This is a genomic window from Variovorax endophyticus (assembly GCF_025376855.1).
In the GTDB taxonomy this organism is placed as follows: domain Bacteria; phylum Pseudomonadota; class Gammaproteobacteria; order Burkholderiales; family Burkholderiaceae_C; genus Variovorax.
The window spans coordinates 221,139-276,890 of the sequence record NZ_JAHUTH010000002.1 but is presented as its reverse complement, the minus strand read 5'-3'; the positions used below and the strand labels follow the sequence as shown (position 1 = coordinate 276,890).

50 protein-coding genes (2 of these 50 running past the window's edge) are annotated in these 55,752 nt (G+C 70.5%); 34 read left to right on the top strand and 16 right to left on the bottom strand.

The features are described 5' to 3' along the window. The 4 genes in view from KV106_RS04015 to KV106_RS04000 are tightly spaced (at most 51 nt apart) and all read left to right on the top strand, a layout consistent with a single transcriptional unit that may run on beyond the window. Positions 1–15, top strand: the 3' end of a protein-coding gene (locus tag KV106_RS04015) for an aspartate/glutamate racemase family protein (protein WP_261206290.1). It extends 687 nt beyond the left edge of the window; only the last 15 of its 702 coding nucleotides appear in the window; the start codon falls outside the window, past its left edge; its stop codon occupies positions 13–15. A gap of 48 nt (positions 16–63) precedes the next feature. Continuing rightward, positions 64–456 (top strand): Rid family hydrolase, encoded by a 393-nt coding sequence (locus KV106_RS04010; RefSeq protein WP_057590009.1) that lies wholly within the window; start codon positions 64–66, stop codon positions 454–456. Further along, complete coding sequence (locus KV106_RS04005) at positions 453–2,789, top strand: penicillin acylase family protein (RefSeq protein WP_261206286.1); 2,337 nt, start codon at positions 453–455, stop codon at positions 2,787–2,789. The genes KV106_RS04010 and KV106_RS04005 overlap by 4 nt, the downstream gene beginning before the upstream one ends. A 51-nt stretch (positions 2,790–2,840) precedes the next feature. Then, a complete protein-coding gene (locus KV106_RS04000) occupies positions 2,841–3,323 on the top strand; it encodes a MarR family winged helix-turn-helix transcriptional regulator (RefSeq protein WP_082321518.1) in 483 nt (160 codons plus the stop codon). Positions 3,324–3,332: 9 nt separating this feature from the next. Here KV106_RS04000 and KV106_RS03995 read toward each other — a convergent pair whose 3' ends face one another. After that, positions 3,333–3,785, bottom strand: coding sequence for a PaaI family thioesterase (locus KV106_RS03995; RefSeq protein WP_261206283.1), 453 nt, complete (start codon positions 3,783–3,785; stop codon positions 3,333–3,335). A gap of 55 nt (positions 3,786–3,840) precedes the next feature. On the opposite strand from KV106_RS03995, the gene KV106_RS03990 reads away from it, so the two are divergent. Beyond that, the gene (locus KV106_RS03990; RefSeq protein WP_261206282.1) at positions 3,841–4,281 is read left to right on the top strand and encodes a hypothetical protein; all 441 of its coding nucleotides are present in this window, start codon (positions 3,841–3,843) and stop codon (positions 4,279–4,281) included. 39 nt (positions 4,282–4,320) lie between these two features. Here the strand turns inward: KV106_RS03990 and KV106_RS03985 are convergent, their stop codons facing one another. The 4 genes from KV106_RS03985 to KV106_RS03970 form a co-directional block, all read right to left on the bottom strand. Then, the gene (locus KV106_RS03985) at positions 4,321–6,762 is read right to left on the bottom strand and encodes a TonB-dependent siderophore receptor (RefSeq protein ID WP_261206280.1); all 2,442 of its coding nucleotides are present in this window, start codon (positions 6,760–6,762) and stop codon (positions 4,321–4,323) included. 80 nt (positions 6,763–6,842) lie between these two features. Continuing rightward, on the bottom strand, positions 6,843–7,877 hold the full coding sequence (locus KV106_RS03980; RefSeq protein WP_261206279.1) for a FecR family protein: 1,035 nt from the start codon (positions 7,875–7,877) through the stop codon (positions 6,843–6,845). Positions 7,878–7,879: 2 nt separating this feature from the next. Continuing rightward, on the bottom strand, positions 7,880–8,356 hold the full coding sequence (locus KV106_RS03975; RefSeq protein ID WP_261206277.1) for an RNA polymerase sigma factor: 477 nt from the start codon (positions 8,354–8,356) through the stop codon (positions 7,880–7,882). Positions 8,357–8,463: 107 nt separating this feature from the next. Beyond that, entirely contained in the window at positions 8,464–9,441 is a 978-nt protein-coding gene (locus KV106_RS03970; RefSeq protein WP_208509359.1) for a LysR family transcriptional regulator, read from the bottom strand. 69 nt (positions 9,442–9,510) lie between these two features. Between KV106_RS03970 and KV106_RS03965 the strand changes: the two genes are divergently transcribed. Genes KV106_RS03965 through KV106_RS03935 form a run of 7 tightly spaced genes read left to right on the top strand, consistent with a single transcriptional unit; the run spans position 9,511 to position 15,759 of the window. Then, the gene (locus KV106_RS03965) at positions 9,511–10,101 is read left to right on the top strand and encodes a GAF domain-containing protein (RefSeq protein ID WP_261206272.1); all 591 of its coding nucleotides are present in this window, start codon (positions 9,511–9,513) and stop codon (positions 10,099–10,101) included. 2 nt (positions 10,102–10,103) lie between these two features. Next, positions 10,104–11,705 carry an FAD-dependent monooxygenase gene (locus KV106_RS03960; RefSeq protein ID WP_261206270.1) on the top strand — a complete coding sequence of 534 codons (1,602 nt, stop codon included), beginning with the start codon at positions 10,104–10,106 and terminating at the stop codon, positions 11,703–11,705. Between the two features lie 4 nt (positions 11,706–11,709). Further along, entirely contained in the window at positions 11,710–12,126 is a 417-nt protein-coding gene (locus KV106_RS03955; RefSeq protein WP_261206268.1) for a VOC family protein, read from the top strand. Beyond that, complete coding sequence (locus KV106_RS03950; RefSeq protein ID WP_261206266.1) at positions 12,123–12,914, top strand: alpha/beta fold hydrolase; 792 nt, start codon at positions 12,123–12,125, stop codon at positions 12,912–12,914. Before KV106_RS03955 ends, KV106_RS03950 begins: the two co-directional genes overlap by 4 nt. Further along, entirely contained in the window at positions 12,911–13,729 is an 819-nt protein-coding gene (locus KV106_RS03945; protein ID WP_261206264.1) for an ABC transporter ATP-binding protein, read from the top strand. The genes KV106_RS03950 and KV106_RS03945 overlap by 4 nt, the downstream gene beginning before the upstream one ends. A gap of 16 nt (positions 13,730–13,745) precedes the next feature. Then, positions 13,746–14,612, top strand: coding sequence for an ABC transporter permease (locus KV106_RS03940; RefSeq protein WP_261206262.1), 867 nt, complete (start codon positions 13,746–13,748; stop codon positions 14,610–14,612). A gap of 49 nt (positions 14,613–14,661) precedes the next feature. Then, a complete protein-coding gene (locus tag KV106_RS03935) occupies positions 14,662–15,759 on the top strand; it encodes an ABC transporter substrate-binding protein (protein ID WP_261206260.1) in 1,098 nt (365 codons plus the stop codon). Between the two features lie 9 nt (positions 15,760–15,768). On the opposite strand, the gene KV106_RS03930 is transcribed toward KV106_RS03935, so the two are convergent. Further along, positions 15,769–16,263 (bottom strand): arsenate-mycothiol transferase ArsC, encoded by a 495-nt coding sequence (locus KV106_RS03930; protein ID WP_261206258.1) that lies wholly within the window; start codon positions 16,261–16,263, stop codon positions 15,769–15,771. A 250-nt stretch (positions 16,264–16,513) separates the two neighbouring features. On the opposite strand from KV106_RS03930, the gene KV106_RS03925 reads away from it, so the two are divergent. After that, positions 16,514–17,704, top strand: coding sequence for a hypothetical protein (locus KV106_RS03925; RefSeq protein WP_261206256.1), 1,191 nt, complete (start codon positions 16,514–16,516; stop codon positions 17,702–17,704). 9 nt (positions 17,705–17,713) lie between these two features. Here the strand turns inward: KV106_RS03925 and KV106_RS03920 are convergent, their stop codons facing one another. Further along, complete coding sequence (locus tag KV106_RS03920; protein WP_261206255.1) at positions 17,714–18,619, bottom strand: LysR substrate-binding domain-containing protein; 906 nt, start codon at positions 18,617–18,619, stop codon at positions 17,714–17,716. A 95-nt stretch (positions 18,620–18,714) separates the two neighbouring features. On the opposite strand from KV106_RS03920, the gene KV106_RS03915 reads away from it, so the two are divergent. Together KV106_RS03915 and KV106_RS03910 are read left to right on the top strand one after the other, a co-directional pair. Beyond that, a complete protein-coding gene (locus tag KV106_RS03915; protein WP_261206252.1) occupies positions 18,715–19,707 on the top strand; it encodes a Bug family tripartite tricarboxylate transporter substrate binding protein in 993 nt (330 codons plus the stop codon). Beyond that, positions 19,707–21,149, top strand: a complete 1,443-nt coding sequence (locus tag KV106_RS03910; protein WP_261206250.1) for an N-acyl-D-amino-acid deacylase family protein — start codon at positions 19,707–19,709, stop codon at positions 21,147–21,149. The genes KV106_RS03915 and KV106_RS03910 overlap by 1 nt, the downstream gene beginning before the upstream one ends. 40 nt (positions 21,150–21,189) lie before the next feature. Here the strand turns inward: KV106_RS03910 and KV106_RS03905 are convergent, their stop codons facing one another. The 4 genes from KV106_RS03905 to KV106_RS03890 all read right to left on the bottom strand — a co-directional run bounded on the left by KV106_RS03905 (position 21,190) and on the right by KV106_RS03890 (position 27,690). After that, positions 21,190–24,420 (bottom strand): amidohydrolase family protein, encoded by a 3,231-nt coding sequence (locus KV106_RS03905; RefSeq protein WP_261206248.1) that lies wholly within the window; start codon positions 24,418–24,420, stop codon positions 21,190–21,192. A 294-nt stretch (positions 24,421–24,714) separates the two neighbouring features. Continuing rightward, on the bottom strand, positions 24,715–25,905 hold the full coding sequence (locus tag KV106_RS03900) for a CaiB/BaiF CoA transferase family protein (protein ID WP_261206246.1): 1,191 nt from the start codon (positions 25,903–25,905) through the stop codon (positions 24,715–24,717). Continuing rightward, positions 25,902–26,873, bottom strand: coding sequence for a Bug family tripartite tricarboxylate transporter substrate binding protein (locus KV106_RS03895; protein ID WP_261206243.1), 972 nt, complete (start codon positions 26,871–26,873; stop codon positions 25,902–25,904). The genes KV106_RS03900 and KV106_RS03895 overlap by 4 nt, the downstream gene beginning before the upstream one ends. A 40-nt stretch (positions 26,874–26,913) precedes the next feature. Further along, positions 26,914–27,690, bottom strand: a complete 777-nt coding sequence (locus tag KV106_RS03890) for an enoyl-CoA hydratase-related protein (protein WP_093346351.1) — start codon at positions 27,688–27,690, stop codon at positions 26,914–26,916. A gap of 93 nt (positions 27,691–27,783) precedes the next feature. On the opposite strand from KV106_RS03890, the gene KV106_RS03885 reads away from it, so the two are divergent. From KV106_RS03885 to KV106_RS03855, 7 genes are all read left to right on the top strand, one after another. Next, positions 27,784–28,683, top strand: a complete 900-nt coding sequence (locus tag KV106_RS03885) for a LysR family transcriptional regulator (RefSeq protein WP_261206239.1) — start codon at positions 27,784–27,786, stop codon at positions 28,681–28,683. A gap of 131 nt (positions 28,684–28,814) precedes the next feature. Further along, positions 28,815–29,300, top strand: a complete 486-nt coding sequence (locus KV106_RS03880) for a sigma-70 family RNA polymerase sigma factor (RefSeq protein ID WP_261206237.1) — start codon at positions 28,815–28,817, stop codon at positions 29,298–29,300. A 5-nt stretch (positions 29,301–29,305) separates the two neighbouring features. Beyond that, positions 29,306–30,268, top strand: a complete 963-nt coding sequence (locus tag KV106_RS03875) for a FecR domain-containing protein (protein WP_261206235.1) — start codon at positions 29,306–29,308, stop codon at positions 30,266–30,268. Between the two features lie 102 nt (positions 30,269–30,370). After that, the gene (locus tag KV106_RS03870; protein WP_261206233.1) at positions 30,371–32,746 is read left to right on the top strand and encodes a TonB-dependent siderophore receptor; all 2,376 of its coding nucleotides are present in this window, start codon (positions 30,371–30,373) and stop codon (positions 32,744–32,746) included. A gap of 76 nt (positions 32,747–32,822) precedes the next feature. Beyond that, a complete protein-coding gene (locus tag KV106_RS03865; RefSeq protein WP_261206231.1) occupies positions 32,823–33,368 on the top strand; it encodes a nucleotidyltransferase family protein in 546 nt (181 codons plus the stop codon). Between the two features lie 148 nt (positions 33,369–33,516). Then, entirely contained in the window at positions 33,517–35,163 is a 1,647-nt protein-coding gene (locus tag KV106_RS03860) for an ankyrin repeat domain-containing protein (protein WP_261206229.1), read from the top strand. 276 nt (positions 35,164–35,439) lie between these two features. Beyond that, the gene (locus tag KV106_RS03855) at positions 35,440–37,053 is read left to right on the top strand and encodes a patatin-like phospholipase family protein (RefSeq protein ID WP_261206227.1); all 1,614 of its coding nucleotides are present in this window, start codon (positions 35,440–35,442) and stop codon (positions 37,051–37,053) included. Between the two features lie 22 nt (positions 37,054–37,075). Here the strand turns inward: KV106_RS03855 and KV106_RS03850 are convergent, their stop codons facing one another. Further along, on the bottom strand, positions 37,076–40,228 hold the full coding sequence (locus tag KV106_RS03850; RefSeq protein ID WP_261206225.1) for a PAS domain-containing protein: 3,153 nt from the start codon (positions 40,226–40,228) through the stop codon (positions 37,076–37,078). A 169-nt stretch (positions 40,229–40,397) separates the two neighbouring features. Continuing rightward, complete coding sequence (locus KV106_RS03845) at positions 40,398–41,285, bottom strand: LysR substrate-binding domain-containing protein (protein WP_261206223.1); 888 nt, start codon at positions 41,283–41,285, stop codon at positions 40,398–40,400. 123 nt (positions 41,286–41,408) lie between these two features. On the opposite strand from KV106_RS03845, the gene KV106_RS03840 reads away from it, so the two are divergent. Genes KV106_RS03840 through KV106_RS03810 form a run of 7 tightly spaced genes read left to right on the top strand, consistent with a single transcriptional unit; the run spans position 41,409 to position 48,397 of the window. Then, positions 41,409–42,416, top strand: coding sequence for a Bug family tripartite tricarboxylate transporter substrate binding protein (locus KV106_RS03840; protein ID WP_261206221.1), 1,008 nt, complete (start codon positions 41,409–41,411; stop codon positions 42,414–42,416). Positions 42,417–42,426: 10 nt separating this feature from the next. Then, complete coding sequence (locus KV106_RS03835) at positions 42,427–43,254, top strand: alpha/beta fold hydrolase (protein WP_261206219.1); 828 nt, start codon at positions 42,427–42,429, stop codon at positions 43,252–43,254. Positions 43,255–43,277: 23 nt separating this feature from the next. Then, positions 43,278–44,720, top strand: a complete 1,443-nt coding sequence (locus KV106_RS03830; protein WP_261206217.1) for an FAD-dependent oxidoreductase — start codon at positions 43,278–43,280, stop codon at positions 44,718–44,720. Continuing rightward, complete coding sequence (locus KV106_RS03825; protein ID WP_261206215.1) at positions 44,717–45,535, top strand: sugar phosphate isomerase/epimerase family protein; 819 nt, start codon at positions 44,717–44,719, stop codon at positions 45,533–45,535. The genes KV106_RS03830 and KV106_RS03825 overlap by 4 nt, the downstream gene beginning before the upstream one ends. Beyond that, the gene (locus KV106_RS03820; protein ID WP_261206213.1) at positions 45,528–46,343 is read left to right on the top strand and encodes a shikimate dehydrogenase family protein; all 816 of its coding nucleotides are present in this window, start codon (positions 45,528–45,530) and stop codon (positions 46,341–46,343) included. Before KV106_RS03825 ends, KV106_RS03820 begins: the two co-directional genes overlap by 8 nt. Continuing rightward, the gene (locus KV106_RS03815) at positions 46,340–47,230 is read left to right on the top strand and encodes an alpha/beta fold hydrolase (protein ID WP_261206211.1); all 891 of its coding nucleotides are present in this window, start codon (positions 46,340–46,342) and stop codon (positions 47,228–47,230) included. The genes KV106_RS03820 and KV106_RS03815 overlap by 4 nt, the downstream gene beginning before the upstream one ends. Before the next feature lie 36 nt (positions 47,231–47,266). Next, a complete protein-coding gene (locus KV106_RS03810; protein ID WP_261206209.1) occupies positions 47,267–48,397 on the top strand; it encodes an SMP-30/gluconolactonase/LRE family protein in 1,131 nt (376 codons plus the stop codon). A gap of 16 nt (positions 48,398–48,413) precedes the next feature. On the opposite strand, the gene KV106_RS03805 is transcribed toward KV106_RS03810, so the two are convergent. Beyond that, entirely contained in the window at positions 48,414–49,349 is a 936-nt protein-coding gene (locus KV106_RS03805; protein WP_261206207.1) for an amidohydrolase family protein, read from the bottom strand. A 151-nt stretch (positions 49,350–49,500) separates the two neighbouring features. Here KV106_RS03805 and KV106_RS03800 point away from each other — a divergent pair, with 151 nt between their 5' ends. From KV106_RS03800 to KV106_RS03790, 3 genes are all read left to right on the top strand, one after another. Further along, on the top strand, positions 49,501–50,475 hold the full coding sequence (locus KV106_RS03800) for a GlxA family transcriptional regulator (protein ID WP_261206205.1): 975 nt from the start codon (positions 49,501–49,503) through the stop codon (positions 50,473–50,475). 236 nt (positions 50,476–50,711) lie between these two features. Beyond that, positions 50,712–51,467, top strand: coding sequence for an SDR family oxidoreductase (locus KV106_RS03795; protein WP_261206203.1), 756 nt, complete (start codon positions 50,712–50,714; stop codon positions 51,465–51,467). Between the two features lie 34 nt (positions 51,468–51,501). Next, positions 51,502–52,182: a class I SAM-dependent methyltransferase gene (locus KV106_RS03790; RefSeq protein WP_261206201.1), complete on the top strand. Its 681-nt coding sequence runs from the start codon at positions 51,502–51,504 to the stop codon at positions 52,180–52,182. Between the two features lie 11 nt (positions 52,183–52,193). Here the strand turns inward: KV106_RS03790 and KV106_RS03785 are convergent, their stop codons facing one another. Both KV106_RS03785 and KV106_RS03780 read right to left on the bottom strand, forming a co-directional pair. Beyond that, entirely contained in the window at positions 52,194–53,390 is a 1,197-nt protein-coding gene (locus KV106_RS03785; RefSeq protein ID WP_261206198.1) for a porin, read from the bottom strand. Positions 53,391–53,434: 44 nt separating this feature from the next. After that, the gene (locus KV106_RS03780) at positions 53,435–54,223 is read right to left on the bottom strand and encodes an SDR family NAD(P)-dependent oxidoreductase (protein ID WP_261206196.1); all 789 of its coding nucleotides are present in this window, start codon (positions 54,221–54,223) and stop codon (positions 53,435–53,437) included. 139 nt (positions 54,224–54,362) lie between these two features. On the opposite strand from KV106_RS03780, the gene KV106_RS03775 reads away from it, so the two are divergent. Together KV106_RS03775 and KV106_RS03770 are read left to right on the top strand one after the other, a co-directional pair. After that, positions 54,363–55,247, top strand: coding sequence for an SDR family NAD(P)-dependent oxidoreductase (locus tag KV106_RS03775; protein ID WP_261206195.1), 885 nt, complete (start codon positions 54,363–54,365; stop codon positions 55,245–55,247). A gap of 136 nt (positions 55,248–55,383) precedes the next feature. After that, positions 55,384–55,752: the start of a fumarylacetoacetate hydrolase family protein gene (locus tag KV106_RS03770; RefSeq protein WP_261206194.1), read on the top strand. It continues 507 nt past the right edge of the window; only the first 369 of its 876 coding nucleotides appear in the window; it begins with the start codon at positions 55,384–55,386; its stop codon lies beyond the right edge, outside the window.

The window sequence follows — 55,752 nt, the reverse complement described above, 5'->3', positions numbered from 1 at the left end:
ATGCTGTGCGCCTGATTTTTTTCTTCCCTTCGTTCATTCCATCGCCAGAAAGAGAGACACTGCATGCAGACCGCCGAGTTCCCGCTGCCCTTCGTCAATGCACCGTACAGCCGCGCGATGTTCGACGACGACTGGATCTTCGTGTCGGGCACCATCGGCATGGACTACGACACGCAGCAGCTCGCCGAGAGCGCCGAGGACCAGACCCGGCTGATGATGCGCAACATCGAGCGCTACCTCGCGGCGTGTGGCGGACGGCTCGACCAGATCGTCAACTACACCTTGATCATCGCGGGCGCCGAGCACCTGGGCGCGGTGGTGCGTACGTTGTCCGAGGTGCTGCCGACCAAGCCCACCGGCACCGCGATGCTGGCCGGCATCGCGGTGCCCAAGGCCTGGGTCGAGATGCAGGTGATCGCGCGCAAGAGCCACGGCGCCGGCGGAGGCGTGCGGTGAAGGCGCCGCTGCTGCGCGCGCTGGCGTGCGGTGCCGTGGTCGCGAGTGCGATCGCGGCCTGCGGTGGCGATGGGGGCGGCGGCGGTTTTCTGCCCGGCCCCGTCGGCGGCAATCCGCCCGCAACGCCGGACAGATACAACGCGGAGATTCGCTGGACGCAGTACGGCCTGCCGCACGTGAAGGCCGCCGACTACGCGGGTCTCGGCTATGGCTACGGTTATGCGGTCGCGCGCGACCACCTGTGCCTGTTGGCCGACCGCGTGGTCACGCTGCGTGGCGAGCGTTCGGAACGCTTCGGGCCCGACGGGGCATCGCTGGTTGCCTTCCTGCAGACCTCGAACCTCAACAGCGACCTGTTCTACCGCGTGCAACTGTCCGACGAAGAAGTCGATGCCGCATGGCGCGATCTCTCGGCCGATGCGCGCGGCCTCGCCGAGGGCTATGCGGCCGGTTTCAACCGCCGGCTGCGCGACATCGGCGCCGAGGCCGCTGCCACCGCCTGCCAGGGTGCGGCGCCGCCGCAGATGCGGGCCAGCGACGTGGTGCGTGCCACCATGCAGGTCAACTCGCTGTGGAAGGCGCTCGCCGTCGCGCCCTATGCCGCGGGCTCGACCTGGGACCACCTAGGCGCCCCGGCCGTTGCCAAGGCCGCCGAAGACCGCCCGCCCGCGCAGCGCATGGCGAGCAATGCCTGGGCCTACGGTTCCGAGGCCACGGGAACGGGCGCATCGATCATGGTCGCGAATCCGCACACGCTGTGGCAGGGCCATTGGCTGCTGATGCACCAGATGCACCTGAGCATCCCCGGCGAGATCGACGTGATGGGCGCCGATTTCCTCGGCCTGCCGCTGCCGCTCTCGGGTTTCACGCAGCACCTGGCGTGGAGCATCGAGGCGCCGTCGACCGTGACCTATCCGTTGCTGATCGCGCTCGACGTGCGCAACGGCGACAAGCCCTCGTACACGATCGACGGCCAGCGCCGCGAACTGAGCACGAAGCGCGTGGCGCTGCGCGTGCGCCAGGCCGATGGCAGCGTGGCCACGCAGCAGCACGAGCTGCCCGTGTCGCACCTCGGCCCGCTCTACCGGCTGCCGGCCGATGGCGAGCGCGCCGCGGGCTGGTATGCGATCACCGACCCGAGCGTCGCGAACGCGCGCGCGCTCGACCAGATCCTCGCGGTCGCGAAGGCGCGCGACATCGCGGGCTTCGAGCAGGCGGTGGCCGGCCACCGCGGCATCACCGCCCACCTGATCGCGGGCGACAGCCAGGGCCGCGCGATGTACATCGAGTCGGGGCCGCTGCTGGACATCGCCGACGCGGCACTGCGCGACTGCGCGACCGTGCCGCCGCCCGACGACATGACGGTGCCGGCCGCGCTCGATGGCCGCCGCGGCGCCTGCGCCGTGCGCGATGCGCAGGGCCGGCCGAAGCTCGCGCCCGCGAGCCGCATTCCCGCGCTCGCCACGCGCGGCATCGTGCAGAACGCGAACGACAGCTACAGCCTGTCGCTGGTGGGGCAGCAGCTCGACGGCTATTCGCTGCTGCTCGGCAGCCCGAAGGCACCGCCCGGCATGCGCACGCTGATGTCGCAGCGCCAGATCCATGAGGGCCTGCGCGACGGCCGCATCGACAGCGCCGAGGCGCTCGGCATGGTGTTCGACAACCGCAACTACCTGGCGGAAACCACGCTCGACGCGGTGCTCGGGGCCTGCGCGGGCGCGAAGGGCGATGCGCAAGTGCAGGCGGCCTGCGCCATCCTCTCGGCCTGGGACCGGCGGCACGACGTGGACAGCCGCGGCGCGCTGCTGTTCCATGAGCTGGGCCCGCGGCTCGCATCGGTGCCTGGCCTCTACGCCGAGCCCTACGACAGCGCGCGGCCCTACCGCGTGCGGGCGGTCTCCACCGCGCCGACCGTGAGCGCGGCCATCGTCGCCGCGGTGCGCGATACGGCGCAGGCGCTCGCCGGGCTGGGCCTGCGCGGCGACGAGCGCTGGGGCGACATGCTCGCGCGTCCCACGCCGCAGGGCCGCGTGCCGCTGCACGGCGGCTCGGGCGAGCAGGGCGTGCTCAACGCGCTCGACGGCGCGCCGCTCGGTCGCGAGGGCTTCGGCGACATCGTCGCCGGCACTTCCTATGTGCATCTCGTGACCTGGGACCAGGGCCGGCTGGTGGCCAGGCTGATGATGGCGGCCGGCCAGTCCACCGACCCGGCTTCGCCGCACCACGACGACCAGCTGCCGCTGTTCTCGCGCAAGCAGCTCGTGACGCCGCCGTTCACCGAGGCGGAGATCGCAGCCGATCCGAAGCTCGAGCGGCTGGTGTTGCGCGAGTGAGGCGTCGTTAGACTGGCGGACCGTCGTCTCTTCGTTTCGATCGCCCCGCCCATGGCAGCACCCCGCCCCGAGAACATCTTCGATCTGCTGCAGGTGGCGCAAGCCGGCCTGAAGGAAGCGCGCGCCGACGACGGCGCGCTGCTGCTGATGCATTTCGCGTTCCGCGGCCTGGTCGCGAAGGCCGACGTGTTCCTGGCCGGCCATGGCCTGTCGCGCGTTCATCACCGCATGCTCTATGCGATCGCGCGCACCGACGGCATCGCGGTCGGCCAGCTGATCGCGCTGCTGGGCGTGTCGAAGCAGGCGATGCATCGGCCGCTCAAGCATCTGCAGGAACAGGGGCTGGTGCTGGCCGAACGCAGCCCGCACGAGCATCGCAGCAAGCTGCTGCGGCTCACGCGCGAGGGCGCGCGCATCGAGCGCCAGGCTTCCGCGCACGAGGCGGCGGCGATGGAGCGCGCGCTGAAGTCGGTCGGCGAAAGCGAACGCCAGGCCTGGCGCACGGTCATGCTCGAATTGGCGCGGCAGATCTAGGCCTTTTTTTCAGCCCTTCACCATCAGCGTGGCGGAAGCCATCGCATGCAGCTTGCCATCCGCACCGCGCAGCTCGGCATTGCAGATGCCCAGCGAGCGCGTGCGCTCGACCAGCGTGGCGTTGGCCAGGTACTCGGTGTGCGGTGCCAGCGGCCGCAGGTATTTCACGCTGAGGTCGACGGTGGAATAGGCCGTGCCCGCGTCGAGTGCCGAATACAGCGCGAGCGCCGCGGCGCCGTCGAGGCAGGTGGCCGCGAAGCCACCGTGCACCATGCCCGCGGGATTGAGATGCCGCTCGTCGGGCGTGACGCGCATGCTGACCTTGCCGGCCTCGATCGCCGAGAGCTGCATCGGCATGGTTTGGGCGATGCCCGAGCGCTCGATGCGTCCGTCCATCATGGCTTGCAGGACGTCGAGGCCCTTGGCGGGCGAGGAAGGGGTCGATGCGGGTGGATTTGTCATGTCAACATTATTGACCTAAAGTCGCGGCTTCGCGAACAAGCTCAAAGGCGTTGCGGTGCAATCCACGGTCTGGACAGTTCTTCTGCTGCTCAATGCCGCCTGGTTCGCGCTGGGCGCGCGCTTCTTTTGCCTCGACTCGCTGCGCGCCGCGCGATTGCTGGTGGCGAAGATGGACCGTGCATCGCCACTGCTGCCCGCGATCGCCGGCGCCGTGCGTTTTCTCGGCGCGATGAACCTGGCCTGGCTGGCGTTGTGCCTCATGCTGCTGGCGGGACACGGCCTGTTCGAGACGCCGGCGCAACGCGCGTCGATGGCCGCCGTGGTCGCGCTGGTGCATGCGGGGCAGTTCGCGGTCAATGCCCATATGCTGGGCCAGCATCGTCGCGGCCGGCCCGGCAGCTGGGTGGTGCTGCGTGGGCCGATGCGGCTCATCTTCTTCGTCGACCTGGCGTTCGCGGTGGCGGATGCGGCGTTCGTGGTCTGGGTGCTCGGCTGAAGAACCGCGCCGTGAATCTTCCGTTGTGAAGGGCACGACCTACCAGCGATACGTCGCCGTCGCCAGCACCTTGCGCGGCTCCCCGTAGTAGCAGCTGCCCGAGCTGCAGTTCGCGACGTAGTTGCGGTTGCCGAGGTTTCGCAAGTTCAGCGCGAGGCTCCAGCGCTCGAAGTCGTAGCCCAGCAGCGCGTCGAACACGGTGTACGAGGGCACGGGCACCGGCGTGCTCTGCTGGTAGCCGCGGTTCGAGCCCATGAAGCGTGCGCCTAGGCCGAGCTTCACGCCGTTGGCGAAGCGGTAGTCGGCCCACACCGAGAGCTGGTTGCGCGATACCGCCTGCATCTGCTTGCCGATCTCGCTGGGCGTGCTGCTGGCCGTGACCTCGGCCTTGGGCGTGTAGGTGTAGGCGGCCGTCACGTTCATGCGCGGCAGGGGCTCGAACGAGGCCTCGAGCTCGAGGCCGCGCACCAGGATCTCGCCGGTCTGGCGCGGCGTGTAGTCGGCGTCGTAGGTGATGTAGTTCTCGCGCCGCAGGTCGAACACGGCGGCGCTGTACTTGTCCTTGCGGCCCGCGGGCTGGTAGCGCACGCCCACCTCGTACTGGCGGCCGGTCTCTGGCTTCAGAGGCTGGTTGGTCTGCGGATCGACCGTGACCGTGGGCGAGAACGACTCCGAATAGCTGAAGTAGGGCGCCCAGCCGCTCGGATGCAGGTAGACCAGGCCGGCGCGGCTGGTGAACTTGTGGTCGTCGATGCGCGTGGTCGAGCCGTCGATGTGGCTGAAGGACACGGCGCGCGCGCTGTCGTAGCGGCCGCCCAGCGTGGCCACCCAGTTGCCCCACTTGATCTGGTCCTGCAGGTAGAAGCCGGTCTGCGACAGCGTGGTGCGGGCATCGAACCACGGGTCGGCGGTGGTGGTGAGGCCGGTGCTCACCGGCAGGTAGCCGTCGATGTCGCTCACGGTGCCGCTGTTGGAAGTGCGCTGGTCGTTGCGCGAGCGCTGGTAGTCGAGGCCGACCAGCAGCGTGTGTTGCCAGTCGCCCCAGCGCAGCTTCGCCTGAAGCTGGTTGTCGATCGAGGCGATGCGCGCGGCCTCCTTGCTCGCGAACGGGAAGCGGCTCAGCACGCGGTAGTTGGCGGGGCTGGCCGGGTTGTCGGCATCGACGGTGACGAAGCTGGGCTGGTTGTAGACCTGCCCGTAGTCGACCTTGATCGAGCCGTAGCGCGCGTTCTGGCGAAAGCTCAGCGTGTCGTTCAGGCGATGCTCGAACAGGTAGCCGACCATCCACTGGTCCTGGTTGAAGCGGTCGAAGTTCGGGTCGCCGACGTAGGTCTTGCGCGAGAACTGGCCGTTGGGATTGGGCAGCAGGGTGCCGACCTCGGGGAAGCTGCCGTAGGAGCTGCCGTCGCGGATGCGCAGGTAGTGCGACAGCAGGGTCAGCGAGGTGTCGCCCGAGGGCTTCCAGGTCAGCGAGGGCGCGATGAAGCTGCGGTCGTTCGGCAGGCCGCTGGCCGGCAGGCTGGCATCGCGCAGCAGGCCCGTGAGGCGGTAGAGCAGCTTGCCTTCGGCATCGAGCGGACCCGAGAAATCGCCCGCGATCTGGCGCCGCGCGTTGTCGCCGAACTGCAGTTGCAGTTCGCGCAGCGGCTGCGCGGTGGGGCGCTTGCTGACCACGTTGATCATGCCGCCCGGGCCGTTCTGCCCGTAGAGCACCGAGCTCGGGCCGCGCAGCACCTCCACGCGCTCGGTGCCGTAGCTCTCGGTCTGCCAGATGGCCCAGCCGTTGTTGTTGCGCAGCTGCAGGCCGTCGAGGTAGTAGCCGGGCGCCTGCGCGTCGAAGCCGCGCAGGATGGTCCAGTCGAAACGCGAGTCGGCGCCCCAGGGCGAGACGTTGATGCCCGGCGTGTAGGCCAGCGATTCCTTGAGCCGGGTGGCGCCCGTGGCCTCGATGAAGTCGGAGGTGACGACCGAGATCGATTGCGGCGTCTCGATGATCGGCGTGTCGGTCTTGCTGCCGGCCGTGGCGCGCCGCGCGATGTAGCCGGGAACATGGCCGGTGGCGGTCTCCTCGGTGCCGGCCGTGACCACGATCGGCGGCAGCGCGCCGGTGTCGCCGGCCGAGGCGCGCACCACGGTGAAGCCCGTGTCGCCGTTGCGCACGTAGCCCAGGCCGCTGCCCGCGAGCACGCGCTCGAGCGCCTGCTGCAGCGTGACGGCGCCGCGCACCGCGGGCGCGGTGCGGCCCTCGAGCAGCGAGCTCTCGCCGCCGATGGCGATGCCGTACTGGCGCGACAGCACGCCCAGGCTCTGGGCCAGCGGCTGGGCCGGCAGTGCGAGCTGCAAGGTGGCGGACGATGCCGCCGGCGCGCCCTGCGCATGCGCGGGGCCGCCCATCGCGAGCAGGGCCGAGGCGATGGCGCAGGCGAGCGCCGCGGCCTGGAGGGAATCGATGCGGGGGCGCCGCGGGGTCTGCTGGTTCATGTCCGAAGGTCCTGGAGCTGGTTTGCTACAGAAGACCAGCGAGACGCCGCGTACCCCCCAAAAATAATCAAAACTTTTTTTCAGGGCCGCCGCGCCGTGCCGGCGGCATGGCCCACGATCCGCGTGCCGCCGTCGGCCAGGCGCTGCGTGCGCACCGGCAGCATCACCGGCAGCGCGCCCACGAAGGCCTGCGGATCGCGCAGCCGGTAGCTGCCGGTCACGCGCAGCTCGCGCAGCGCGGGGTCGTCGGCCAGCTGCAGCGGCTGGCGCAGGTAGTCGTTCCAGCGCGCCACGGCCTCGGGCAGGCGCGTGTTGCGGAACACCAGCCAGCCCTGTTGCCAGTCGGCCACCTCGCCGACGTCGACGCTGCTGCGCGGGCCCAGCCCGCGCGCATCGGCCTCGATGGCCTCGCCGGCCTGCAGCACGGTGCTGGGGGCGTCAGCCTCATCCTGCCCGGCCCCCCAGACCGCGACCCGGCCCTCGGCCACCGCGAGGCGCATACGGCCCTCGCGCACCGACACCGTGAACACCGTGCCGAGCACGCGCACGCGGCCCCAGTCGGTGCTCACGGTGAAGGGGCGCTCGGCATCGCGCGCGACCGCGAAGCGCGCCTCGCCGCGCGCCAGGTGCACCGTGCGGCGGTCGCGGTAGAGCGCGACACGCAGCGCCGTGTTGGCCGCCAGGTCGAGCGTGCTGCCGTCCGGCAGCGCATGGGCCAGGGTCTGGGCCTGGCCGGTGCTCGGGGCGGCCTCATAAACCGGCTGCTGCCAGTACCAGCGTCCGCCGGCACTGGCCAGCGCGGCCAGGCCGGCCACGCCCAGCAGGCCGATCGTGCGGCGTCGCGCGCGCCGTTCCTGCGCGGCGCTCGGCGGCATCGGCAACTGGCCGCGCAGCGCGCCGTCGTCGACCGCGTTCCAGATCCGGTGCGCGGTTGCCGCGGCGTCGGCGTTGGCGGGCGACAGCGCGCGCCAGCGGCTCAGCTCGGCCTGCGCGGCGTCGGCGGCCTCGGGGCTGCCGCGATGGATGCGGCCGATCAGTGTCAGCGCATGCTCGACCAGCGCGCGCGGCGCGCGCCGTTCGTCGGCGCCGAGCAGGGGCTGTGCGCGCGCGGCCATGGTCAGTCCGTTCCTCCGCCGTAGCCCGCGCAGTCGAGCAGGGCGCGCGTCATGTGGTGCTCGACCGCCTTCTCGCTGATCTCCATGTGGGCCGCGGTCTGCGCATAGCTGAGGCCGTGGATGCGAACGAGGATGAAGGCATGGCGGCGCTTGCGCGGCATGGCCTCGAGCAGCGCGACCAGCCGTTGCAGCTGCTGCCGCGCCGCCACGTGGCGTTCCACCGAGGGCGCGCTGTCGGGCGCGACCAGCGCCAGCGTGTCGAGCATGCGCAGTTCGGCGGCGCGGCGCGCGGCCTGGGTGGCGAGCAGGTTGCGGCCGGTCTGGTAGAGCAGCGCGCGCGGTTCGAGCACCAGGCCGCCCGCGTCCTGGTGGCCGAGCACGCGTGCGTAGGCTTCCTGCACGAGGTCGGCGGCGGTGTCGCCATCGCCGGCCTTGCGGGTGAAATAGCGCAGCAATTCTCTGTGGTAGCGCTCGAGCACGGTACACCTCAGCCGGTGTGGAAACAGGACTCCCGTCTTGGCTGAGATGTGGCGGCGGCTGATCCGTGGCGCGGGAGAGGGAGCCGAAATTATAGGGAGGGGCCGTGTCAGCCCGTCTTGCGCTGCATCTTGCGCGCTGTCTCCACCACCACCGCACGCAGCGACTGCACCATCGGCTGCCCCTCCAGTTCCTTCAGCGTGAAGAAGCTCACCGGCGGCAGGTTCCAGCTCAGCCGGTAGGGCAGCGCGGCCCAGTGGCCGGCCTGTTCCATCTCGGCCACCACGTCGCGCGCGAGGATGGCGATGGCGTTGGGCTCGGTGCGCAGCACGGTTTCCATGCTGCGGATGGCGGTGGTCTCGAGCATCGGCACCGGCGGCTGCACGCCGGCGCCGACGAAGATCGCGTTGTAGGTGCGGCGCATCGGCGTGTTCGGCGGCGGCAGGATCCAGTCGAGCTGCGCGAGCCGGGCCCAGTCGAGCGGCCCGCGCGAGAGCCGCTTCGCGCTCTTGGCCGACACCACCAGGCAGGGCTCCTGCTGGTGGATCGCCTCCTGCACCAGGCCGGTGGCGTCGCCGTCGTACGAACGGCCGATCGCGCAGTCGAGCTCGCGCGCGAGCAGGCCGGCCACGAGTTCGTCGGTGGTGCCCTCGCGCGTCATCACCGCCATGCGCGGCGTGCGGTCGAGCAGGTGCGCGAGCGCGGCCGACAGCAATTGCTGCGGCACCTGCTGCGTGAGGCCCAGGCGCAGCCGGCCGCCGCGGCCCGCCTCGAGCGAGGTCAGCACGCGCGTGGTGGCCTCGAGCTCGGCGAGCCAGCGCCGCGCGTAGTGCAGCACCGCCTCGCCGGCCGCGGTGGGCACCAGGCCGCGGCTGCTGCGCTCGAACAGCCGGTTGCCGAAGATGTCCTCGGTTTCACGCAGCGCCTTGGTGATCGCGGGCTGGCTCAGCCGCATCTCGGCGGCCACGCGGCCCAGTGTGCGGTGCCGGTCGATGGCCTGCAGCAGCGAGAGCTGGCGCAGCTTGAGGCGCGAGAGCAGCGCGTGCTGCAGGTCGGCGGCGGGGTCGCGGGCGGTCGGGGAGGCCATAACCGTCAGGTTATCGCCCGATCAGAATTTAGTCCACTTTGGTGAATCGCGAGGCCTAGACTTTTCTCCATGCCCGCAGCCACCGCCACGACGCTCATGGCCACCTTGGCCGATCTCCTCGGCGCGCTCGACGCAGCGCGCGATGCCGACGAGGCGCTGCGCCGGATCGATCGCTGCCGGCGCGAGCTCGTACCCGGCAGCATCTTCAGCATCCAGCAGAACGTGACGACCGAAGACGATCCGGCCGGCGAGATCCGGCTGCGCCGTTTCTATTCGTCGGAGGCGCACCGCTACCCGGTCAACGGCGCCAAGCGCAAGACGCATACGAGCTGGACCGACCGCCTGTTCCGCCAGAGCCGCGTGTTCGTGGGCGAGGGCGCGCAAGTGCTGGCGCGCCACTTCGACGACTTCGAGCAGATGCGGCCCGCGGGCCTGTGCAGCGTGGTCAACGTGCCGCTGCTGCAAGGCGCGCTGTGCTTCGCCACCTTCAACGTGTTCGGTATCCGCGAGCGCTGGCAGCCCGACGAGTTGCTCGGCATCCGCCTGCTGGCGCTGGCCGCCGCGCGCTGGGTGCCGGTCGCGCCGGGCCTCGCCTACCGCTTCGCCGCCGACGCGGTGCCGATCGATCTCCCCGCTCTCTCTTCTGAAGTGAAGGCCTGACCATGCAATCCAAGAACCTCGTCGTGATCGTCGGTGGCGGCCCCGTGGGCCTGTCGATGGCGATCCTGCTGCAGCGCTTCGGCGTCGACTTCGTGCTGCTCGAACGCAGCCCGACCACCACCGACCATCCGAAGGCGCGCGGCACCTACACGCGCACGATGGAGATCTTTAGGCAGTGGGGCATCGACGGCCTGATGAAGCGCCATGCGTTGCCCGACGGCGCCGACTTCTTCGCCTTCTGCGAATCGATGACCGGCCACGAATGGGGTCGCACCACCCCCGAGCCGAACCTCGGCCACTCGCCGTGCTGGAAGATCATCCAGTCGCAGGACACGGTGGAGCAGGAGCTGCTCGCCCATGCCAAGAAGAGCGAGGTCGGCCGCTTCCTGTTCGGCCACGAGTTCCTGCACTACGCCGAGAGCGCCGACGGCATCGCCGTGACGGGGCGCCGGCTCGACACCGGCGAGACCCTGACCTGGCAGGCCCGATACCTGATCGCGGCCGACGGCGCCGCGAGCTCGGTGCGGCGCCAGGCCGACATCGAGATGCGCGGGCCGGCCACGCTGGCCGTGATGGCCAACGAGTTCTGGCAGGCCGATCTCTCGCAGGTGCGCGACTCGGCCACCTGCGCCGGCTGGCGCGTCTACGCCAAAGACTCGCCGTACCCGATCACCACCGTGCTCAACACCAACGGAAAGGACCGCTGGCTCAACCTGCTGCCGGTGGGCCGCGAGACCGACGAGCGCACCGGCGCGCGCAGCGACGCCGAGGTGGTGCAGCTCGCGCGCACCGTCTCGGGCGTGCCCAACCTCGAGGTGAAGGTCATCAACCGCTCGGTGTGGCGCATGAGCCGCCAGGTGGCCGCGAACTTCCGGCGCGGCCGCGTGCTGCTGGTCGGCGATTCGGCGCACCGCTTTCCGCCCAATGGGGGCTACGGCATGAACTCGGGCATCCAGGACGCGCACAACCTGGCCTGGAAGCTGGCCTTCGTGCTCAGCGGCCGCGCCAGCGCGCGGCTGCTCGACAGCTACGAGAGCGAGCGCCGGCCGATCGCCGAATCGAACGCCGATTTCAGCCTGCACAACGCGATGCGCTTCAACCACTGCGACGAGGCGCTGCGCTCGGGCAACCGCGAGCGCATCGAGTTCTGGATCCGCGACAGCGACAACCACATCCACAGCATCGGCCAGTCGCTGGGCTTCTGCTACGAGGACGGCGCCGTGATCCCCGACGGCACCGGCCGCCACGTGATGCGCGCGCGCTGGTACGAGCCGGCCGACAAGCCCGGCATGCGCTTTCCGCACCTGTGGCTGGACCTCGCGCGACGCCACAGCACGCTCGACTGGTTCGACCGCGAGTTCGTGCTCGTGGCCGGTCCGCGCGCCGATGCCTGGATGGAGGCGGCGTGCCAGGTGTCGGGCCGCAACGGCCGCGTGGTGCAGGCGCGCCAGCTCGAGGACGCGCACGAGAAGGACGGCCTGCTGCTGGGCCAGCACGGCGCGGTGCTGGTGCGGCCCGACGGCCACGTCGCCTTCCGCATGCCGTGGACGCCGACCGACCCGGCCGCCGAGCTGTCGGCCGTGCTGTCGAAGCTGCTGGACTGACGCCATGCCCGTCACCGCGCTGCACCACTTCACGATCCGCTGCACGCCCGCGGAGCTGCCGCCGCTGCTGGACTTCTACACGCGCGTGCTGCGCCTGGAAGCCGGCGCGCGGCCCGAGATTCCCGCGCCCGGCGCCTGGCTCTATGCCGAGGACCAGCCCATCGTGCACCTGTTCGCCCATCTCGCGACGGCCGATGCGCCGCCGCAGCCGCCCACGGGCCATGTCGACCACATCTCGTTTCGCGCCCACGGGCTGCGCGAGATGCGCGCCCACCTGCGCGCGCTCGGCGTGCCCTTCGCCGAGGCGCCGATCCCCGGCTGGGACATCCACCAGCTCTTTCTGCACGACCCGCGCGGACTGAAGATCGAGATGACCTTCTGGCTGGACCGCGGGGAAGAACCACGGGAGGACGCGGCATGACCGAGTTCGTGCAGGCCGGCGAGGTCCGCATCGCCTTCGACCGCGCGGGCCAGGGCCCGGCGCTGCTGCTGATGCATGGCGCGGAAGCCTCGCGCCAGATGTTCGCCGGGCTGGTGCCGCATCTGGCGAAGCAGTTCACCGTGATCGCCTACGACCAGCGCGACTGTGGCGAGACCGAGGCGCCCGAGCGCGCCGTCACGCTGGCGGACCTCGCGAACGACGCGCAGCAGCTCGTGAAGGCGCTGGGCCTCAAGCGCGCGCATGTGTTCGGCTCCTCTTTCGGCGGACGCGTGGCGCAGGCGCTGGCGCTGCTGCATCCGCGTGCGGTCGACCGGCTCGTGCTCGGCAGCACCTGGCCGCTGCCACGGCCCTACGAGGAGCTGTGCCCCGATGCACGCCGCCTGGCCGAGCTGCGCCGCGGCCTGCCGGGCACGGCCGAGGAGCTCGCGACCTGGTTCTTTCCCGAGGCCTTTCTCGCGCAGCGTCCCGAGCTGCGCCGCGTGTTCGCCGCCGCGCGGCCCGAGACCGCACGCTCGGCGCGACGCATGGCGACCGTCGCCACCACCTTGCCGCAGGGCGTGGCCGACATCGTCGCGCCGACGCTGGTGCTCGCCGGCGAGCTCGACCGCGTGGTGCCGCCGACCGTGACGCTCGCGATGGCCGGCCGCATCCGCGGCGCCGACGCCGTGCTGCTGCCGGCCATCGGCCACGTGACCGCGATGCAGGCGCCCGAGGTGCTCGCGCGCCACATGGTCCGTTTCCTGAACCCCGAAGGAGTCCACGCATGAATGCCGTCCTGGAGCCCGAGACCGTCCCCGCCGCACCCGCCGGCAAGGAGGACTACATCCGCGTCGAGGGCCTGTCGAAGACCTTCGGCGGCGGCAGCGAAGGCGTGCTCGCACTGAAGCAGATCGACTTCGGCATCCGCCAGGGTTCCTTCGTCACCATCGTCGGCCCGAGCGGCTGCGGCAAGAGCACGCTGCTGCGCATCCTGGCCGGCCTGCTCGACTACGAGGTCGGCACCGTGCTGCTCGACGGCCAGCCGATCCGCGGCACGCGGCGCGACGTGGGCGTGGTGTTCCAGAGCTCGATCCTGCTGCCCTGGCGCAGCATCCTCGAGAACGTGATGCTGCCGGCCGAGGTGCTGGGCCTCGACAAGGCGAAGGCGCGCGAGCGCGCGATGCAGCTGCTCGCGATGGTGCGGCTCGAGGGCTTCGAGCACAAGCTGCCGCGCCAGCTCAGCGGCGGCATGCAGCAGCGCGCTTCCATCGCGCGGGCGCTGCTGCACGACCCCAAGATCCTCTTGATGGACGAGCCCTTCGGTGCGCTCGACGCGATGACGCGCGAGCGCATGAACCTCGAGCTGCAGCGCATCTGGATGGAGAGCGGCAAGACCGTGGTGTTGATCACGCACTCCATTCCCGAGGCCGTGTTCCTCGGCGACCGCGTGTTCGTGATGTCGCCGCGCCCCGGCATGCTCGAACGCGTGCTGCCCATCGACCTGCCGCGCCCGCGCGGCATGGAGGCGATGTCGCACCCGGCCTTCGCGGCCGCGGCCGCCTCGATCCGCGAGCGCTTCTCGCATGCCGCTTCCTTCGATTGAGAGAAAGGCCGACGCCATGACCACCGCACTGTTGAGTTCCGAGGCCGCGCCGCTGGCGGCCAAGCCACCGCGCCCGCGCCGCACCAACCCGCTGGCGTCGCCGCGCGTGCAGTCGATCCTCTTGCTGATCACGCTGCTCGGTTCGTGGGAAGGGGCCGTGCGCCTGTTCAAGGTGCCCAGGCACCTGGTGCCGCCGGTCAGCGACATCGCGATCGCGCTGTGGCGCGGCCTCGCCACCGGACCCTTCGCGAAGGACGGCTTCTGGTACCACGGCGGCATCACGCTGGCCGAGATCCTGCTGGGCTTCTTCGTCGGCGGCGGCATCGGGCTGGCGATCGGCATCGTGGTCTCGCAGATGCCGCGACTCGAGCGCCTGCTCGAGCCCTACGTGGCCGCGTTGCAGAGCGTGCCCAAGGTGGCGGTGGCGCCGATCATCGTGGTCTGGCTGGGCTTCGGCATCAGCTCCAAGGTGATGATCATCTGCCTCTTGACCTTCTTCCCGGTGCTGGTGACCAGCATCGCGGGCTTCAAGGCCGTGGACCCGGACCGCATCGACCTGCTGCGCTCGCTGTCGGCCACGCCGTGGCAGATCTTCCGCAAGGCCAAGTTCCCGAGCGCGCTGCCCTACATCTTCGCGGGCCTCAACATGGCCGCGGCCTTCAGCGTGGTCGGCGCCGTGGTGGGCGAGTTCGTCGGTGCCCAGGCCGGGCTCGGCGTGCTGATCCTGCAGATGGAAGCCCAGGCCGACAGCGGCGGCAGCTTCGCCGTCTGCGTGGTGCTCTCGGTGATCGGCATCACGCTGACCACTGCCTTGCGCCGCGTGCAGCAGCGCGTGCTGCACTGGATGCCGGCCGATGCCTCGCAGCGCACGGTCAACGTCTGATTCTTTCCCCCCGAAACATTTCAGCCGCAACGCCGGCGAGGAGCGAACCATGTGGACACGACGCGATTTCGGCCTGGGCCTCGGTGCCCTGGGATTGATGGGCAGCCTGCCGGCCCTGGCGCAGAAGCTGCGCGTGATGAAGGTGGCGAACACCGCCGGCGTCAACGACCCGCAGCAGTGCTTCGTGACCTCGGGCCAGCATCCGCGGCTGAACTTCTACAAGCCCGAGGGCGTGGACGTCGAGTACGTCAACATGTCGAGCATGACGCAGGCCCTGCAGAGCCTGCGCGCCGGCCACGTCGACTACGGTCCGGCCGTGCCCGGCATCCTGCTGCCCGCGATGGCCAAGGACCCGGGGCTCGACCTCGTGAGCGTCTACAAGTGGCTGCCGCGCAATGCCAACGTCGTCGTCGTCAAGCCCGGCAGCCCGATCCGCTCGGTGGCCGACCTCGCGGGCAAGCGCATCGGCGTGCGCAGCCAGGGCGACACCGGCATCGTCGTCACCCGCACCATGCTGGCCGAGCTGGGCCTGAAGGACGACCGATGCGAGTACATCGCCATCGGCGACGGCGCGCCGGCCGGCGCGGCGATCGACAACGACCGCGTCGATGCGATGGTGGCCTTCGACACCGCGGCCGCGCGCGTCGAACTCGTCGGCACCAGGCTGCGCTATGTGCCGCTCACGCCGAAGTTCGCGCAGTTCGGCTCGGGCTGGCTGTGCGTGCCGCGCGAACTGCTGAAGAAGGAACGCAAGGCCTTGGTGGGCCTGTTCCGTGGCATGGCCAAGTCCACCCTGTTCGCGCACCACAACCTCGAGGCCGGCATCGACCTGCACTGGGCCGTGTATCCCGAGAGCCGGCCCAAGGGGCGCAGCGAGGGCGAGGCGCGCAAGGAGCTGGCCTTCATCCTCAAGGATCGCCGCAACAGCTGGATGCGCCGCCCCGACGATCCCGATCAGCGCATCGGTGCCTCGTCGCTGGCCGAGTGGAAGTCGAACATCGAGATGGCCGTGGACGGCAGCCGAAACCCGAAGCTGGCCGACGAGCTCGGCGACCCGAGCCGGCTGTTCACCAACGAGCTGATCGACGAGGTCAATGCCTTCGACAGGCAGGCGGTGGTGGAGATGGCGAAGACGTTCAAGCTGTAGCCTCGCCGCTCAATTCATGTACCCGAGGTCCCGGATGTCCGCGCGCACCGACTCGCGGTCGGAGCCGTACAGCGGCAGGCTGGCCAGCAGCTCGAGGCGCCGCCGCAGCGAATAGAGGATCTGCAGCGCCTTGTGCGCCGCCTCCTCGGGATCGTCGATGACGGCGGTGTCGGGATAGGCCCACAGCGCGGTGTGCGGCTGGCCGGGCCAGGCCGGCTGGAGGCGATCGATGTCGGCGTCGAGCGTGATCACGAACTCGGCCTCGAAGCCGCGCGCGGGCACGAACTCGTTCCAGCCTCGCGGCTTGATCTCGGGTAAGGGAATACCCGCGGTGCGCAGCGCCGACACGGCCGCCGGATCCACCGCCGCGCCGACGCGCAAGGGCTGACCGCAGGAGCGTGCGTGGAAGCGTTTCTCGGCGATGTGGGTGAGACAGGCCTGCGCCATGATGCTGCGCAGCGTGTTTCGTCGAGAGACGAAGAGCACGTTGATTTTTCTGTGCATGACCGCCGAATGTAGCGCGCCTCGCGCCGGTTCGTCGGCGGGCATTCATGGGCTTGACGCGGTGCTCGGGTATATCGGCTGCATGACGAGATCGAGACTTCCGGCCCTGGCGACGTGGGCTGCGGCCGCGCGGCGTGCCACCCTGCCGATTGCCATGGGCCTGGCCCTGTGCGGACCCGCGGGCGCGCAGGAGGCCCCGTTCAGGATCGGGGGCAAGGCGGCGGAGCCGGTCCGTGCCGTCTGCGCGCCCATGCGCGACGAGATCTCGCGCCGCGGCCTCGAGGACCTGCAGCGCGGCATCCTCCCGCCGGGCGTTCCCACGCTCCCGATGGCGAAGGCCTTGCTGGAGCTGCGCATCGGCGCCGCCGAAGCCGCCCCGGCCTATCTCCGGCGCGCGATCGATTACTTCCAGCAGACGCCGTCCGAAGAAAGCATGTACCGCGTCACATGGTTCGCGCAGCTGCTGCTCGCGACCTACGCGCGCGATCTCGAGCTGCATGCGGCCGCGCGCCGGCAATACGCGAAGTCCTTGCCGCCCGATACCAACCGAAGCAGTCCTTCGCAACTGAGCCTGCGGGCGACGCTCGTGGCCGCCGCGCACCGAGAGGCCGACGGCCTCGGCGGCGAGGCCGGACGCGCGCTGTTGCGCGAGACGGTGGCGCGGTCGAGCGAACTGCTGCGCTCGGCGGGCACGGTCGAGCAGGGCGAGGGGCTGCGCTCGATGGAGCGCTTTCATCGCCAGCTGGTGGCGCAGCTCGCGCTGTTGGAGCGCGATGGCGCCACCTTGAGGGCGCAGGTCGCGAGCCAGCGCGCGGCGGCGGATGCGAGCGCGACGCCGGAGATCCAGCAGGCCGATCTGCAGGCCCTGACGAAGATGCTCTACGACCTCGCGACCCTCGTGCGCGGCGAGGAGGGCCTGCAGGCGATAGCGTTGCTGCGCCAGGGCTTCGACCGCCAGGCCGAGCTCATCGCCTTGCCCGCGAACCGGGGCATCGGCCTGCCCGAGGTCATCTACCGCGGGCTCGAAACCTCGCGTGGCCAATGGCAGATCCATGGCGTCGAGGGCGATCGCCTCTGCCTGCTGCGTACGAACCTCGATCGGCAGCGCGCGATGGTCGACGTGCTCGAGCAGTCGCTGCGCGCCGACACGGGCGTGCCCGACACGGCGCGGCTCGATGCCGCCATCGCTGCACTGCAGCGCGCCGGCACCGCGCTCTCGCTGCAGCCGCTGCCGCCGCTGGCACCCACGCTCGAACTGACGCTGGGCACGGCCTACCGGCTACAGGCCGTGGCGAGCCCAGCCGGCCCGCTGCGTTCGCAGCGCATCGACCGGGCGCGGGCGCAGTTCGGCGCCAGCGAGCAGCGCCTGCGCCAGTGTTTCTGCCGCTGGTTCGAGGAGGAACTGGCGCGCGAGCGCGCGGCGCTCGACGCACTGTCGTAGCGCGCCGGCTCAATCCGCCTGACGCAGCCAGTCGGTGAACTGCCCAAGCGCCGGCAAGCCCGCACTGTGCTCCGGATAGCACAGCTGATACGACCGCCCCGTCGCCGACTCGATGTCCGACAGCGCCACCAGCTGCCCCCCATCGAGCGCCGCCCGAACCATGAAGGCCGGCAGCAACGCCACCCCGATGCCCGCGATCGCCGCATGCAGCGACATCGACAGCAGGTCGTAGCTCGGACCCGCATGCAACTCGGGCAGGACCTCGTCCGCCCCCGCGGCCTGCCGCAGCCACAGCGCCCAGGCACCGGGCAGCGAGCTGTTGTGGATCAGCGTGAGGTCGGGCGGCGCCTGCCGCAGCACGGTGGCGAAATCGTCGCCGCTCCAGCGCGCCGCCAGGCCAGGACTGGCATAGGGCCGCACGGTCAGGTCGAGCACGGGGATGGCATGCAGGCCCGGCACCGACGCGCCCACCACCATGATGGCCGCGTCGATCCGGCTCGCGGTGAAATCGACCGGCCCGAGGTAGGTCGAGAGGTCGAGCGTGATGTGCGGATGCGCGTTCACGAAACCCGACAGCCGCGGCGCGAGCCAGTAGTTGCAGAACGAGGAGGGGGCGGAGAGCTGCAGGCGGCCGCCGCGGCCCTGGTGCAGCGCGATGTCGGTGGTGGCGCGCTCGAGCCGCAGCAGCAGGGGGCGGACCTCGGCCAGGTAGGCCTGTCCCGCGGGCGTGGCCACCAGCGATTCGCGCCGGCGCTCGAGCAACTGCGCGCCGAGCCGCTGCTCGAGGCCGATGACCTGGCGGCTGATGGCGCCCTGCGTGAGGTTGAGCGCCTTGGCGGCGCGCGTGAAGCTGCCCAGCCTTTCACTGGCTTCCAGGCATTGCAGCGCGATGGTGGAGGGGAGGCGAAGCGGCATCAGCTTTTTGCATGCGAGCAGGAGTTATTTTCGATTGTGGCGCTCGCCGCGGGCGTCGATCCTCGGGCATCGTGCTTTCTGGAAGGATGCAGGCCATGTTGGAGACCGGGATCGATCGCGGCCGGCGCCGCGCGCTGCTGTCGGCGGCCGCGCTGGCGGCCGGGCCTTGGCGCAGCGCGCGCGCCGCCGCCTACCCCGAGCGGCCGCTGCGCTTCGTCGTGCCCGGCGGGGCGGGTGGCGCGCCCGACCTGCTGTGCCGCGTGATGGGCGCGGCGCTGGCCAAGGGGCTCGGGCAGGCGGTGGTGATCGAGAACCGGCCCGGCGCGGGCGGCATCGTCGGCATCTCCGAAGTGGCGCGCGCGGCGCCCGACGGCTACACGATCGGCTATGCCAACGTGGGCACGCTCGCGATCAACAAGTCGCTCTACGCGAGGCTGCCCTACGACCCCGATCGCCAGCTCGCGCCGGTCGCGATGACCGGCTTCGTGCAGAACGCGCTGGTGGTGCGCAACGAGCTGCCGGTGAAGACCGTGGCGGAACTGATCGCCCACCTGCGCGCGCATCCCGGCCGGCTGACCCTGGCCTCGGCCGGCAACGGCACCACCAGCCACCTGGGCGGCGAACTGTTCAAGAGCATGACCGGCACCTTCATGCTGCACGTGCCCTACCGCGGCAGCCTGGCGGCGATCCAGGACCTGATCGGCGGCGGGGTCGACGTGATGTTCGACAACCTGTCCTCGATCAGCCCCTTCATCGCCTCGGGCCGGGTGCGCGCGCTGGCGGTCACGGGGGCTCATCGCTCGCCGCTCTTTCCGGCGCTGCCGACGGTGCAGGAGGCCGGCGTGCCGGGATACGAGAGCGTGGCCTGGGGCGGCGTGGTGGTGCCGGCGGGCACGCCCGCCGAGGTGGTGGCGCGGCTCAATGCCGAGTTCAACGCGATGATGAGCGACGCCGAGGTGCGCGAGCGGCTCGCGCGGCTGTCGCTCGAGACCGCGAGCGGGGCGCCCGAGCGGCTGTTCGAGCTGGCGCGGCGCGAGACGCCGGTGTGGGCCGCGGTGATCCGGCGCGCGAACGCCCGCGTCGACTGATGCCGCCGCTCGACCTGGTCATCGAGGGCGGCGACGTCATCGATGGCAGCGCGGCGCCGCGCGTGCGGCAGGACGTGGGCGTGCGCGGTGGCCTGATCGAGCGCCTGGGCGAACTGCGCGCCGTGCCCGCGCACCGGCGCATCGATGCGCGCGGCCGCATCGTCGCTCCGGGCTTCATCGATGCGCATGCGCACGACGACCGGCTGCTGCTCGAGCCGACCGCCGACCGCCATCCGAAGTTGATGCAGGGCGTGACCACCGTGGTGGCCGGCAACTGCGGCTGGAGCCTGGCGCCGCTGCGCATTCCCTTCGAGCGGGTGCCGCCGCCGCTGCGCGAATTCATCGGGCGCGACGATCGCCGCTTCGCGCGCTTCGGCGACTACCTCGCGGCGGTGCGCGGGATCGGTCCCGCGACCAATGCTGCGTTCCTGGTCGGACACACCACGCTGCGTGCGCAGCATGTGCGAGACCTGGATCGCGCCGCCACGCCCGCCGAGACCGCGGCCATGGCGCGCGAGGTCGAGGAGGCGCTCGAGGCAGGCGCGATCGGCCTGTCGACCGGCGTCTTCTATGCGCCCGCGCGCGCCGCCACGGCGCACGAGATGACGGCGGTAGGCGCGCCGCTGCGCGCGCACGGCGGCCTGATCGCGATGCACATCCGCGACGAGTCCGATGCGATCGACGAAGCGCTGCACGAGGCGCTCGGCGTGGGCCGCGCGCTCGGCGTGCCGCTCGTGATCTCGCACCACAAGCTCACGGGCCTGGCGAACCACGGGCGTTCCGCGTCCACGCTGCACCTGCTCGCGCGGGCCGCTCAGGGGCAACCGGTGTGCATCGACTGCTATCCCTATGCCGCCTCCTCGACCCTGCTGATTCCCGCGCGCGTGAGCCAGTCGGCGCGCGTGCGCATCACCTGGTCCGAGCCGATGCCGCAGCACACCGGGCGCGAGCTCGCGGACATCGCCGCCGAGATGGGTCTGGGCCTCGAGCAGGCCGCGCAGCGCCTCTGCCCGGCCGGCGCGGTCTACTTCTCGATGGACGAGGCCGACGTGCAGCGCATCCTCGCGGCGCCCGGCACCATGGTCGGATCGGATGGACTGCCGAACGACGTGCAGCCGCACCCGCGGCTGTGGGGCGCCTTTCCGCGCGTGCTGGGCCACTATGCACGCGACCTGAATCTGTTCGCGCTCGAGACCGCGGTGCACAAGATGACCGGCCTGCCGGCCGCGCGCTTCGGCCTCGCGGGCCGCGGCCGCATCGCGGCGGGCTGCGCGGCCGACCTCGTGGTCTTCGATGCCGCGCGCATCGCCGACCGCGCGAGCTACGACGATCCGCTGGCCGCGCCCGCCGGCATCGATGCCGTGCTGGTCAACGGCCGCGTGGCCGTCGCGCACGGCGTGCTGATGGACGCGCACGCGGGCATGGTGCTGCGCCGCGGCTGAAGCGCGGGGCCGCGGCCCCGCCCTCCGGCCGCGTTCCACCTCAGTGGTGGTGGTCATGCCCATAGCCGCTGGCGACCTCGCCGCATTCGTGCGGCGTGGTCCGGCACAGGCGCTGGTAGGCCAGCACCGTCCTGCGCCGCTCGGCCAGCGCGGCCGGGGTGCGGAACGGCGCGAGGATCTCCGCGAGCGAGTAGCTCACGCCGTTCTTCACCACGTAGCGTACGTCGGCCGCGGCCTTCAGGTCCTGCAGCGGGTTGCCGCGCACGATCGCCAGGTCGGCCAGCTTGCCCACCTCCACCGTGCCCAGGTCCTTGTCGACCAGGCTCATGCGCGCGGCATTGACCGTCACGTCCTGCAGCACCTGCAGGTTCGAGTTGGTCAGCGCGGCGGCGCGCATGTTGTTGTGCAGCGCGATGCCCGGCGGCACCAGCGGCGAGTCGGTGCCGATTGCGATCATGGCGCCGGCCGTGCGCAGCTTGCTCACCTGGTCCTCCTGCAGCCGCGCGCTGGCCACGGCCGCCTCGGTCGGCGGCTGCGGATTGCTGCGCAGCACATCGAGGAAGTTCGGCGAGGTCAGCAGCTCGAAGCGGTCGCCGCCGGTCAGGTCCGCGCCGACAAAGGGATAGGCGAACAGGGCAGTGTGGATCAGCCGGAAGTCGCCCTTGCCGTGCAGGTCGTAGGCGTCCTGGTAGGTGGTGCCGCCGGCCGAGCGCGACCAGCCGTAGCCCAGGCGCTGCGGTGCCGACAGGTGCGTGGTCTCGGCCAGGCCCGAGGCCGCGCCCGGCGACAGGTTGTGCGTGCCGCTCGGGATGCCGATGTCGAGCGCCGCCTGCGCGATCTTGTGCATCAGCGGGATCGGTGCGCGCATGTAGGCCTTGAGGTAGTCCACGCCGAGCGTGCGCACCTTCGCGATCTCGAGGTCGGCCGCCTCGGGCGTGCGCACGCTGCGCGCGAAGCTCCAGGTGATGCGGTTGCCGTCCCACAGCGGCGGCGAGACGAACAGGCGCGGACCCAGCAGGTTCCCGGCCTCGAGCGCCTCGCGCATCTCGATGCTCTGGTGCAGCGGACCGCCGACCGATTGCGTCGAGGTGACGCCGTAGGCCAGCATCGAGGCCGAGCCCTGGCCGTACTGGCCGCCCTGGTAGAGCGTCAGCGGATGCGAGTGGGCATCCCACAGGCCGGGCATCACGGTGAGGCCCGAGGCATCGACGTACTTGTCCGCGGCCTTGGCCACCGCCTCGTCGTGCGGCTGGATCGCGGTGATGCGGTTGCCCTTGATGACGATGTCGACGTCGTTCTGCAACTGGCCGTCCTTGCCGCTCCACAGCTGGCCCGCGCGCACCACGGTCGTGCCCTGGGACGCCGCCTGCTTCCACGTCAGGCTCACGGGCACCTCGGTCGCGCCCGCGCCGTCGGCGCCGATGGTCTTGAGCTTGTCGGCGGCCTTGTAGAGCAGGGTGCGCGAGTCGCCGGCCCACGAGGGCAGGTCGGCGGCCTCGGTGGTGATGGCCTTGGCGGGGCCGTCGGGCGAACCGTCGGCCTTCAGCGGCATCACGTGCAGCACCGAGTCCATCACGAAGGCCACCTTGCTGCCGTCGGGCGAGACCACGGCCGCGCCTTCCTCGCGGTCCGAGATCTGGCGCGGCGCGTCGCCCACCGGGTAGAAAGTGCCGCTCTTCGTGCCGAGGTCGATCACGCGCAGCTTGTTGTAGCCCTCGAAGGAACGGCTGCTGACCGAGTCGTTGTCGACCACCACGATTCTCTTGCCGTCGGGCGTCCACTGCGGCGTGCTGATCTGCGAGCCCACCGCCTCGACCACCTTCTGCGCGGTCTTCGAGGCGATGTCCCAGACCTCGAGCGTGCCCGAGCCCGTGGTGTAGGCGATGCGGTCGCCCGCGGGCGACATCTTCGGCATCACCATCGACTTGCCGGTCTGCGCGCCGAGCCGCGTGCGCGCGCGGCTCGCGATGTCGATGCGGTCGATCGCGAGCGCGCCGCCGTTGCCCTTCTCGGTCGAGAAGTAGACCGCGCTGCCGTCGGGCGTGAACTGCGGATTGCCGTCGCGGTCCTTGTCGTTGGTCAGGCGCACGGGCGTGCCTCCGATCGGCATCACCCAGATGTCGTTGAGCGCGACGAAGGCGATGCGGCGGCCGTCGGGCGAGATCACCGGGCTGCTGATGCCGCGCACCGGCTGGTCGCCGAGCACGCCGAAGCCGCGCTCGCGCGACTTGGCGAACACCGGACGGCGCACCTCGAGCGTGGCGCTGAACGGCACTTCCGAGAGGCCGTCGCCGCCCGCGTTGCGGATCTTGATCTTGCCGTCGGCCGTGTAGAGAAAGCGCCCGCCGGGCAGCCAGCGTGGCGGGAAGGCGAACATGTCCTCGTTGGGCGCCACCACCTCCTTGCCGGCGACCACGATCGACTTGGTCGTGCCCTGGTAGGCCAGGCCCGAGCCGTCGGGCAGCCACACCGGCAGCACGCCGGCACCGACGAGTTTCGGTGCCTCGGTGCTGCCCATCGGCTGCGTGAAGATGCGCCGCGCGCTGACGAACGCGAGCTGCGTGCCGTCGGGCGAGACCACCGGATTGCTCTCGGTGCCCGCGCCCTGCGTGAGCGCCGAGTACTTGCGCGAGCCGAGCTCCACCTGCCAGATCTTGTACTGGCGGTCCTGGCTGCGGTCGGAGGCGAAGACCAGCGTGCGGCCATCGGGCGTCCAGGCCGGCTCGCGGTCGTCGAACGGGCCGCTGGTGATGCGCGTGAGGTCCGCGCCATTGGGCCGCACGGTCCAGATGTGGAAGTTGCCTTCGGCATCGTAGTTCTGGAACGCGATGCTGCTGCCGTCGGGCGACCACACGGGCGAGGTCGGCTCCATGTCCCAGCCCGTGATGCGCGTGGCCTTGCCGCCGGCGATCGGCACCACCCACAGCACGCCCTGCGCGGTGAAGGCCACGCGCTGGCCGTCGGGCGAGGGCGCGGCCGCCATGTTGGTGCCCTCGTGGAACTCGATCGCGACGTCCTTGGTGCTGCCCTGCAGCGTGCTCAGTGCCTGGATCTTCACGGGCGGTTCGTTGTTGCCGCCATCGCCGCCGCCCGGGCCGCCGCCGCCCGCGATCGGCAGGAAGCCGCCTCCGCCACCACCCCCGCCGCCGCAGGCCGTGGCGAGCAACGCGGCCACGGCAACGGCCGCCAGCGCATGGCGCCGCGGTCGCGATGAAGAGGGATGCGAAAACGACGGGCGTGACGAAGCCAACGCTGCATGGCGCTTGTTCATGGTCTGTCTCCAATGAGGTGTTATTGCGGTCCGCGGATGCGGCCGATCTGCACATCGGCGCGATCGCCAATGTCGAAACCAGTGTTGGAAATCTTCCTTACCGATTACTTACCCTGGCCCTCTGTACAGGCGTGCATCGGCCTTGGCGCGGGTCGATTTTTTTGCATGGCGCCATGAGGGTTTGGCATTCGCGAAGGGCGTTGCCAATTGGGATCGATGAATTGCGCGCAGCGATGCTGCAATGGCGCAATGAATTGGCGCGATGACGCGCGCCAATTCAAGGAGAGGGCGGAATCAAAGCGGAGCCGCCACGCCCATCCACTCGCGCAGCACCTCGTCGGTGTGCTCGCCCAGGCGCGGCGCCATCGCGCCGGCGGCCAGCGGGGTGCGCGTCCATTGCACGGTCGGCGACAGGCCCCGGTACCAGCGGCCTTCGGCATCCTGGTAACGATGCACGACGCCGCGCTCGGCTTTCTCCAGCGAATCGATCAATTCGCCGAGCTCGGGGCAAGCGGCCACGGGAATATCCGCGTCCACCAGCAATTGCAGCCAGGTTGCGGTGCTGCGCGTGGCGAGCCGGCTTTCCACATAGGCATACACGGCATCGATGTGCTTCGTGCGGTTCGCCATGCTGCGAAAGCGCGCATCGCGGTCCCAGAGTTCGCCGTCGCCCACCAGGCGCATGAACGACTCCCAGTGGCGGTCGGTGTAGACGATGGTGCAGATCCAGCCGTCGACCGTCCGGTAGGGCCGGCGGTAGGCCGACAGCAGGCGCGGGTTGCCGGCCAGCGCGGCATCGTTGGCCGCGAAGGTGGCGGCGCCCAGGTGGTCGCTGAGCATGAAGGAGGCCATGGTCTCGTACATCGGCACCTCGATGTACTGGCCTTGTTCGGCCCGGCGCTGCTGCAGCAGCGCGGCGAGCACCGTCTGCACCACGTACAGGCCCACCGTCTTGTCGGCGATGTTGAGCGGCAGGTAGCGCGGGCGTCCGTCCGCCGCGCGGGCCACCAGGCCCGGCAGTCCGACCATGCCCTGGATCAGGTCGTCGTAGGCCGGCTTGCCCGCGTCGGGGCCGTGCTCGGCGAAGCCGGCCAGGAAGACGTAGACCAGCCGCGGGTTGTGGCGGCGCAGGGTGTCCCAGTCCAGCCCCAGTTTGGCGAGCGCCTTCTTGCGCATGTTGGTGACGAACACGTCGCTGGCCTGCGCGGCACGCGCGATCACCTCGCGAGAGGCGGGCTGCTTGAGGTCCAGGCAGACGCTGCGCTTGCCGCGGTTGAGGTTCAGGTAGACCGGCCCCATGCCCGGCTCGAGGTGCGGGCCCATCTCGCGCATGATGTCGCCCTCGGGCGGCTCGAGCTTGACCACGTCGGCGCCGTACTCCGCCAGCATCTGGGTCGCGAACGGACCCATGATCACGCTGGTGAGGTCGAGGATCCGGATGCCGGACAGCGGCAGTCCGGCGTTGCGCGTCGCGGCGGTCGTCATTGGGCCTCGATGCCGGCTTTCTTGACGATGTCGCCCCACTTGCGGATCTCGCTCGCCACGTAGCGCCGCGTCGCGGCCACGTCCATGGTGCCCGGCGTGGTCGCCTGCTCGTCGAGCGTCTTGCGGAAGGCGGGCTCGCCCATCGATTGCAGCGCCAGCGCATTGAGCTTCTCGAGGATGGCCGGCGACGTGCCCGCGGGCGCGTAGAGCCCGATCCAGATCTCGGTCTCGTAGCCGGGCACGCCCTGCTCGGCGATGGTCGGCACCTCGGCCAGCGCGGGATTGCGTTCGCGCGTCGAGACGCCGATGGCGCGCAGGCTGCCGGCCTTCACGTACTTCAGCGCGCTCAGGCCGTCGACGAAGGAGGCCTGGATCTGGCCGCCGAGCAGGTCGTTCACCGCGAGCGCCGTGCCCTTGTAGGGCACGTGGATCAGCGGCGCGCCGGTGCGGCTCGCGAGCAGCTCGCCCGACAGGTGCGTGGTGCCGCCCGTGCCCGAGGAGCCGTAGGTGACGCCCTTGTTCTTGCGCGCGTACTCCAGCAGCTCGGGCACCGTCGCCACCGGTAGCGACGGGTTCACCAGCAGCACGTTGGGCGTGCGCGCCAGCATGGCGATGGGCGCGAAGTCCTTCTCGGTGTCGTAGGGCAGGTTCTTGGTGATCGAGGGGTTCACCACGTGCGCCGTGGTGGTGATCAGCAGCGTGTAGCCGTCGGGCCTGGCGCGCGCGACCCGGGTCGCGCCGATCACGCCGCCGGCACCGGGCTTGTTGTCGACGATGGCGGTCTGCCGCAGCTTCTCCTGCACCGTCTTCGCGAGCTGCCGGGCCAGGATGTCGGTCATGCCGCCGGCCGCGAAGGGCACCACCAGCGTGAGCGGTTGCGAGGGATAGTCGTCGGCATGCGCGGCGCCGAGGGCAAAGGGCAGCGCGAACAGGGCGCACAGGGCGCGGCGCAGGGGCTTGAATTTCATGGTGTCTCCTTGGATGTCTCGTGGGCTCGCCGGTGCCGTCTCAGCGGCGCTTGCGGTTCGCGAGGAAGGCTTCCATGTAGCGCTTGGGCTCGTCGCTGTCGTAGGCGCTCACGAGGCCGGCGATGCCGACGTTGATGGCTTCCTGCAGCGGCATGCGCTCCCAGTCGCGGATCAGCTTCTTCTGGATGCGCATCGCGAGCGGGCCGTTGGCCTCGATCTCGGCCTGCCAGTGCGCGAGGGCGGCATCGAGGCCATCGTCGCCCGCGACGTCGGTGATCAGGCCCCAGTCGAGCGCCAGCGCGGCCGGGATGATGCGTCCGCTGAGCAGCAGGTCGCGCGTGCGCGTGGCGCCGATCATGCCGGGCAGCATCGCGCCGTGGATCACCGAGGGCACGCCGAGCTTGACCTCGGGCATGCCGAACCTGGCGTCGCGCGCGGCCAGCTTGATGTCGCAGACGGCGGCCACCTCCATGCCGGCGCCCAGGCAGTAGCCCGAGATCACCGACATCGTGGCGAAGGGGATGTCGCGGATGGTCTCGCACAGCCGCCACACGCTGCGGATGTAGGCATCGATGTCGCGCCTGGAGGCGTCCTTCAGGAACTTGATGTCGGCGCCGCCGAGGAAGGCGCTGTCGCCGCCGCGGATCACGAGCAGCTTCGTGGTCTCGTCGGCGGCCAGTTCCTGCAGCGTGTCGGCGTAGATGTGGGCGGCGTCCCCGGTCAGCAGGTTCAGCCGGCCGTTGTCGAAACGGACCGTGACGACGCCTTCGGCGGTGCGGGCGACATGGCATTGGGGACGGGTGTCGGAGGGATGCATGGGATGTCTCTGGTCTGTGTGAGCCGGCGCATCTTGCGCGGCGAAGTCCCATGCCACAATGGAATTTTTCTACTGCATTCAGTAGAAGATGGAATGAATATCTCCTTTCGCCAGTTGCAGGTCTTCCTCGCCGTCTACGAGGCCGGCAGCTTCACCGTGGCGGCGAACGGCCTGCACATCTCGCAGTCCGCGGCGAGCAAGATGGTCGCCGAGCTCGAGAACCAGCTCGGCATGACCCTGTTCGAGCGCACCACGCGCACCGTGGTGCCCAACGATGCGGCGCGCGAGTTCTTCGAGTTCGCCCAGGACGTGACGGCCACCATGGCGACCGCCAAGCGCAGCATCACCGAGCTGATCACGCTGGAGCGCGGCAAGGTCAGCGTGGCCGCCTCGCCGCTGATGCACTACGGCCTGCTCGCGGGGCCGATCGCGAGCTACCGCCAGCGCTATCCCGGCATCGACTTCGAGATCCACGAATGCTCGACCGACGAGACGCTGGACCGCGTGCGTTCGGGCGTGGTGGACATCGGCTTCTGCGCCACGGATTCCGAGATCAGCGGCCTCGAGGCCACCGTGGCGATCGAGGACGCGATGTATGCCATCGTCGACGATGCGCATCCGCTCGCGCGCCGGCGTTCGATCCGGGCCGCGGAGCTGCTGCCCTACAACTACATCTCGCTGCGCGATTCCTACAGCATCCGCCGCACGCTCGACCAGATCTTCGCGCGCACGCAGCTGCGCTTCGAGAACCACATCGAGGTCGGTTCGCTCACGGCGGCGCTGGGCTTCGCGCGGCAGGGCGCCGGCTTCCTGATCGTGCCGGGCTATGCCGCCGACATCGCGCAGCAGTGGGGCATGCGGCGAATCGCGATCTCCGACCTCGCGAGCTTCCGCCACCGGATCTCGCTGATCCGTCGCCGCACCACGCGGCTGTCGGTGGCCGCGCGGCATTGGCTCGCGGTGTTGCCGCAGAGCTTTCCGTTGCTGAAGTGAGCGGGCGCTCGCGCGCTTCGATGCCGCCGGTGTCAGGTGTCTGTTTATAATAATAGTTCTCATTTGCATCGTAGGGCCCTCGCGCCCTCTCTTGTGTAGACACCGTCGCCATGGGCCCGCGCGCCACTCCAATGCAAGCCGTCGAGGCCTTCTATGCCGACCACCACGGCTGGCTCCAGGCCCTGCTGCGCAGGAAGCTCGGCGACATCCACCATGCGGCCGACCTGGCGCACGACACCTTCCTCGCGCTGGTCGCCGCGCCCTCGAAGGCACAGCAGCTGCACGAGCCGCGCGCCTACCTGCGCACCGTCGCGCACGGGCTGCTGGTCGATCACTTCCGCCGCCGCGCGCTCGAGCAGGCCTACCTCGAGCAACTGGCCGCCATGCCCGAGCCGCTGGCGCCCTCGCCCGAAGACCGCCTGCTCGTGATCGAGGCGCTGCACCGCATCGACGCCATGCTCGACGCGCTGCCCGCGCGCACGCGCACCGTGTTCCTGCTGTCCCAGCTCGAGGGCCTGGGCTACGAGGAGATCGCGCAGCGCCTCGAGGTGTCGGTGCGCACCGTCAAGCGCGACATGCGCGCGGGTTTTGCCCAATGCATCGCCTCGATGCTTTGAACGCCATGCGCCCGCGCAGCGCCGACCCGGTGGTGCTGCAGGCCGCGGACTGGCTCGTGAAGCTGCATGCCGGCGAGATGGACGAGGCCGGGCACCGCGCCCTGCATGCCTGGCGCGCGCAGGCGCCCGAGCACGAACGCGCCTGGCAGGCCGCCGACGAACTGGCGCGCACCTTCGGTCGCGTGCCGACGGGACTCGGCGTGCCCACGCTCGAGAGCGCGCGCCGCCTGCGCCGCCGCGTGCTGCTGCGCTCCACGGTGCTGCTGGCCACCGGCGGTCCTGCCGCCTGGCTGGCCTGGCGCACCTGGGGCGTCGAGCTCGCCGCCGAGTACCGCACGGCTGTCGGCGAACGGCGCGGCTTCGTGCTGGCCGATGGCACCCGGCTGCTGCTCGACACCGGCAGCGCGGCCGACGTGGTGTTCGACGAGCGCGAGCGGCTGGTGCTGCTGCGCGCGGGCCGGATCCTGGTCGAGACCGGCCATGCCGCCGGGCTGCCCGCGCGGCCGTTCTTCGTGCAGACCGCGCAGGGCCGGGTGCGCGCGCTCGGCACGCGCTTCACGGTGCGCGGCGGCGACGAGCGCACGCGCGTGGCGGTGCTCGAGCACGCGGTCGAGATCGCGCCGCGCGCAACCGACGCGACCCGCGTCGTCGTGCGCGCCGGCCAGGAGGTCGACTTCACGCGCGACGCCGCCGGCACGCCGCGCGCCATCGCGGCCGGTGCCGATGCCTGGTCGCAGGGCGCGCTGGTGGCCGACCGGCAACGGCTCGAGGACTTCCTCGCCGAGCTCTCGCGCTACCGCTCCGGCGTGCTGCACTGCGCACCCGAGGTCGCGAACCTGCGCATCTCGGGCGTGTTCCAGGTCGCCGACACCGACCAGGTGCTCGCCACCCTGGCGCAGACGCTGCCGGTGCAGGTCCGTACGCGCACGCGCTACTGGGTCACGGTCGGGGCGCGCGCACCGGGGTAAGGGCGGCGCGCGCGCGTCGCGGCGCTGCGTGTCCCTTTTTCTGCGCTCGTTCGACAAGTCAGAAAGCAACACCTTTTCACCGACTTGTCGACCGGACCCGCCATGCCTTCCCCCTTCGCTTCGCGCCATCGCTTCACCGCCATCGCCTTCGCCGCGGCGCTCGCCGCCGCGCTGCCGCCCGCCATCGCCCGGGCCGCCGACGCGCCATCCACCCAGGCCATCGCGCCCGGGCCATTGAGCCAGGCGCTCTACGGCTTCGCGAGCGCGAACGGCATCACGCTGTCCTTCGATCCCGCGCTGACCGAGGGCCTGCGCTCGCCCGGCCTCGAAGGCGGCCAGGGCATCGAGCAGGGCCTGCGGCGCCTGCTGGCAGGCAGCGGCCTCGAGGCGGTCCCGGTCGCGCCCGGCAACTACCGCCTGCGCAAGGCGGCCGCCGATGGCGCCGCGGCATCGGGCGACGGCGGCCTGGCCCCCGTGGTGGTGACCGCGCGCGGCGAGCGCAGCGCGCTCACCGAAGGCAGCGGCTCCTATGCCGCCCGCGCCGTGACCGTGGCCGGCAAGACGCCCACGCCGTGGAAGGACGTGCCGAACTCGGTCTCGGTCATCACGCGCCAGCAGATGGACGACCAGAACATGACCACGGTCGAGGACGCGCTGCGCCAGACCGTCGGCGTCACGGCCATTCCCTACGGCGACGGCACGGCCTATTTCCAGTCGCGCGGCTATGCCTCCGAGGTGCAGTACGACGGCCTGCCGTTCAACAACGGCATCCAGTACCTGCGCCAGTTCGACCTCTCGATGTACGACCGCGTCGAGGTGTTCCGCGGCCCCGCCGGCGTGCTGCAGGGATCGGGCACGCCGGCCGGCACCGTGAACCTGGTGCGCAAGCGGCCGCTGGCCGAGCCCGCGATCTCGGGCCTGCTGTCGGCCGGCTCGTGGAACCAGCACCGCGGCGAGATCGACATCAGCCGTCCGCTCAACGAGGCCGGCACGGTGCGCGGCCGCGCGCTGCTGTCCTCCGAGGGCGGCGACAGCTTCCGCACCCAGGGCACGAGCCGCCACACGCTGGGCTATGCGATCGTCGAAGCCGACCTCGGTCCGCGCTCGACGCTGAGCCTGTCGGGCAGCGTGCAGCCGCAGCACGACCGCGGCATCGACTACGGCCCGGGCACCTACACCAACGGCAGCTTCCTCAACGCGCCGCGCAAGACCTTCTTCGGCACCGACTGGAGCGGCAGCTCGGGCACCGCCAAGGAGGTCTATGCCGAGTTCGTGCACCGCTTCGACGACGACTGGGTCGCGAAGGCCGCCTACATCCGGCGCAGCATCGACGGCGACTCGCGCTACGGCTACATCAACGGCCTGGTGCGCCTCGACAACCGCGCGGCCTACACGCTGCAGGCGCAGAGCGGCGAGACCACCTGGCAGGGGCTGGACCTGAACCTCGCGGGCAGCTTCAAGTTGTGGGGCCGCAAGCACGACCTGCTGATCGGCGCCAACCACTCGAAGCGCGACGAGACCTCGCTCTCGGGCTCGGTCGGCATCCCGCAGGTCGACATCTACAACCTCTACGTCCCCGACCGCCCGATCCCGTTCCGCTTCGGCAGCAACACGCGCAGCGAGCAGAGCGGCCTCTACGGCCAGACGCGGCTGCGGCTCGCCGACCCGCTCACGCTGGTGCTCGGCGGCCGCGTGAGCCATTACCAGAGCGAGAGCCAGACGCTGCTGCCCACGCCCGGCACGTGGAAACGCGATGCCGGTGGCGTGAATCACAAGTTCTCGCCCTATGGCGGCCTGGTCTACGAACTGCGGCCCGACATCTCGCTCTACGGCAGCTACAGCGACATCTTCATTCCGCAGACCCAGCTCGCGGTCGGCAATGCCGCCTTGCTGCCGCGCGTGGGCCAGCAGTTCGAGATCGGCACCAAGGGCAGCTTCATGGACGGCCGCCTCAACGCCTCGCTGGCCGCCTTCCGCATCGAGGACCGCAACCGCGCCGTCACCGATCCCGACAACCCCGGCTTCTTCGTCGCCGAGGGCAAGGTCCGCAGCAAGGGCTGGGAGGCCGAGGTCTCGGGCAGCCTCGCGCGCGGCTGGGACCTCTACGCGGGCTACACCCGGCTCGACACGCGCTATGCCGACGACCCGAGCAACGCCGGCAAGCCCTTCTCGAGCGAGGAGCCCAAGCACACCGTCAAGCTCTGGACGCGCTACGAGTTCCAGCAGCCTTCGGTCGCGGGCCTGCATGTGGGCCTGGGCGTGCGCGCCGTCAGCAAGACCGACCGCGGCGCGGCCGTGCAGGGCGGCTATGCCGTGGCCGATGCGCAGGTCGGCTACCGCTTCAACAGGAACCTGTCGCTGACGCTCGACGTGCACAACCTGTTCGATCGCGTCTACTACGCGCGGCTGCCTTCGCGCTTCTACAGCGTGTATGGCGATCCGCGCAATGTGCGGCTGACCTTGCGCGCGAGCTATTGAGGTCGCGCGCGGATACGGGGCGCGAGGACGGCGCAGAATGCCGGGCTTCCGATCGCAGCCGATTCCCCGCTTTTCCATGCACGACCGCTTCCTCGACGACATCCGCCGCAACCCGAACAACCGCGCCATCCTCGAGCGCTGGGATGCGTTGGCCTTGCCCGACGGCTGGCTGGTCGCGGGTTGCCTGTTCCAGACCGTCTGGAACCTGCGCTCGGGCGACGCGCCGGAAGCGCGGATCAAGGACTACGACCTGTTCTACTTCGATGCCGAGGACCTGAGCCAGGCCGGCGAGGCGCGCGTGCAGGCGCGTGCCGATGCGCTGCTCGGCGACCTCGGCATCGAGGTCGAGGTGGCGAACCAGGCGCGCGTGCATCTCTGGTACGAGTCGCACTTCGGCGAGCGCTACGACGCATTGCACAGCGCGCGCGACGGCATCGACCGCTTCCTCGTGCCCGCCACCTGCGTCGGCGTGCGGCCCGGCGAGCTTTATGCGCCGAACGGCCTGGAGCTGCTGTACGAGGGCGTGCTCACGATGAATCCGCTGGTGCCGCACCGCGAACTGTTCGAGCGCAAGGCGGCCTCGTACCGCGCACGCTGGCCTTGGCTTCGCATCGAGCCCTGAGCGATGCGCTAACATGCGGCCCGCGGTTGCAAGCCGCGCCCGGGCCCGCGGGAAGGGTTGAACCCACTTGCCTTCGCACGCTGAGCAACCAGCAGTCCTTTGTGCAGCCGAATTTGCGGGTCTTCGGCGTCGATGCACGGAGGTTCCTGTGAAGCGCATCCCCCCTCGGCCCGACCTGGGCCATCTCAAGAAGCAAGCCAAGACGCTGCTGTCGTCCTACCGCCAGGGCGACGCGGCGGCCATCGCGCGGTTTCGCGCGCACCTGCCGGCCGCGGCCGCGAGGAGCGACGCGGCCATCGTCGCCATGGACCTGCGATTGCACGACGCGCAGTCGTGCATCGCGCGCGAGTACGGCTTCGTCTCCTGGACCGACCTGCAAGGCTTTGTGCTCGCGCGCCAGGCCGCCGTGGCCGATCCCGCGAGGGCGCTGCGGCACTGGCTGGCCCTGGTCTATGCGGGCGACGTGGCCGGCGGCAACAACGCAGCGCGGCCCGCGGTGGCCGAGCGATTGCTCGCCGAGACGCCGCGGTTGCTCGGCGACGATCCCTGGCTGGCCTGCGCCGTCGGCGACGAGGCCGCGTTGCGCGCCGCGATCGCGCGCGACCCCGCGTGGGTGCACCGCGCGGGCGGGCCGCTGAAGCTGCCGCCGCTGGTGGCCGTCACGCACTCGGCCTTCCTGCAATTGCCGGCGTACCGCGACCGCATGCGCGCCTGCGTGCGCCTGCTGCTCGAAGCCGGCGCGGATGCCGACCAGTCCATCGGCAACCGCTGGCCGCCCGCCTCGCTGGCCGCGCCGAACGAGGACGAGCGGCTCACGGCGCTGTACGGCGCGGCCGGCCAGCAACGCGATCCGCAAACCACGCGGCTGCTGCTCGATGCCGGCGCCGATCCCGACGACAACGAGTCGCTCTACCACTCGCTCGAGAACCGCGCCTGCACCGCGCTGCTGCTCGCGGCGGGCGCGCGCGTGACCGGCACCAACGCGCTCTACCGCGTGCTCGACCTCGACGATGTCGAGGCGCTGAAGCTGTTGCTCGCGCATGGCGGCGATCCCAATGAGAGCGCCGGCAGCGCGCCTACCAATGAGTGGGGCACGCCGTTGCTGTGGGCGATTCGCCGTCGCCGTTCGCCGGCCCACATCGAGGCCCTGCTGGCCGCGGGTGCCGATACCTCGGCGCGCACGCGCGAGGGCATCGATGCGCGCACGCTGGCGTTGCGCTTCGGGCTGGTGGAGGTGGCGCGCCTGCTCGAAGGCACCGGTGGCGAGGCACAGGACGCGCCGCAGGAAGCCTTCATCGCGGCCTGCGCGCGCGCCGACGAACCGGCCGCCCGCGCGCTGCAGGCCGCGCATCCCGGCCTCGTCGACACGCTGTCGGAATCGCAGCTTCGCCTCCTGTCCGAACTCGCGGCGCAGGAAGGCTGCGGCGATGCGGTGCGGACCATGGTGCGCTGCGGCTGGCCGATCGCCGCGCGCGGCGGCGACTGGGATGCCTCGGCGCTGAACCAGGCCGTGTTCCGTGGCGATGCCGCGCTCGCGCGCTTCCTGCTCGAGCACGGCGCGAGCTGGACCGAGACGCACGGCTATGGCGACAACGCCATCGGCTCGCTGTCATGGGCCTCGTACAACCAGCCCGTCGAGGGCGGCGATTGGCTGGGTTGCGCCGAGGCCCTGGTCGCGCATGGCATGCCGACCGCGCAACCCGATCCGGCCAGTGCCGATACGGTGCTGATCGACGGGACGCGCAAGGCATTCTCGGAAGAGGTCACGGAATTCCTGCTCGCCGCGACGCCCTGATGAGTGACGAAGATCGGGAACGAGATGGCCCTTTCCGAAAGAGCGGCTATTAGAAACTTCTTACACCCGATAGCTCGCTGAAATAGATTTCGCGTGCGAATGCCAGAGGCAATTGCACGCAATTTCACCGGAATCCGTAGCTATACGTTTGTCCTCATCGAAGGCGCGAGCCAGCGGTATTCGAAGGGCCGTTGCAAGAAAAAGTAAGGTGCAAATCCAATATCGGAAATCGACACTGCGATTCCCCAATTGGGGTCAACTCAAAGGAGATTCGTGATGTCGACTAAACCTGGCTTCTACACAATCATCTCGTTTGTCGGTGGCGGTATCCGTGGCCTGCTGTCGGCCACCATCCTGCAGCGCCTGTACAACGCCGACACGGCGCTGCTGGACCAGACCAAGATGTTCGCGGGCTGCTCGACCGGCGCGATCATCAGCAGCGAATTGCTGGCGGGCAAGAAGCCCGAGCATCTGATCAAGCTGTTCACCGGCAAGGAATTGAGTTTCTACAACGCCATGAATCCCGATCCGAGAAAGCCCGCCTACTCGATCGACGAGGTGCTGGCCAGCCAGGAGGAGCTCCATGGCACGACACCGATCGCCAATGCGCGGCACGACGTGCTGCTCGTCTCGTTCAATGTCGGCGGCGTCGAGCCGGACCAGCACGACGGCAAGATGATGCCCACCCCGTGGAAGCCGATGATGTTCACCAACATGCTCGGCACGGAGCGGGACAGGCTCGACGGCCTCGAGGGCAATGCCGAGACCCTGATCGCGCATGCGGCGACCTCGAGCGGCGCCATGCCGGGGCAGCTCGGCTCGATGAACGGCAATGTCGATGGCGCCTTCTTCAACCACGACCCCACGGTCGCCGCGATCGCCCTCGCGGTGCGCAACGGCTACACGCTCGACCAGATCGCCGCGATCACGATCGGAACCGGCTACATGCCCTACTGGCTGCAGAGCGATACCCACGACTGGGGCGCCTCGCAGTGGATGAATGGCGACGGCAACCCCTTCGACAACATCACGCCCTTCCTCATGAACCAGAAGGGCGCGTCGCCGGTGCTGGACATGAGCCTCAACGGGACTTCCACGGAGCTCATGCCGAACATCGCCAAGATGCTGCTGGGCGACCGCTACGTGAACCTCAATCCGAGGCTGCCGTGCGTCATTCCCGAGAACTCGACCAACGACCAGGCGCTCTCGCTGCTGCAGCGCCATGGCAACAGCGTGGACATCACGGGCGCGCTGGCGCTGATCGATGCCTACTGGAAGCGGGACGTGGTGGCGTCAGGCCCGGCCGTGGGCCGCTCTTCGTCGGCGCCCGCGAAGACGGCGGCGCAGAAGGCCAGCCACATCGATCCGCTGAAGACGGAGTTCTTCATCCGCCACAAAGGCAACATCGTTCGCGTGCTCGACATCAAGGACGCATCGAGTGCGTCCGGGGCGCAGGTCATCGCCTACAGCCGGAAACCCATGACGGACCCGAGCGTGAAGAACCAGCTCTGGAAGTTCGTGCCCTCCACCGAAAAGGACTGGTGGTACCTGGAGACGGCGATGGGAACGGGCTTCGTCATGACGTTGTCGGGCGGCGATACCGGCGTCGCGCCGAAGCTGATCGTCCAGGCGCGCCAGGACGCCGCACGGGACCGCCAGCTCTGGAGCCTGGTGTCGACCGAGGAGCTCGGCTACTTCTTCATCCAGAACAAGGCCGCGCCCGCCGACGTGCCGAGCGTGAATCCGGACTCGTACGTGCCCATCTGCATCGGCGTCGAGATCGACCACACCGAGGACTGCTACGGGGTGCCGCTGGACTACGAGCACGACAGGCCGATGGCGTTCTGCTTCCTGCCGCCGGGCGACCAGCAGCTGTCGGCCGCTCGCTAGCGCGAGCGGGGTGCTGGCGGGTTCAGCCCTCCAGCACCTGCCGCACCTTCACCGCCAGCGCCTCCAGCGTGAACGGCTTCCCGATCAGCTCCACCCCCGCGTCGAGCACCCCGTTGTGCACCACCGCGTTGCGCGTGTAGCCGGTGGTGAACAGGATCTTCACCGCGGGCCAGCGGCGGCGCACTTCCTCGGCGAGCCTGGCGCCGTTGACCTCGGGCATGACGACGTCGGTGAACAGCAGCGCGATCTCGGGATGGGCCTCGAGCTGGCGCAGGGCGGCGGCGGCGCCGTCGGCCTCGAGCACGCGGTAGCCGAGCTCGGTCAGCGCGTCGACGCTGAACTGCCGCACGGCCGGCTCGTCCTCCACCACCAGCACCACCTCCTGCATCTCGCCGAGCGGCACCTCGTCGGCGCGCTCGGCATCGGGATCGTCCCCCCCGGCGCCGGCGAAGCGCGGCAGGTAGACCTTGACGGTGGTGCCATGGCCGACCTCCGAATAGATCTTGACGTGGCCGCCGGTCTGCTTGACGAAGCCGTAGACCTGGCTCAGGCCGAGGCCGGTGCCCTTGCCCACGCCCTTGGTGGTGAAGAAGGGGTCGAAGGCCTTGGCGATGACCTCCTCGCTCATGCCCATGCCGGTGTCGGTCACGGCGATCATCACGTACTGCCCCGAGGGCACGCCTAGGTGGGTGGTCGCATAGTGGCCGTCGAGGTGGGCGTTCTGGGTCTCGATGGTGAGGCGGCCGCCCTCGGGCATGGCGTCGCGCGCGTTCACCGCGAGGTTGAGGATGACGTTCTCGAGCTGGTTCGGGTCGGCGTGCGCGCGCCACAGGCCGCCGGCCAGCACGGTCTCGAGCTGAACCTCGGCGCCGAGCGCGCGGCGCAGCAGGTCGGACATGCCGGCCACCAGCTTGTTGGCGTCGATAGCCTCGGGCCGCAGCGGCTGCTGGCGCGAGAAGGCGAGCAGCCGCTGGGTCAGCACGGCGGCGCGGCGCGCGCCGTCCATGGCCGATTCGGTGTAGCGCTGGGCGCGCGGGTCGCTGTCGCCCATGCGGCGCTTGAGCAGCTCGAGCGATCCCATGACCACGGCCAGCATGTTGTTGAAGTCGTGCGCGATGCCGCCGGTGAGCTGGCCCACGGCCTCCATCTTCTGCGACTGGTGCAGCCGCTCGTGCGCCAGTTCGAGCTCGGCGGTGCGCGCCTTCACGCGCTCCTCGAGCTGGGTGTTGGCATGCTGCACGGCATCGAACAGCCGCGCATTGTCGATCGCGATCGCGGCCTGCGCGGCCAGGCCGACCATCACGCGTTCCGAGCGTTCGCTGAACATGCCGGTCTGCACATGGCCGAAGAACAGCCCGCCGATGACCTCGCCCGAGCGCGAGACCACCGGCACCGCGAGGTAGCTGCGCACTGGCAGGTGGCCGCGGGGCATGCCCTTGTTGGGCGGGTTCTGTGCATAGCGCGGGTCCGCGAGGATGTCGTCGGAGCGGATCACGCCCTCGCCGCGGAAGGTGGGCGCGAAGACGGGCGTGGCGCGCGGCATGCCGAAGTTCTCGAAGGCGGCGCGGTCGGCGCCCGAGAGCGAATAGAGCATGTAGCGCTCGCCGGCCTCGTCGAGCACGTTGTAGAAGAAGGCGCCGAAGCTCGCGCCCGTGAGCTCCACGCCCGCATCGACCACGTGCTGCACCAGCTTCTGCAGGTCGAGCTCGGCCGCGATCTGCGCGCCGGTGGCGTTGATGATCTCCAGCGTCTGGGTCTCCATCGCGAGCCGGTCGCGGCTGTCGCGCAGCCGCGCCTCGACGCGCGCGCGCTCGGCCGCGTCCCAGGTGCGCTCGGCGGTCAACTCGGCCAGTTCGATCTCGTTGGGCATCCACGGCCTGGGCGCGGCTTCGTGCAGGTAGAAGACGGCCCGCAGCGCGCCCGCGCGCAGCAGCGGCACCACGACCAGCGCGCGCGTGCCGATGCTCTCCCAGGTGTCGGCATACGCGCCGCCCGCGCGCGCATCGGCGCGGAAGTCCGCGATGACCAGCGTGCGCCCGGCCTTGAGCTCGGCCACCACCTCGGGGCCGAAGCCGTCGAGCACGCGCGATTCGCCCGCGAGGCTGGACAGGGCGCCGGCGCTCCAGTCGCGTGCCACGGTCACGTTCTTCTGCGTGGCATCGACCACGCCATAACCCGCGCGCCCCACCGCGAGGTGGCGGCCCAGCAGCTCGGCGGCGGCGCTCGTCACCGCCACCGGGTCGGCGAGGTCGCGCACCGTGTCGCTGAGCCTGAGCAGGAAGCGCTCGCGCTCCTCCACCGATTTGCGCTCCGAGATGTCGCGGTAGAAGATCGCGAGCCCGTCGCCCGAGGGGTAGGCGCGCATCTCGATCCAGGCGCTGCGGCCGCTGGGCCAGGTGTAGAAGTGCTCGATCTCGACGCGCCGGCGCTCGCCCATCGCCTGGCGATAGAGCCGGCCGAAGGCGCTCTCGAAGGTGCCGGGCCAGGCCTCCCACAGGGTGCGGCCGATGATCTCCTCGCGCGAGCGCGTCTCCAGCCGCATGCCCTCGGCGTTGATGGCCAGCACGCGGTAGCCGGCATCGACCAGCACGAAGCCCTCGGCCATGCCCTCGAGCACGCCGCTGGCGCGCGCTTCGCTCTCGCGCAGCGCGGCTTCGGCGCGGATGCGCTCGGTGGTCTCGATGACGATCGCCAGCACGCCGGCGGGGCGGCCGCTCTCGTCGAGCACCGGCGAGTAGTCGAGGTTCATCCACACCGGCTCGGGCTTGCCGTGACGGTGCAGCACCAGCTCCTGGTCCTTGAAGGCCAGGGTGCCGCCCGCCAGGCCGACCTTCATCACGTGGTCGTTGAAGTCCGCCACCTCGGGCCAGCCCTGGCGCACCTCGGAGCCCAGCAGCTGCGGATGGCGGCCGCCCGCGAACACCGAGTAGGCGTCGTTGTAGATCATGAAGCCGGGCTCGCCCCACAGCATGACGATCGGCACCGGCGAGCGCAGCAGCAGGCTGGTCGCGGTCCGCAGGCTCTGCGGCCAGGTGGCGATCGGCCCGAGCGAGGTGCGCTCCCAGGGGAAGTCGCGCACCAGGCGGCCCAGCTCGCCGCCGCCCTCGAGGAAGGCCAGGTGCGTGCGTTCTCCTTCGTCGTCCGTTCGCTGCGTGTTGCCGGAACCGTCCACCATTGCCTGCGCCTTTCGTGGGCGAGCCGCAGCCTCGCCGTCGCCGCCGCCTCGCCGGGCGGAATTGCCGGCAAATATAGAGGGGCCCGGTGCCGGCGGGAAGTCAGCGGGTTTCAGTCCCGGCCGAGGGCGAGCGCTGACAGGGCGGGAGGCTGCTCCGCCGGTGCGCCGTTCAGCGCTGCGACTTGCGCAATCGGTGGATCAGGAACGCCTCGAGCAGCTCGGTCGCCTTGCGCCCCGGCAGCGGCGCGGTGGCCAGCCAGGCCTCGGATTCGGGCAGCGCGGGCAGGCCCTCCTTGGCGCCTAGGATGCGCAGCCGCTTCGAGATCGTGGCCTCGCGGAACACGCCCACCGCGATGCCGGCGCGCACCGCGGCCTCGAGGCCGGTGACCGTGGTGCTGGTGTAGGCGATGCGCCAGGGGATGCCGGCGCGGTCGAGCGCATGGGTGGCCCAGTCGCGCAGCATCGCGCCCTCGGGATTCAGCGCCAGCGGCAGCGGCCGCTGCAGGTGCGTCGACGAGCCCGGCGCGGCGGCCCAGACGATGCGCGACTTCGACAGCGGCAGCCCCTCGCCCGAACCGACCGGGCCGATGCCGATGACCATGTCGTAGCGCGCGCCCAGCTCCGCATGCATCAGCGACGACACGCCATGCTGCAGCTCGACGTGGATGCGCGGATGCAGCCGGCAGAACTCGGCGATCAGCGCCGGCAGCACGCGCGTGGCGTAGTGCTCGATCGATCCCAGGCGCACGCTGCCCGAGACCTCCTGCGCATCGACGTCGCGAAACAGCTGGTCGTTGAGCCGCAGCATCTGGCGCGCCAGCGGCAGCAGCTGCAGGCCCTCGGCCGTGGGCACCAGCTTGCGGCTGCCGCGCTCCACCAGCTGCACGCCGAGCTGCTCCTCGAGCCGGCGCATCTGCATGCTGACCGCCGACTGCGTGCGCGACAGCGCCTTGGCCGCGGTGGTGAAGCTGCCGATGCGCACCAGCGTGTCGAACACGCGCAGCAGGTCGATGTCGGCCGTGTGGCTGCGCGGGGCGGGGGTGTTCGGGGTCGGCATGGGGCCTCGATTCAATCACGGAACGTGATGGAAGCGATCATCAAACATCACGTTCCGAGCTGAATCGCGGGTCAAGAATGAGGCCTCACGGGACCTCATGAGCCCGAACAGGAGACCGCATCCATGCATCACCCCCCGTCTTTCTCGCCGCCGCGGCGGCGCCTGCTGCAGGGCGCGCTCGCGGCCTCGGTCGTGCCCGCCTGGGTGCGGCCGGCGCGGGCCGCGGCGCCCTGGCCGCAGAAGCCCGTGCGCCTGGTCGTCGGCTTTCCGCCGGGCTCCTCGCCCGACGCCCTGGCGCGCACCGTCGCCGATCCGCTGGCGCAGGCGCTGGGCCAGGCGGTGATCGTCGAGAACAAGGTCGGCGCCGCGGGCACCATCGGCGTGACCGCGGTGGCCCGGGCCACCGATGGCCACACCATCGGCCTGACCGGCAACGGCCCGCTGACCACCGCGAAGCTGCTCAACCCCGCCGTGCCCTACGACGTGGCGCGCGACCTGCGCCCGATCTCGCTGGTGGGCAGCAGCCCCTTCGTGCTGGCCGGCAGCACCGACATGCCCGCCACCGATCTGCGCGGCCTGCTGGCCCATGCCAGGTCGCGCGGCGACCGGCTCAGCTACGGCTCGGTCGGGCCGGGCTCGGGCTCGCACCTGGCGATGGAGCTGCTCAAGACGCTGAGCGGCATCCAGGCGGTGCACGTGCCGTTTCCGGGCTTTCCGCAGGTGGCGACCGCGCTGATGGGCCAGCAGATCGACCTGTCGTTCATGATCCCGTCGATCGCCGTGCCGCAGGCGCGCAACGGGCGGCTGCGGCTCTATGGCGTCAGCACCGCGGCGCCGTTCCCGGCCTTCGCGGACCTGCCGCCGCTGCAGTCGGCGCTGGCGGCCGGCCAGTCCTTCGACGTGGCCTCGTGGAACGCGATCTTCGGCCCCGCGAGCCTGCCGGCGCCGGTGGCGCAGCGGCTGTCGGAAGAGATCGCGCGCATCCTCAAGGCGCCCGAGGTGCGGCAGCGGCTGTTCGACCAGGGCTGGCAGGCGCTGGGCACCGCGCCCGAGGCGCTGACGCGCACCATCGCGCAGGACACGGCGATGTGGGGCGGCGTGATCCAGCGCACCGGCGTGCGCGGCGAATGAGGGGCCGCGCATGAAACGGCGACACCTCCTCTCGGGCGCGGCCGGCATCGCCGGTGCCGGGCTCGCATCGGCCGCCCTCGCGCAACCGGCGCGTGCGGCACAGCCCTCCACCTTCGTGCTCGTGCACGGCGCCTGGCACGGCGGCTGGTGCTGGTCGCGCGTGGCGGCGCGGCTGCGCGAACGCGGCCACGCGGTGTACACGCCCACGCTCACCGGCCTCGGCGAGCGGCGCCACCTGATCTCGCCGCAGATCAATCTCGACACGCACGTGGAAGACGTCGTCAACCTGCTGCAGTTCGAGGAGCTCGAGCGCGTGGTGCTGGTGGGCCACAGCTATGCGGGCATCGTGATCTCGGGCGTGGCCGACCGCGTGCCGCAGCGGCTGCGCCAGCTCGTCTACCTCGATGCCTTGCTGCTCGAGCCCGGCAAGAGCCTGTTCTCGGACTTCCCGCCGGCCGTGGTCGAGCAGCGCTTGAAGGCCATCCGCGAGACGGGCGGCGGCGTGGGCGCCGCCGCCGCGCTGCCACCCTCGGCCTTCGGCGTGAAGGACCCGGCCGACGCGGCCTGGGTCGCGCGCCACCTCACGCCGCAGCCCGTGGGCACCTACCTGCAGCCGCTGCTGCTGAAGGCGCCGCTGGGCAACGGCCTGCCCAAGACCTACATCGAGTGCACGGGCGACCCGATCGCCACGCTCGAACCCACCAAGGCGCGCGTGCGCGCCGATGCCGGCTGGCGGCTGCGCACGCTGGCCACCGGGCACGACGCCATGGTCACCGCGCCCGCGGCACTGAGCGAACTGCTGACCGATCTCGCGGCCCCGGCCGCTTCGTCCTCCTGATTGACCTGAATGAAAGCCTCGCGATGGGAACCCTGACCCCCGAAGAACGCCATTTTTTCCGCTCCGACGTGCATGCGCGCCAGGGCGAGCGCCGCGCGCGCCAGCCGCACGGCCACATCACCGAGCCGGCGCGCCAGGTGCCGGTGCACGAGCGTTGCGATGTGCTGGTGCTCGGCGGCGGCCCGTCGGGCGTGGCGGCCGCCGTGGCGGCGGCGCGCAGCGGCGCGCGCACGGTGCTGCTCGAGCGCTACAACCACCTGGGCGGCCTGTCGACCGGCGGCCTCGTGATCTGGATCGACCGCATGACCGACTGGTCGGGCCGGCACGTGATCCAGGGCCTGGCGGCCGAGTTCATGGACCGCCTGGGCCGCGATGCCGTCGCGGGCCCGCCGCGCGAGGACTGGGGTTCGCGCGACGCGGCCAAGGCCGAGCACTGGTCGCTGCGCACCGCGGCCTTCCATGGCGTGGTGACCCATTCGCCGACCATCGACCCCGAGATGCTCAAGGGCGTGTACCACCAGATGGTGCGCGAGGCCGGCGTCGACCTGATCCTGCACGGCTGGATGGTCGCGCCGATCGCCGAGGCCGGGCGCGTGACCGGCGCCGTGTTCGAGAGCAAGCAGGGCCGGCGCGCCATCCTCGCGCGCGTGGTGGTCGACACCACGGGCGAGGGCGACCTCTACGCCGCCGCGGGCGCGGCCTTCTCGTCCGACATCGACGCGCACGACATCCACCACTGCATCAACACCTCGTGGCTGTTCGCGGGCGTCGACATGCGGCGCTGGCTCGACTTCCGCGCGCGCCAGCCGCAGGCCTACTCGGCGCTGCTGGCGCGGGGGCGCGAGACGCTGGGCAGCTTCGAGAAGCCCATCGTCTCCTGGCGCGACGACGTCGCCACCTTCCTCGGTCCGCGCAAGTCGGGCTTCAGCGCGCTCGACGTCGACGAGATGACGCAGGTCGAATGGGAGTCGCGCCGCAGCATGGCCGAGCACCTGGCTTTCTACCGCGCGCATGCGCCGGGCTTCGAGCAGGCCTGGACTATGCTGATGGCGCCGCAGATCGGCACCCGGCATGGCCGGCGACTCGCGGGCGTCAAGAGCGTGCGGCGCGCGGACTGGGACGCGGGCGCGGTCGAGGCCGACGAGATCGGCATCAGCCCCAGTCCTTCGCCGAAATTCCCGAACATCTCGGTGCCCTACGGCGCGCTGGTGCCCGAGCGGCTCGACGGCGTGCTCGCCGCGGGCAAGCACATCTCGTGCGACACCAACTCGCACGGCTTCATGCGCGAGATCCCGCAATGCTGGCTCACGGGTCAGGCGGCCGGCACCGCCGCCGCGCTGGCGGCCGACGCGGGCGTGCTGCCGCGCGAGGTCGACGTGAACCGGCTGCAGGCGCTGCTGATCGCGCAGGGCGTGCCGCTGCGGCAGACCACGCCGGTGGCAACGGAAGCGCAGGCGACCGCATGAGCTTCCGGCTCGCACTGGCCCATCTCGGCATGCTCGATGCGACGCCGCCGCGGCTGGTCGAGACCGCGCATGCGGCGGGCTTCGCGGGTGTCGGCATCCGCTTGCTGCCCGCGCGCCTCGGCGAGGCGCCGTTCCCGATGGCCGTGGGCGGCGCGATGCTGCGCGAGACGCTGGCGCGGCTGAGCGACCTGGGCATGGCGGTGCACGACATCGAGATCGCGCGCATCAAGCCGGACTTCGATGCCGCGGCCCTGGCCAGCGTGCTCGAATCGGCGCAGGCGCTGGGCGCGCGCTGCCTCATGGTCAATGTCGACGATGCCGACCTCGCGCGCGCCGCCGACGGCATCGCCGCGCTGGCCGAACGGGCGCGGCCGCACGGGCTGTCGCTCGGCGTCGAGTTCATGGTCTACACCGCCGCGCGCAGCCTGGCCGATGCGCAGCGGCTGGTGGCCGCGGTGCCGGCGTCCGATGCACGCATCGTGGTCGATGCCTTGCACTTCTGCCGTGCCGGCTGCCAGCCTGCGCAGATGCATGCCGAGCGCATCGACCACGGCTTCATGCAGATCAACGACGCGCCCGCGCAGCGCCACCCGGGCCTCTCGCCCGCCGAGGAAGGCCGCGCCCACCGGCTGTTTCCGGGCGAGGGCGCGCTGCCGCTGGCCGCGCTGCTCGCCTCCCTGGCCGGCGATGCGCTACTGTCGGTCGAGGCGCCCAGCGCCATCCGCATGGCCACCATGGAGCCGCATGCGCGCGCCGCGGCCGCCTATCGCGCCACCACGTCATTCCTGCAACGAAACGGCTTCGCCCATGCCTGACAACACCCTCGACTGGAACGGCCTCAAGCTCGACGGCAGCACCGCCGTGCTCGGCATCATCGGCGACCCGGTCGCGCAGGTGAAGGCGCCGCTGCCGCTGACGCAGCGCCTGCAGCGGCGCGGCCTCAATGCCGTGCTGGTGCCGCTGCATGTGCGCGCCGACGACGTGGTGCCGTTGCTGCAAAGCCTGCACGTGGTGCGCAACCTCGCGGGCATCGTCGTCACGGTGCCGCACAAGCAGCAGGTGGCGGCACTGCCGATCGAGCTGATGCGCGCGGCGCGCGAAGCCCGCGCCGTGAACGTGCTGCGCCGCCATGGCCAGGGCTGGCAGGGCGAGCTGCTCGATGGCGCCGGCTTTCTCGCGGGCCTGGTGCGCAACGGCTTCGAGGTGCGGGGCCGCAGCGTCGGTCTCGCGGGCGCCGGTGGCGCGGGCAATGCGATCGCCTTCGCGCTCGCCGCCGCGGGTGCCGCCTCCATCGACATCCGCGATGCCGAGGATGCGAAACGCGCCGATCTCGTCGCGCGGTTGCGCGCATCGGGCTGCAACGCCGGCGCATGGGATGGCGAGAGCCCGCGCGACCTGCTCGTCAACGCCACGCCCGCCGGCATGCGCGCGGACGATCCGTTGCCGATCGCGCCCTCGGCGATCCGCGCGGGCCAGGCGGTGGCCGACGTGATCATGGAGCCGCCCACCACCGCGCTGCTCGCGCTCGCCGAATCCATGGGCGCGCGCATCGTCCATGGTCGCCACATGATGGACGAGCAGCTCGAGGCCATGGCCGACTTCTTCGCCGAGGTGCTGCGATGAGCGCGCCCTTCTTCCCCGGTTTCGAGGCGCGCAACATCGAACTCGGCGATGCGCGAATCCAAGTCGAAGTCGGCGGCAGCGGACCGCCTTTGCTGCTGTTGCATGGCTACCCGCAGACGCATGTGGCCTGGCACCGCGTCGCGCCCGTGCTCGCGCGGCATTTCACCGTGGTCACGCCCGACCTGCGTGGCTATGGCGACAGCACCGGGCCCGCCGGCGATCCGTTGCACCTCAACCACTGCAAGCGCACGCTGGCCGCCGACAAGCTCGCGCTGATGCGCGCGCTGGGCTTCGAGCGCTTCGCTGTCATGGCCCACGACCGCGGCGCGCGCGTGGGCTACCGCCTGGCGCTCGACACGCCCGAGGCCGTGCGCTGCTTCGTCTCGCTCACCGTGATTCCCACCGAGGAGATGTGGAAGCGCGCCGGCATGGCCTTCGGGCTCAAGGCCTTCCACTGGTACCTGTTCGCGCAGCCCTTCGACCTGCCCGAGCGCATGCTGCGCGCCGACCCCGCCTACTACCTCGACTGGACCCTGCGCAACATGGTGCAGAAGGTCGACGCCGTCACGCCCGAGGCGCTGGCCGAGTACCACCGCGCCTTCGCGAAGGAATCGGTGCGCCACGCCATGCTCGAGGACTACCGCGCCGCCGCCTCGATCGACCTGCAGCACGACCGCGAGGACCTCGCGGCCGGCCGTCGCCTGGCCTGCCCGGTGCAGGTGCTGTGGAGCGCGTCGAACACCGCGCAGCCCGACCCGGCCGAAGTCTGGAAGACCTGGGCCGACACGGTGGAGGGCGGCACCGTCGACTGCGGCCACCTGATGGCCGAGGAGGCGCCCGCGGAGGTGCTGGCACAGGTGCTGCCGTTCCTGCGGCGCCATGCCTGAATGGCATTACCCGGATTCACGAAGGAGAAGAAGACCATGAGAGACAGGACCCTGCGTTCGCGCCTGCTGGCGCCGCTGTGCATCGCGCTGGCGCTGCTGCAGTCCACCCTTGCGCACGCGCAACCCCAGCCACCCGTGCGCCTGAGCGGCCTGCAGGACGCGACGCTCACTCGCCAGCAGGAGTTCTTTCCATCGACCGCGTTCGAGACCGTGCATGCGGGCGGCTGCGGCGTGATGGAGGGCATCGCCACCGCATCGGATGGCAGCGTCTATTTCACCGAGATCACGCGTTCGGTCGGCTGCAGCGACGCCAGGGGCGTGCAGGGTGGCCGCATCTGGGTGATTCCGCCGGGTGGCCGGCCACGCGTGTTCCGCGAGCCCAGCAACATGGCCGCGGGCCTGGCCATCGACGCGCAGGACCGCCTGGTGGCGGCCGAGGGCGCCGACTTCGGCGGCCGCCGTGTGTCGGTCACCGACCTGCGCAGCGGCGACTACCGCGTGGTCGCCTACTTCCACGACAACCGGCAGCTCAATGCGCCCAACGACGTGGCCATCGACCGCGCGGGCCGCATCTATTTCTCCGACCTGCGGCTGTTCGGCCCCGAGACCATCGAGCAGCGCATCCATGCCGTTTACCGCCTCGACCCGCCGGCCGCGGGCAGCGGCGCCAAGGGCCTGTGGCCCATCGTCCGCATCCTCGGCGACAACGCCAAGGTCAACGGCGTCGAGCTCTCGCCCGACGGGCGCACGCTCTACGCGGGCCTGTGCGATCCCGGCAGCAACGCGCTCGGCGAGCAGGGCCCGGCCCCGCTCGACCGCACCGGTTCGGGCGGCCTGCTGGCCTATGCGCTCGATGCCGCGGGCCAGCCCGGTTCGCCGCGCGTGCTGCTCGACCTCGAGAAGGCCGGCTGCGTCGACGGCATGACCACCGACGCCGAAGGCAATGTCTACCTCGCGCTACCGTCCTCGCCCGGCGGGCCGGGCATCTACGTGCTCACGCCCGCGGGCCAACTCGTGGCGCGGCTCGTGCTGCCGAACCGCGAAAGCCCCGTTAACGTCGGCTTCGGGCGCGGTGCCGAGGCGAGCATGCTGTACGTGGCGACGGTGGGCGTGGGCAAGGTCTACCGGCTGCGCGTGGGCAAGAACGGATCGGCGCCCGCGCACTGATTCCGGCCGCGGGCGATCAAGGCTGCATGCCCACCAGCCGCAGCAGGTTGCCGCGCGCCACCAGCGCACGCGCATCGGGACTGAGCTGGACCAGGAAGTTCTGCACGCTCGCGAATTTCATCGTCTCGGTGTCGGCCGAGCGGTGGCTCGCGTCGGTGCCGATCAGGAAGCGGTGCGGCTGCGCCTCGATCAGCGCGAGCCATTCGGGCCAGACGTTCTGGCCGTCGCGCAGCACGGTGTAGTCGGGCGAGCGCGGATGGCGCGGCCAGGTGCGCGCACTGAGTTCGTAGTGCAGATTCGGATGCCGATCGAGCAGTCGCCGCGCGAGGAACAGCGGCGTGTAGCCGCCGTGGGCCCAGATCACGGGCACGTCGGGGAAGCGCTCGAGCATCTGCTGCAACTCGGCCATGCGCGTGATTTCCACATGCACCATCACCGGCAGCCGGTACTTGCGTGCGAGCACCATGATGCCGGTCATGGTCGCGCCGGTCGGGCTGTAGTCGGTCTCAGCGAAGCCCGAAGCCGGGAAGTGCGACGCCGAGATCTCGCCGATTCCCCTGTAGAGCCCGGTGGCCAGCAGCGCGTCGAGCTGCGCGAGCAGGGCCGGATCGTCGGCGCTCCAGCCGGGGCGGTAGATGCTGCGCTCGGGCGAGATCGAGGCGAAGGGGATCAGCCGGTCGGGATGGCGCTTCGCGGCCTCGGACACCGATTCGTTGCTGCTGCGCCCGCCCCAGAACACCACGGCATGCGTCGCGCCCCAGCGGTCCATCAGCGCGAGCTGCATCGCGAGGTCGTTGAGATGCACGTGCGCGTCGGCGAAGGGGATCGTGGGCACGGCGGGCGATGGCGAGCTCTGCGGCCAGGCGGGCAGGGTCGCGGCCCACAGCAGGCTTGCGTGCAGGCAGAGCGCGCGTGCCAGGCGGGGCAGTCGTTGGCGATCGATCCGATCCATGGTGTTTCCTCGTGCAGCAGGGAGGAGTTTCCCGGGGGAAGACCTTCCTCGACTCGAAGTCCTCAAGACGAACGAGGTCCGGCGTTTTTCAAGCCTCGAAGCCCGCGGTGCGCCAGAATCCCGAACCGATCCCGATCGACTCCCCGCCGCCATGCACCGCACCGTCGCCCTGCTCGTTTTCTCCGGCGTCCAGTCGCTCGACGTCAGCGGCCCGATGGACGTGTTCTCCGAAGCCAACCGCTTCCTGCCGGACGAGGACCACTACCGGCTCGAGACCATCGGCGTGGAGCACGGCACCATGCCGTGCTCGAACGGCCTCTCGCTGCAGGCGCATCGCCACTATGCCGAGGTCGACGATGCCTTCGACCTGCTGCTGGTGGCCGGCGGTCCGGCGCTGGTGCGGCAGCATTTCGATCCGGCGCTGTACCGCTGGCTCGAGGCCGCGAGCGCGCGGGCCGCGAGCTTCGGTTCGATCTGCAGCGGCGCCTTCATCCTCGCGCGTGCCGGCCTGCTGAATGGCCGCACCGTCACCACGCACTGGAACGACGCGGCGGCGCTGGCCAGCCTGTGCCCGAGCGCGCGCGTCGAATCGAACCGGCTCTTCAACCAGGACGGCAAGCTCTACACCTCGGCCGGCGTCACGGCGGGCATCGACCTGTCGCTCTACCTGCTCGCGCAGCACCACGGCAACGAGGTGGCGCTGCACGTGGCCCGACGGCTCGTGGTGTTCACGCAGCGCGCGGGCGGGCAGTCGCAGTTCAGTCCCTTCCTCACGCCACGGCTCGAGCCGGCCTCGTCGGTCGCACAGGTGCAGCAGTACGTGATGGCGCACCTGGGCGACGAGCTCACGGTGGCGGTGCTGGCGCGGGTCGCCCACATGAGCGAGCGCAGCTTCGCGCGCACCTTCGCGCGCGACGCGAAGCTCACGCCGGCCGAATTCGTCGAGAGCGCGCGGCTCGATGCGGCGCGCGTGATGCTCGAGAACGGCCAGGCACCGATGAAGACCGTGGCCTTTGCCTGCGGCTTCCACGACGCGCATCGCATGCGCGCGGTGTTCCTGCGCCGCCTGGGCGTCACGCCGCAGCAGTACCGCGCGAACTTCGGCGCCGCGCGGCCCAGGGCTTGACGGCGACGCGCGGGCACGCGGACAATCCGGCTCGCAGTCGCCTTCGCGGCGCGCTGCCGTAGGCGTTACCGTCATCCAACGCGTCCTTTGTCGAGGGGTTCCCAGCAGGGAGATCTCGATGCAAAGACGCCACGGTATGCCCTCTCTCTTCCTCTCGTTCATCCTGCTCGCCGAAGCGTGCTGCGAGGGTTGCCATGGCTTTCTCCATGACCCCAACCCATCGAAAGACAGCACCCATGAAAACCAGCGGCAACACCATCCTCGTGACGGGCGGCACCAGCGGCATCGGCCGCGCGCTCGCCGAGGCCCTGCATCGGCGCGGCAACCGCGTCATCGTCACCGGAAGGCGCGAGGCCCTGCTCGACGAGGTCACGGCCGGCCGGCCCGGCCTGTTCGGCCTGCGGCTCGACCTCGACGATCCCGCGTCGCTGCCACGCGTCGCGCGGGAGGTGCGCGAGCGCTTTCCCGAGCTCAACGTGCTGATCGCCAATGCCGGCATCTCGCGCGCGGAAGACATGCGCGCCGACGCCTGGACCGCCGCCGATGCCGAAGCAATGGTGCGGACCAACATCCTCGGCGTGCTGCGCACGGCGGCGGCGTTCCTGCCGCTGTTGAAGGGCCGGCCCGATGCGAGCTTCATCGCGACTGGCTCGGCGCTGGCCTTCGTGCCGCGCGCGGACTTCCCGGTCTACTGCGCGACCAAGGCCTTCCTGCACTCGTGGCTGCAGTCGCTGCGCCACCAGCTTCGCGCGGTGCCGGTCGAGGTGCTCGAACTCGCACCGCCCTACGTGCAGACCGAACTCACCGGCAGCGCGCAGGCCTCTGATCCGCGCGCCATGCCCGTGGGCGCCTACGTGGCGGAGGTGATGCGACAGCTGGAGCGCGGCGATCATCCGCACGGCGAACTGATGCTCGAACGCGATCACGCGCGTCGCTGGGCCGAGCGCGATGGCCGCTACGAGGCCGTCTTCGCGTCGCTGAACCCCTGCTGAAGCGCGCGCCAGGGCGCCATGCCATCATCGTTGGATGAACTCTCACAGTGCATTCAACAGTGCCGACGCGGTCGCCAAGTACGCGGAGGGCCCGAAGCGCAACGTGCCCGGCCACAGCGGCCTGCTGCCGATGACGCGCATCCTGCTGGCCGAGCGCGTGCCGGCGGAAGGCCGCGTGCTGGTGGTGGGCGCCGGTGGCGGCCTCGAGCTCGAGGACCTCGCGCTCGCCAACCCCGGTTGGCGCATCGACGGCGTCGACCCGAGCGCGCCGATGCTCGATCTCGCGGCCCGGCGACTGGGCCCGTTGACGTCGCGCGTGGCCCTGCACGAAGGCTATGTGCAGGACGCGCCCGAAGGCCCCTTCGACGGCGCGACCTGCCTGCTGACCTTCCATTTCGTGCCGCCTGACCAGCGCCTGCCGACGGCGCGCGAGATCCATCGCCGCCTGAAGCCCGGCGCGCCTTTCGTGGTCGCGCACCTCAGCGTGGAGGACGGCGAGGGCCAGCGCGAGACCTGGATGAAACGCTACGCGGCCTTCCTCGTGTCGTCGGGCTCCGACCCGAAGCAGGCGGCCGCCACGAGCGAGAAGGTGCAGAAGGAGCTGGCGATCCTGTCGCCGGCGCAGGACGAGGCGATCCTGCGCGAGGCGGGGTTCAGTGAGGTGCAGCTCTTCTACGTGGGGTTCACGTTCAGGGGGTGGGTGGCTTACGCGTAGTGGTCGGCGCCTCAGAACCAGTGCCGCAGACCCAGCTCGTACCCCGTCGATGCGCCGGGCTGGCGCGGGAATGCGGAGCTGGGTGCGCTGCCGTAGGACGGCCCTCCCAGGTTCAACCGGGGGCCTTCGCGGTTTGTCAGGCGCGAGACCGTCGCGTAGAGCGCCGTTCGCAGCGACAGGTTGTGCACATAGCCGATGGCCCACTTGTCGATCCGGGGCCTGGCGGTGCCCGCCAGCGTGCCGGGAACGAGGAGTTCGTCGTAGCGCACGCGTGCGTACGAGGCGCGCAGCATGCCGGCGCCCAGGGGCATGGTGAGTCCCACCAGGTAGCCGCGGAAGCCGGTGTCGGGGAGCGGGGCCGGGCCCGATGCCGTGGCGCGTTGGCCCGAAGCCCTGGTCCTCGAATACTCCGCCATCAACTTGAGCGTGGCGAAGTCGTAGCTGCCGGCGATGTTGAAGAAGCGGACCCGCTCGCTGCGGTCGACGCGAGAACTGTCGCCGACCTTGCTGCGGCCGTACGCGCCCGAGAGGTTCCAGGGGCCGGCGGCATAGCCCAGGCGAATGCCCGAGTAGCGGTCCGTGCGCGGGCGGGCGCTCCAGGGGTTGGCGGCGGGCGGCGGGTTGTCGTCCTCGCCGAGGGTGTGCATGACCTGGCCGTAGAGCCCCCACAGATCGGGCGGCAGGAAGTAGCTGATCGCGTTGCTCCCCCGCACATAGTTGACGTTGCCGCCCAAGCCGCCGGCCTTGCCCAGGGGATCGAAGACATTGGCCGCCGACAAGAGGCTGAGGCCGGCGCCGGTTTCGTTGAAGGGATCGACCATGGCCTCGCTGTTGAAGCTCGGCGTGTAGTCGCGTCCCAGGCGGAACTCGCCGAAGGTGCCCGACAGGCTCACGGTGGAGCGATCCCTGAAGTCGCCGATACCCCGGGAGCCATCGTCGGGAACGATGCCCGATTGAAGCCAGAAGCTGGCCGACAGTCCGCCGCCCAGGTCCTCGGTGCCGCGGAATCCCAGGCGGCTCTTGTTGAGGCCGCCTTGCGTCAGGGCGACGAGCCGGCGTGTCGTCGTGCGTTGACTGAAGGGGTCGTGCTCGCTGTTGGAAAAGCTGCTGAGCGACATGTCGACCACACCGAATATCGTGACGGTCGATTGGGCCGTGGCCAGCTCGGCGGCGCCCAGGGCGCAGAGCGCAAAAAGAAATCGATGCATCGTGTCTCCTCTGGTGTTGTTCTCGTGCGGTTCTCTCGGTGCGCCTACCAGGGCATGGTGGCTCCCCCGTTGGCGCGCAGGATCTGCCCGGTCACGAACGATGCGGCGTCGGAGGCCAGGTAGAGAAACTGATGCGCGATGTCGTCCGCATCGCCGACCCGCTGCAGCGGCGCGCGTTGGGCCCAGGCCGCGAGATAGGCCTGTCGCGTCGCATCGTCGTCATCGTTGCGCAGCATGGAAAGCCGCGTCGGCACGAAGCCCGGCGCCACGACGTTGGCTCGGATGCCGAGCGGCCCGGCTTCAGTGGCCAGGGTCTTGGTGAACATCACGACCGCTGACTTGGCGACCGAATAGCTCGCGCTTCCCGGGAAGGCGAGATCGATGGCCGACGAGGCCATGTTGACGATGGCGCCGCGCTTCGCGCCCGTCATGCATTCCAGCGCCGCCTGGCTGCCGAACAGCACGCCCTTGAAATTCACCGCGAAGACGCGATCGAAGGAGGCCTCGTCGAGGTCGGCGACCTGCTGGCCGTCGCCGGGGACGCCCGCGATGTTGCACATCGCGTCCAGTCTGCCGGTGCGGGCGCAGGCGGCGCGCACCGCCGCCCGCACGGCCTCCCTGTCGGTGACATCGAGTCCCTGGGAGTGGGCCGTGGCGCCCGTGGCCCTGATCTCGGCGGCCGTGGCCTCGGCGGCATCGGCATCGATATCGGCGCAGACCACGCATGCACCCGCGGCGGCCATCAGCCTTGCCACGGAACGGCCGAGTCCGGCGCCCGCGCCGGTCACGAAGGCCGTGCGGTCCGCCAGGGAAAGTGCGTTGGAGAAGTTCATTGATCTGGGACGGGTTGATGAAGATCCTTTGCTTTGCGAATTACAAGACAATATGAATCGAAAGTGGATGGATGAATACCATGATAGGGTTATCGATCATCCCGGATTGGCAAAACAAACAATACAGTTTGACTCGTAAGTGGTCGTCGATGCGACGCACTGGAGCCGGTGGCCGACCCACACCTGCTTCTCGTTGTTCCCCGGGTTCCCTGCAAAGGACATCGTGTTGGAAACCGTTGGCATTTCCTTCTCTTCGTTGCCGCCGTCGTGGCGCCTGGACGGCCGCGTGGCTTTCGTCACCGGCGCTGGAGGCGCCATCGGCGGCGCCGTCTGCAGGGCCCTGTCAGAGGCCGGGGCCCGCGTGGTGTGTGCCGATCTCTCGCCGGAAGCGGCCCAGGCCACCGCCCGCGCGGTGGACGGCGAACCCGCCGTGCTGGACGTCTGCGACAGGAAGGCCTTCGATGCCGCGGTGCACGACGCGGCCGGGCGCCTCGGCAGGCTCGACGTGATGTGCAACATCGCGGGCATTCCAGGCCGCTCGCAACGTGTCGCGGAGCTGGAGGAGGAAGCCTTCGACCAGATGTTCGCGGTGCACTTCAAGGGCGTGCTCTACGGCTGCCAGGCGGCGCTGCGCTGCATGCTGCCGGCGGGGCGCGGCGCCATCGTCAACATGTCCTCGGAAGCCATCGATATCGCGCCGGCCACCATTGCCAGCTACTCGGTGTCCAAGGCCGCGGTGTCCATGTTGAGCAAGGTGCTCGCGGCCGAAGTGGGACCGCGCGGCGTGCGCGTCAACACCGTGGCGCCGAGCTTCATTCCGAGCGCGCTGTCGCTGCGCCGCTATCAGGACGACGAGCAGGGGCGCCAGCGCTACCTCGACGGGTGGGCCGCGAAGTCGCCGCTCGGCACGCTGTGCTCCGCGGACGACGTGGCCATGCAGGTGCTCTATCTCGCCAGCGATGCCGCCGGCTTCGTTTCCGGACAGACGATGCGCGCCAATGGCGGCATCTCGATGCCATGGTAGCCAGCCGACAGCTGCGATCGCCGGTGCGCCCCGCGGGCTTCGCGGCGGGCACGGGCCTTGGCAAGCTCGTGCCGTGCAGGGGCGGCAGCGGGCTGGTTCTTTCCTTTTTCTTCATGACACCGATGGGAGATTTCCGATGCGCATCGCCAACCTAGACGGACGCGCGACGCTGCTGCGCGCCGGTGGCCGCGGGGTCGACGTGGAGACGGCCTCGTCGGGCCGCTTCTCCCACGATCCGCAGCAGGCGTTCGAGTATTGGCCTGCCTTGCAGGCCTGGGCCGCCACGCTCGATGCCGCGTGCTTCTTGCCGCTGGCAACCGACAAGCTGCGGAACCCGGTACCGCGGCCGCGCCAGGTGTTCGCGCTGGGTGCCAACTACCGGGCGCATGCCGCCGAGGCCGGCGTCGCACCGCCCGAGGTGCCGGTGATCTTCACCAAGTTTCCGAGCTGCCTCACGGGACCCTGCGATGCCGTGGCATTGCCGACGGCGCGGGTCGACTGGGAG

What these genes read in the sequence shown, in the direction of transcription:
- KV106_RS04010 (WP_057590009.1), top strand. Translation starts at nt 64, where the DNA reads ATGCAGACCGCCGAGTTCCCGCTGCCCTTCGTCAATGCACCGTACAGC.
- KV106_RS04000 (WP_082321518.1), top strand. Translation starts at nt 2,841, where the DNA reads ATGGCAGCACCCCGCCCCGAGAACATCTTCGATCTGCTGCAGGTGGCG.
- KV106_RS03995 (WP_261206283.1), bottom strand. Translation starts at nt 3,785, where the DNA reads ATGACAAATCCACCCGCATCGACCCCTTCCTCGCCCGCCAAGGGCCTC.
- KV106_RS03985 (WP_261206280.1), bottom strand. Translation starts at nt 6,762, where the DNA reads ATGAACCAGCAGACCCCGCGGCGCCCCCGCATCGATTCCCTCCAGGCC.
- KV106_RS03980 (WP_261206279.1), bottom strand. Translation starts at nt 7,877, where the DNA reads ATGGCCGCGCGCGCACAGCCCCTGCTCGGCGCCGACGAACGGCGCGCG.
- KV106_RS03970 (WP_208509359.1), bottom strand. Translation starts at nt 9,441, where the DNA reads ATGGCCTCCCCGACCGCCCGCGACCCCGCCGCCGACCTGCAGCACGCG.
- KV106_RS03965 (WP_261206272.1), top strand. Translation starts at nt 9,511, where the DNA reads ATGCCCGCAGCCACCGCCACGACGCTCATGGCCACCTTGGCCGATCTC.
- KV106_RS03960 (WP_261206270.1), top strand. Translation starts at nt 10,104, where the DNA reads ATGCAATCCAAGAACCTCGTCGTGATCGTCGGTGGCGGCCCCGTGGGC.
- KV106_RS03955 (WP_261206268.1), top strand. Translation starts at nt 11,710, where the DNA reads ATGCCCGTCACCGCGCTGCACCACTTCACGATCCGCTGCACGCCCGCG.
- KV106_RS03950 (WP_261206266.1), top strand. Translation starts at nt 12,123, where the DNA reads ATGACCGAGTTCGTGCAGGCCGGCGAGGTCCGCATCGCCTTCGACCGC.
- KV106_RS03945 (WP_261206264.1), top strand. Translation starts at nt 12,911, where the DNA reads ATGAATGCCGTCCTGGAGCCCGAGACCGTCCCCGCCGCACCCGCCGGC.
- KV106_RS03940 (WP_261206262.1), top strand. Translation starts at nt 13,746, where the DNA reads ATGACCACCGCACTGTTGAGTTCCGAGGCCGCGCCGCTGGCGGCCAAG.
- KV106_RS03935 (WP_261206260.1), top strand. Translation starts at nt 14,662, where the DNA reads ATGTGGACACGACGCGATTTCGGCCTGGGCCTCGGTGCCCTGGGATTG.
- KV106_RS03930 (WP_261206258.1), bottom strand. Translation starts at nt 16,263, where the DNA reads ATGCACAGAAAAATCAACGTGCTCTTCGTCTCTCGACGAAACACGCTG.
- KV106_RS03925 (WP_261206256.1), top strand. Translation starts at nt 16,514, where the DNA reads ATGCGCGACGAGATCTCGCGCCGCGGCCTCGAGGACCTGCAGCGCGGC.
- KV106_RS03920 (WP_261206255.1), bottom strand. Translation starts at nt 18,619, where the DNA reads ATGCCGCTTCGCCTCCCCTCCACCATCGCGCTGCAATGCCTGGAAGCC.
- KV106_RS03915 (WP_261206252.1), top strand. Translation starts at nt 18,715, where the DNA reads ATGTTGGAGACCGGGATCGATCGCGGCCGGCGCCGCGCGCTGCTGTCG.
- KV106_RS03910 (WP_261206250.1), top strand. Translation starts at nt 19,707, where the DNA reads ATGCCGCCGCTCGACCTGGTCATCGAGGGCGGCGACGTCATCGATGGC.
- KV106_RS03905 (WP_261206248.1), bottom strand. Translation starts at nt 24,420, where the DNA reads ATGAACAAGCGCCATGCAGCGTTGGCTTCGTCACGCCCGTCGTTTTCG.
- KV106_RS03900 (WP_261206246.1), bottom strand. Translation starts at nt 25,905, where the DNA reads ATGACGACCGCCGCGACGCGCAACGCCGGACTGCCGCTGTCCGGCATC.
- KV106_RS03895 (WP_261206243.1), bottom strand. Translation starts at nt 26,873, where the DNA reads ATGAAATTCAAGCCCCTGCGCCGCGCCCTGTGCGCCCTGTTCGCGCTG.
- KV106_RS03890 (WP_093346351.1), bottom strand. Translation starts at nt 27,690, where the DNA reads ATGCATCCCTCCGACACCCGTCCCCAATGCCATGTCGCCCGCACCGCC.
- KV106_RS03885 (WP_261206239.1), top strand. Translation starts at nt 27,784, where the DNA reads ATGAATATCTCCTTTCGCCAGTTGCAGGTCTTCCTCGCCGTCTACGAG.
- KV106_RS03880 (WP_261206237.1), top strand. Translation starts at nt 28,815, where the DNA reads ATGCAAGCCGTCGAGGCCTTCTATGCCGACCACCACGGCTGGCTCCAG.
- KV106_RS03875 (WP_261206235.1), top strand. Translation starts at nt 29,306, where the DNA reads ATGCGCCCGCGCAGCGCCGACCCGGTGGTGCTGCAGGCCGCGGACTGG.
- KV106_RS03870 (WP_261206233.1), top strand. Translation starts at nt 30,371, where the DNA reads ATGCCTTCCCCCTTCGCTTCGCGCCATCGCTTCACCGCCATCGCCTTC.
- KV106_RS03865 (WP_261206231.1), top strand. Translation starts at nt 32,823, where the DNA reads ATGCACGACCGCTTCCTCGACGACATCCGCCGCAACCCGAACAACCGC.
- KV106_RS03855 (WP_261206227.1), top strand. Translation starts at nt 35,440, where the DNA reads ATGTCGACTAAACCTGGCTTCTACACAATCATCTCGTTTGTCGGTGGC.
- KV106_RS03850 (WP_261206225.1), bottom strand. Translation starts at nt 40,228, where the DNA reads ATGGTGGACGGTTCCGGCAACACGCAGCGAACGGACGACGAAGGAGAA.
- KV106_RS03845 (WP_261206223.1), bottom strand. Translation starts at nt 41,285, where the DNA reads ATGCCGACCCCGAACACCCCCGCCCCGCGCAGCCACACGGCCGACATC.
- KV106_RS03840 (WP_261206221.1), top strand. Translation starts at nt 41,409, where the DNA reads ATGCATCACCCCCCGTCTTTCTCGCCGCCGCGGCGGCGCCTGCTGCAG.
- KV106_RS03835 (WP_261206219.1), top strand. Translation starts at nt 42,427, where the DNA reads ATGAAACGGCGACACCTCCTCTCGGGCGCGGCCGGCATCGCCGGTGCC.
- KV106_RS03830 (WP_261206217.1), top strand. Translation starts at nt 43,278, where the DNA reads ATGGGAACCCTGACCCCCGAAGAACGCCATTTTTTCCGCTCCGACGTG.
- KV106_RS03825 (WP_261206215.1), top strand. Translation starts at nt 44,717, where the DNA reads ATGAGCTTCCGGCTCGCACTGGCCCATCTCGGCATGCTCGATGCGACG.
- KV106_RS03820 (WP_261206213.1), top strand. Translation starts at nt 45,528, where the DNA reads ATGCCTGACAACACCCTCGACTGGAACGGCCTCAAGCTCGACGGCAGC.
- KV106_RS03815 (WP_261206211.1), top strand. Translation starts at nt 46,340, where the DNA reads ATGAGCGCGCCCTTCTTCCCCGGTTTCGAGGCGCGCAACATCGAACTC.
- KV106_RS03810 (WP_261206209.1), top strand. Translation starts at nt 47,267, where the DNA reads ATGAGAGACAGGACCCTGCGTTCGCGCCTGCTGGCGCCGCTGTGCATC.
- KV106_RS03805 (WP_261206207.1), bottom strand. Translation starts at nt 49,349, where the DNA reads ATGGATCGGATCGATCGCCAACGACTGCCCCGCCTGGCACGCGCGCTC.
- KV106_RS03800 (WP_261206205.1), top strand. Translation starts at nt 49,501, where the DNA reads ATGCACCGCACCGTCGCCCTGCTCGTTTTCTCCGGCGTCCAGTCGCTC.
- KV106_RS03795 (WP_261206203.1), top strand. Translation starts at nt 50,712, where the DNA reads ATGAAAACCAGCGGCAACACCATCCTCGTGACGGGCGGCACCAGCGGC.
- KV106_RS03790 (WP_261206201.1), top strand. Translation starts at nt 51,502, where the DNA reads ATGAACTCTCACAGTGCATTCAACAGTGCCGACGCGGTCGCCAAGTAC.
- KV106_RS03785 (WP_261206198.1), bottom strand. Translation starts at nt 53,390, where the DNA reads ATGCATCGATTTCTTTTTGCGCTCTGCGCCCTGGGCGCCGCCGAGCTG.
- KV106_RS03780 (WP_261206196.1), bottom strand. Translation starts at nt 54,223, where the DNA reads ATGAACTTCTCCAACGCACTTTCCCTGGCGGACCGCACGGCCTTCGTG.